52 protein-coding genes and 3 pseudogenes (2 of these 55 running past the window's edge) are annotated in these 57,671 nt (G+C 51.7%); 19 read left to right on the top strand and 36 right to left on the bottom strand.

Annotated features, from left to right (window positions below; translation table 11 throughout):
• Both AB4H76_RS08080 and AB4H76_RS08075 read left to right on the top strand, forming a co-directional pair.
• Positions 1-512: the 3' portion of an ISNCY family transposase gene (locus tag AB4H76_RS08080; protein ID WP_000140569.1), read on the top strand. Its footprint begins 388 nt before the window's first position; 512 of the gene's 900 nt are visible here — the last part of the coding sequence; the start codon falls outside the window, past its left edge; the stop codon is at positions 510-512.
• A pseudogene (locus AB4H76_RS08075) lies at positions 513-710 on the top strand (hypothetical protein); the annotation flags it as partial. It abuts the gene before it with no gap.
• Between the two features lie 40 nt (positions 711-750).
• Here AB4H76_RS08075 and yfaU read toward each other — a convergent pair.
• From yfaU to AB4H76_RS08045, 6 genes are all read right to left on the bottom strand, one after another.
• The gene (yfaU, locus tag AB4H76_RS08070; protein ID WP_000992954.1) at positions 751-1,554 is read right to left on the bottom strand and encodes a 2-keto-3-deoxy-L-rhamnonate aldolase; all 804 of its coding nucleotides are present in this window, start codon (positions 1,552-1,554) and stop codon (positions 751-753) included.
• A gap of 17 nt (positions 1,555-1,571) precedes the next feature.
• On the bottom strand, positions 1,572-2,861 hold the full coding sequence (locus AB4H76_RS08065; RefSeq protein WP_001295288.1) for an MFS transporter: 1,290 nt from the start codon (positions 2,859-2,861) through the stop codon (positions 1,572-1,574).
• 56 nt (positions 2,862-2,917) lie between these two features.
• Positions 2,918-4,123, bottom strand: a complete 1,206-nt coding sequence (rhmD, locus tag AB4H76_RS08060) for an L-rhamnonate dehydratase (RefSeq protein ID WP_001319848.1) — start codon at positions 4,121-4,123, stop codon at positions 2,918-2,920.
• 14 nt (positions 4,124-4,137) lie between these two features.
• Complete coding sequence (locus AB4H76_RS08055) at positions 4,138-4,920, bottom strand: IclR family transcriptional regulator (protein WP_000894185.1); 783 nt, start codon at positions 4,918-4,920, stop codon at positions 4,138-4,140.
• 219 nt (positions 4,921-5,139) lie between these two features.
• Positions 5,140-6,342 (bottom strand): nicotinamide mononucleotide deamidase-related protein YfaY, encoded by a 1,203-nt coding sequence (locus AB4H76_RS08050; protein WP_000921633.1) that lies wholly within the window; start codon positions 6,340-6,342, stop codon positions 5,140-5,142.
• A gap of 99 nt (positions 6,343-6,441) precedes the next feature.
• On the bottom strand, positions 6,442-6,984 hold the full coding sequence (locus AB4H76_RS08045; RefSeq protein WP_001300392.1) for a YfaZ family protein: 543 nt from the start codon (positions 6,982-6,984) through the stop codon (positions 6,442-6,444).
• A 279-nt stretch (positions 6,985-7,263) separates the two neighbouring features.
• Between AB4H76_RS08045 and nudI the strand changes: the two genes are divergently transcribed.
• On the top strand, positions 7,264-7,689 hold the full coding sequence (gene nudI, locus AB4H76_RS08040; RefSeq protein WP_001300564.1) for a nucleoside triphosphatase NudI: 426 nt from the start codon (positions 7,264-7,266) through the stop codon (positions 7,687-7,689).
• 38 nt (positions 7,690-7,727) lie between these two features.
• Here the strand turns inward: nudI and ais are convergent, their stop codons facing one another.
• Entirely contained in the window at positions 7,728-8,330 is a 603-nt protein-coding gene (gene ais / locus AB4H76_RS08035; protein WP_000879112.1) for a lipopolysaccharide core heptose(II)-phosphate phosphatase Ais, read from the bottom strand.
• A 307-nt stretch (positions 8,331-8,637) separates the two neighbouring features.
• Here ais and arnB point away from each other — a divergent pair, with 307 nt between their 5' ends.
• The 7 genes and pseudogenes from arnB (at position 8,638) to arnF (ending at position 15,989) form a co-directional block, all read left to right on the top strand.
• Positions 8,638-9,777, top strand: coding sequence for a UDP-4-amino-4-deoxy-L-arabinose aminotransferase (gene arnB, locus AB4H76_RS08030; RefSeq protein ID WP_001295286.1), 1,140 nt, complete (start codon positions 8,638-8,640; stop codon positions 9,775-9,777).
• A 3-nt stretch (positions 9,778-9,780) separates the two neighbouring features.
• Positions 9,781-10,749, top strand: a complete 969-nt coding sequence (gene arnC, locus AB4H76_RS08025) for an undecaprenyl-phosphate 4-deoxy-4-formamido-L-arabinose transferase (protein ID WP_000461657.1) — start codon at positions 9,781-9,783, stop codon at positions 10,747-10,749.
• A pseudogene (gene arnA, locus AB4H76_RS08020) lies at positions 10,749-12,732 on the top strand (bifunctional UDP-4-amino-4-deoxy-L-arabinose formyltransferase/UDP-glucuronic acid oxidase ArnA). The gene arnC and the pseudogene arnA overlap by 1 nt, the downstream one beginning before the upstream one ends.
• Positions 12,729-13,619 carry a 4-deoxy-4-formamido-L-arabinose-phosphoundecaprenol deformylase gene (gene arnD / locus AB4H76_RS08015; protein WP_000169728.1) on the top strand — a complete coding sequence of 297 codons (891 nt, stop codon included), beginning with the start codon at positions 12,729-12,731 and terminating at the stop codon, positions 13,617-13,619. Before arnA ends, arnD begins: the two are co-directional and overlap by 4 nt.
• A complete protein-coding gene (gene arnT / locus AB4H76_RS08010; protein ID WP_000844057.1) occupies positions 13,619-15,271 on the top strand; it encodes a lipid IV(A) 4-amino-4-deoxy-L-arabinosyltransferase in 1,653 nt (550 codons plus the stop codon). Before arnD ends, arnT begins: the two co-directional genes overlap by 1 nt.
• Positions 15,268-15,603, top strand: coding sequence for a 4-amino-4-deoxy-L-arabinose-phosphoundecaprenol flippase subunit ArnE (arnE, locus tag AB4H76_RS08005; protein WP_000638031.1), 336 nt, complete (start codon positions 15,268-15,270; stop codon positions 15,601-15,603). The genes arnT and arnE overlap by 4 nt, the downstream gene beginning before the upstream one ends.
• Positions 15,603-15,989, top strand: a complete 387-nt coding sequence (gene arnF / locus AB4H76_RS08000) for a 4-amino-4-deoxy-L-arabinose-phosphoundecaprenol flippase subunit ArnF (RefSeq protein WP_000523880.1) — start codon at positions 15,603-15,605, stop codon at positions 15,987-15,989. The genes arnE and arnF overlap by 1 nt, the downstream gene beginning before the upstream one ends.
• On the opposite strand, the gene pmrD is transcribed toward arnF, so the two are convergent.
• From pmrD to AB4H76_RS07955, 9 genes are all read right to left on the bottom strand, one after another.
• Positions 15,983-16,249, bottom strand: coding sequence for a signal transduction protein PmrD (gene pmrD, locus AB4H76_RS07995; RefSeq protein ID WP_001295285.1), 267 nt, complete (start codon positions 16,247-16,249; stop codon positions 15,983-15,985). The two genes, arnF and pmrD, sit on opposite strands and share 7 nt — an antisense overlap.
• Positions 16,250-16,358: 109 nt before the next feature.
• Complete coding sequence (menE, locus tag AB4H76_RS07990) at positions 16,359-17,714, bottom strand: o-succinylbenzoate--CoA ligase (protein WP_000577625.1); 1,356 nt, start codon at positions 17,712-17,714, stop codon at positions 16,359-16,361.
• Positions 17,711-18,673, bottom strand: coding sequence for an o-succinylbenzoate synthase (menC, locus tag AB4H76_RS07985; protein WP_001255628.1), 963 nt, complete (start codon positions 18,671-18,673; stop codon positions 17,711-17,713). The genes menE and menC overlap by 4 nt, the downstream gene beginning before the upstream one ends.
• Positions 18,673-19,530: a 1,4-dihydroxy-2-naphthoyl-CoA synthase gene (gene menB, locus AB4H76_RS07980; RefSeq protein ID WP_000640005.1), complete on the bottom strand. Its 858-nt coding sequence runs from the start codon at positions 19,528-19,530 to the stop codon at positions 18,673-18,675. The genes menC and menB overlap by 1 nt, the downstream gene beginning before the upstream one ends.
• 14 nt (positions 19,531-19,544) lie before the next feature.
• The gene (menH, locus tag AB4H76_RS07975) at positions 19,545-20,303 is read right to left on the bottom strand and encodes a 2-succinyl-6-hydroxy-2,4-cyclohexadiene-1-carboxylate synthase (RefSeq protein ID WP_085452692.1); all 759 of its coding nucleotides are present in this window, start codon (positions 20,301-20,303) and stop codon (positions 19,545-19,547) included.
• Positions 20,300-21,970 (bottom strand): 2-succinyl-5-enolpyruvyl-6-hydroxy-3-cyclohexene-1-carboxylic-acid synthase, encoded by a 1,671-nt coding sequence (menD, locus tag AB4H76_RS07970; protein WP_001405468.1) that lies wholly within the window; start codon positions 21,968-21,970, stop codon positions 20,300-20,302. Before menD ends, menH begins: the two co-directional genes overlap by 4 nt.
• 88 nt (positions 21,971-22,058) lie before the next feature.
• Positions 22,059-23,354: an isochorismate synthase MenF gene (menF, locus tag AB4H76_RS07965; RefSeq protein WP_001191419.1), complete on the bottom strand. Its 1,296-nt coding sequence runs from the start codon at positions 23,352-23,354 to the stop codon at positions 22,059-22,061.
• Between the two features lie 78 nt (positions 23,355-23,432).
• Positions 23,433-23,738: a stress response protein ElaB gene (gene elaB / locus AB4H76_RS07960; protein ID WP_000070621.1), complete on the bottom strand. Its 306-nt coding sequence runs from the start codon at positions 23,736-23,738 to the stop codon at positions 23,433-23,435.
• A gap of 54 nt (positions 23,739-23,792) precedes the next feature.
• Positions 23,793-24,254 carry a GNAT family N-acetyltransferase gene (locus tag AB4H76_RS07955; protein ID WP_000574091.1) on the bottom strand — a complete coding sequence of 154 codons (462 nt, stop codon included), beginning with the start codon at positions 24,252-24,254 and terminating at the stop codon, positions 23,793-23,795.
• A gap of 64 nt (positions 24,255-24,318) precedes the next feature.
• Between AB4H76_RS07955 and rbn the strand changes: the two genes are divergently transcribed.
• From rbn to AB4H76_RS07935, 4 genes and pseudogenes are all read left to right on the top strand, one after another.
• Complete coding sequence (gene rbn, locus AB4H76_RS07950) at positions 24,319-25,236, top strand: ribonuclease BN (RefSeq protein ID WP_001300687.1); 918 nt, start codon at positions 24,319-24,321, stop codon at positions 25,234-25,236.
• 187 nt (positions 25,237-25,423) lie between these two features.
• Positions 25,424-26,635, top strand: a complete 1,212-nt coding sequence (elaD, locus tag AB4H76_RS07945) for a deubiquitinase ElaD (RefSeq protein ID WP_001326980.1) — start codon at positions 25,424-25,426, stop codon at positions 26,633-26,635.
• 410 nt (positions 26,636-27,045) lie between these two features.
• A pseudogene (locus AB4H76_RS07940) lies at positions 27,046-27,654 on the top strand (hypothetical protein).
• A 144-nt stretch (positions 27,655-27,798) separates the two neighbouring features.
• Positions 27,799-28,260: a YfbM family protein gene (locus AB4H76_RS07935; RefSeq protein ID WP_174563067.1), complete on the top strand. Its 462-nt coding sequence runs from the start codon at positions 27,799-27,801 to the stop codon at positions 28,258-28,260.
• 66 nt (positions 28,261-28,326) lie between these two features.
• Here the strand turns inward: AB4H76_RS07935 and nuoN are convergent, their stop codons facing one another.
• From nuoN to lrhA, 14 genes are all read right to left on the bottom strand, one after another.
• A complete protein-coding gene (gene nuoN / locus AB4H76_RS07930; RefSeq protein WP_000156704.1) occupies positions 28,327-29,784 on the bottom strand; it encodes an NADH-quinone oxidoreductase subunit NuoN in 1,458 nt (485 codons plus the stop codon).
• Positions 29,785-29,790: 6 nt separating this feature from the next.
• Positions 29,791-31,320, bottom strand: coding sequence for an NADH-quinone oxidoreductase subunit M (gene nuoM / locus AB4H76_RS07925; protein WP_000926441.1), 1,530 nt, complete (start codon positions 31,318-31,320; stop codon positions 29,791-29,793).
• 163 nt (positions 31,321-31,483) lie between these two features.
• Complete coding sequence (gene nuoL, locus AB4H76_RS07920) at positions 31,484-33,325, bottom strand: NADH-quinone oxidoreductase subunit L (protein WP_001056635.1); 1,842 nt, start codon at positions 33,323-33,325, stop codon at positions 31,484-31,486.
• Positions 33,322-33,624 carry an NADH-quinone oxidoreductase subunit NuoK gene (nuoK, locus tag AB4H76_RS07915; protein ID WP_000612644.1) on the bottom strand — a complete coding sequence of 101 codons (303 nt, stop codon included), beginning with the start codon at positions 33,622-33,624 and terminating at the stop codon, positions 33,322-33,324. The genes nuoL and nuoK overlap by 4 nt, the downstream gene beginning before the upstream one ends.
• The gene (gene nuoJ, locus AB4H76_RS07910) at positions 33,621-34,175 is read right to left on the bottom strand and encodes an NADH-quinone oxidoreductase subunit J (protein WP_000393511.1); all 555 of its coding nucleotides are present in this window, start codon (positions 34,173-34,175) and stop codon (positions 33,621-33,623) included. Before nuoJ ends, nuoK begins: the two co-directional genes overlap by 4 nt.
• 11 nt (positions 34,176-34,186) lie before the next feature.
• Entirely contained in the window at positions 34,187-34,729 is a 543-nt protein-coding gene (gene nuoI, locus AB4H76_RS07905) for an NADH-quinone oxidoreductase subunit NuoI (RefSeq protein ID WP_000172749.1), read from the bottom strand.
• A 14-nt stretch (positions 34,730-34,743) separates the two neighbouring features.
• A complete protein-coding gene (nuoH, locus tag AB4H76_RS07900; protein ID WP_000118507.1) occupies positions 34,744-35,721 on the bottom strand; it encodes an NADH-quinone oxidoreductase subunit NuoH in 978 nt (325 codons plus the stop codon).
• Positions 35,718-38,444 (bottom strand): NADH-quinone oxidoreductase subunit NuoG, encoded by a 2,727-nt coding sequence (nuoG, locus tag AB4H76_RS07895; RefSeq protein ID WP_000190937.1) that lies wholly within the window; start codon positions 38,442-38,444, stop codon positions 35,718-35,720. The genes nuoH and nuoG overlap by 4 nt, the downstream gene beginning before the upstream one ends.
• 52 nt (positions 38,445-38,496) lie before the next feature.
• On the bottom strand, positions 38,497-39,834 hold the full coding sequence (nuoF, locus tag AB4H76_RS07890) for an NADH-quinone oxidoreductase subunit NuoF (RefSeq protein WP_000789500.1): 1,338 nt from the start codon (positions 39,832-39,834) through the stop codon (positions 38,497-38,499).
• Positions 39,831-40,331, bottom strand: a complete 501-nt coding sequence (gene nuoE / locus AB4H76_RS07885) for an NADH-quinone oxidoreductase subunit NuoE (RefSeq protein ID WP_000545042.1) — start codon at positions 40,329-40,331, stop codon at positions 39,831-39,833. The genes nuoF and nuoE overlap by 4 nt, the downstream gene beginning before the upstream one ends.
• Before the next feature lie 2 nt (positions 40,332-40,333).
• On the bottom strand, positions 40,334-42,136 hold the full coding sequence (gene nuoC / locus AB4H76_RS07880) for an NADH-quinone oxidoreductase subunit C/D (protein ID WP_000247879.1): 1,803 nt from the start codon (positions 42,134-42,136) through the stop codon (positions 40,334-40,336).
• 93 nt (positions 42,137-42,229) lie between these two features.
• A complete protein-coding gene (gene nuoB, locus AB4H76_RS07875; RefSeq protein WP_000386733.1) occupies positions 42,230-42,892 on the bottom strand; it encodes an NADH-quinone oxidoreductase subunit NuoB in 663 nt (220 codons plus the stop codon).
• 15 nt (positions 42,893-42,907) lie between these two features.
• Complete coding sequence (gene nuoA, locus AB4H76_RS07870) at positions 42,908-43,351, bottom strand: NADH-quinone oxidoreductase subunit NuoA (RefSeq protein WP_000062997.1); 444 nt, start codon at positions 43,349-43,351, stop codon at positions 42,908-42,910.
• A 630-nt stretch (positions 43,352-43,981) separates the two neighbouring features.
• Complete coding sequence (gene lrhA, locus AB4H76_RS07865; protein WP_000622280.1) at positions 43,982-44,920, bottom strand: transcriptional regulator LrhA; 939 nt, start codon at positions 44,918-44,920, stop codon at positions 43,982-43,984.
• Positions 44,921-45,839: 919 nt separating this feature from the next.
• On the opposite strand from lrhA, the gene alaA reads away from it, so the two are divergent.
• Both alaA and yfbR read left to right on the top strand, forming a co-directional pair.
• The gene (gene alaA / locus AB4H76_RS07860) at positions 45,840-47,057 is read left to right on the top strand and encodes an alanine transaminase AlaA (RefSeq protein ID WP_000074527.1); all 1,218 of its coding nucleotides are present in this window, start codon (positions 45,840-45,842) and stop codon (positions 47,055-47,057) included.
• 83 nt (positions 47,058-47,140) lie between these two features.
• Positions 47,141-47,740, top strand: coding sequence for a 5'-deoxynucleotidase (gene yfbR, locus AB4H76_RS07855; RefSeq protein ID WP_000813860.1), 600 nt, complete (start codon positions 47,141-47,143; stop codon positions 47,738-47,740).
• Positions 47,741-47,798: 58 nt separating this feature from the next.
• On the opposite strand, the gene AB4H76_RS07850 is transcribed toward yfbR, so the two are convergent.
• The 4 genes from AB4H76_RS07850 to yfbV all read right to left on the bottom strand — a co-directional run bounded on the left by AB4H76_RS07850 (position 47,799) and on the right by yfbV (position 51,411).
• Entirely contained in the window at positions 47,799-49,631 is a 1,833-nt protein-coding gene (locus tag AB4H76_RS07850) for an SLC13 family permease (RefSeq protein ID WP_001012899.1), read from the bottom strand.
• An 86-nt stretch (positions 49,632-49,717) separates the two neighbouring features.
• Complete coding sequence (gene hxpA / locus AB4H76_RS07845) at positions 49,718-50,368, bottom strand: hexitol phosphatase HxpA (protein ID WP_001203392.1); 651 nt, start codon at positions 50,366-50,368, stop codon at positions 49,718-49,720.
• A gap of 10 nt (positions 50,369-50,378) precedes the next feature.
• Positions 50,379-50,873 (bottom strand): YfbU family protein, encoded by a 495-nt coding sequence (locus AB4H76_RS07840; RefSeq protein ID WP_000426124.1) that lies wholly within the window; start codon positions 50,871-50,873, stop codon positions 50,379-50,381.
• Positions 50,874-50,955: 82 nt separating this feature from the next.
• Positions 50,956-51,411 carry a terminus macrodomain insulation protein YfbV gene (gene yfbV, locus AB4H76_RS07835; protein WP_077492867.1) on the bottom strand — a complete coding sequence of 152 codons (456 nt, stop codon included), beginning with the start codon at positions 51,409-51,411 and terminating at the stop codon, positions 50,956-50,958.
• A 338-nt stretch (positions 51,412-51,749) separates the two neighbouring features.
• On the opposite strand from yfbV, the gene ackA reads away from it, so the two are divergent.
• The 3 genes from ackA (at position 51,750) to yfcC (ending at position 56,881) form a co-directional block, all read left to right on the top strand.
• Positions 51,750-52,952 carry an acetate kinase gene (ackA, locus tag AB4H76_RS07830; protein WP_000095707.1) on the top strand — a complete coding sequence of 401 codons (1,203 nt, stop codon included), beginning with the start codon at positions 51,750-51,752 and terminating at the stop codon, positions 52,950-52,952.
• A 74-nt stretch (positions 52,953-53,026) separates the two neighbouring features.
• Positions 53,027-55,171 (top strand): phosphate acetyltransferase, encoded by a 2,145-nt coding sequence (gene pta / locus AB4H76_RS07825; protein ID WP_000086722.1) that lies wholly within the window; start codon positions 53,027-53,029, stop codon positions 55,169-55,171.
• Between the two features lie 189 nt (positions 55,172-55,360).
• A complete protein-coding gene (gene yfcC, locus AB4H76_RS07820; RefSeq protein ID WP_001274501.1) occupies positions 55,361-56,881 on the top strand; it encodes a putative basic amino acid antiporter YfcC in 1,521 nt (506 codons plus the stop codon).
• A 32-nt stretch (positions 56,882-56,913) separates the two neighbouring features.
• On the opposite strand, the gene yfcD is transcribed toward yfcC, so the two are convergent.
• Positions 56,914-57,456, bottom strand: coding sequence for an NUDIX hydrolase YfcD (gene yfcD, locus AB4H76_RS07815; RefSeq protein WP_000437935.1), 543 nt, complete (start codon positions 57,454-57,456; stop codon positions 56,914-56,916).
• 57 nt (positions 57,457-57,513) lie between these two features.
• Positions 57,514-57,671, bottom strand: the end of a protein-coding gene (gene yfcE, locus AB4H76_RS07810) for a phosphodiesterase (RefSeq protein ID WP_000772452.1). It continues 394 nt past the right edge of the window; the window shows 158 of its 552 coding nt (coding positions 395-552); its start codon lies beyond the right edge, outside the window; its stop codon occupies positions 57,514-57,516.

Here is a 57,671-nt window from a genome sequence, read left to right as displayed (position 1 = left end):
ACCCGTACTCACTTAACTGGCTGGATGAGTTTGACGATCCGCAACTTGCCCGGCAGTTGTACACCGAAGCTTTTCCGTTGGTGGATATCACCATCGTACCTGACGATGAGATCATGCAACATCGGCGTATAGCTCTGCTGGAACTGATTCAAAAGCATATTCGCGACCGCGATTTAATCGGCATGGTCGACAGGATCACCACGCTTTTGGTTAGAGGCTTCACTAATGACAGCCAGCTACAAACACTGTTTAATTATCTGCTGCAATGCGGCGATACCTCCCGTTTCACCCGTTTTATTGAGGAGATTGCCGAACGTTCACCACTACAAAAGGAGAGATTAATGACTATTGCTGAACGGCTACGGCAGGAAGGGCATCAAATTGGCTGGCAGGAAGGTATGCATGAACAAGCCATTAAAATTGCTTTGCGCATGCTGGAGCAGGGCTTTGAACGTGAGATTGTGCTGGCGACAACCCAACTCACTGATGCTGATATTCCGAACTGTCATTAAAAGGAGAGATTAATGACTATTGCTGAACGGCTGCGGCAGGAAGGACATCAAATTGGCTGGCAGGAAGGTAAATTAGAAGGTTTGCATGAACAAGCCATTAAAATTGCTTTGCGCATGCTGGAACAGGGCTTTGATCGTGACCAGGTGCTCGCGGCCACCCAGCTAAGCGAAGCCGATCTGGCAGCGAATAACCACTAATTAACACAGGCCCACAGCCGATCCCCATGGGCCTTTGATATCAATAACTACCTTTTATGCGTGGCCCATTTTTGCCTGATTTAAACATCGCCAGTCGTTGATCCAGGGCATCGCTGTAGAGCATCGTGTCAACGCCAACAGCGACAAAGTTCGCTCCCCACGCCAGGCATTGCTGCGCCATATCAGGAGCCACAGCCAGAAAACCAGCCGCTTTACCCGCAGCACGGATCCGCCGAATACTGGTTTCAATAATTCGCTGCACTTCCGGGTGCCCGGCGTTATCCGGGTAGCCCAACGACGCAGAAAGATCCGCAGGTCCAATAAACACGCCATCAATCCCTTCGACGTCGAGGATTTCGTCCAGGTTATCCAGTGCCGTTTTACTTTCCACCTGCACCAACAGACAAAGCGAATCGTTAACTTGCGCCATGTAATTCTCAATGCGTCCCCAGCGCGCAGCCCGTGCCACACTGGCCCCGACACCACGCTCACCGTAGGGAGGATAGCGCGTGGCAGACACCACCTGACGTGCCTGTTCGGCAGTATCGACCATCGGGATCAGTAGAGTTTGCGCGCCAATATCCAGGACTTGTTTAATCAGCGGTTTACTGCCTTCCACCGGACGGATCACGGGTTGGCTGGCATAGGGCGCTACCGCCTGTAGCTGATGATAAAGATCCTGAATGGTGTTTGGCGCGTGCTCCCCGTCAATCAGCAACCAGTCATAACCAGAAGTGGCGGCAATTTCTGCCATATAGGCAGTCGTTGAGCTTAACCACAGACCAATTTGCACTTCGCCCTTGCGTAAACGTTCTTTAAAGGGATTGCTTAATAATGCGTTCATCGTGTTCCTTAACCTATTTAATGATGTGCCACGTCGGTCTGCGCAACAGTGCGATTTACACGCAGAGTGAAAATAATCAGCGAACCGATGACCGCCACCGCTGCCAGCGTCAGTAATCCCGCCGCATCGCTGGCAAATAACGTTTCTGCTTTCACGCGCAGGATCGGGGCAATAAACCCGCCCACTGCACCAAACAGGTTTACAAAACCAATTCCCGCAGCCAGCGCCGTACCGGAAAGCAGTTGTGTCGGCATCGTCCAGAACACTGGCTGCACGGCAATAAACCCGATAGCTGCAACACACAGCGCTACGATCGCCATTACTGGAGAAAGCAGCCCGGACAGACCAATACCAATGCCCGCCGCCAGTAATGTCAGCGCTGCGACATTACGCCGTTCGCCGGTTTTATCGGAATAGCGCGGAATAAGCCAGGTCCCAAACAAGGCCGCAACCCACGGAATGGCGGTGACCACCGACGCTGTAAAGCCCACTTTTGTTCCCAGCAATGCCGCAACCTGGGTCGGCAGGAAGAAAATTAATCCGTAAACCGCCACCTGAATGGTCAGGTAGATAATCGCTAGTTGCCAGACTCGGCCATTACGCAGCGCATCGCTCAGCCGAGAAGTCACTTTCTGTTGTTCTTCACTTGCCAGTTGATTGATAAGCAACGTTTTTTCTTGTTTACTCAGAAAACGTGCCTGCTCCGGTGTGTCATCAAGCCAAAAGAATGTGAATACCCCAGCACCGACTGCCAACAATCCTTCAATCACAAACATCCAGAACCAGCCGGGATGCCCCATAAATCCATGCATCTCCAACAGCGCGCCGGAAAGCGGTGATCCCAGTGTTAACGCCAGCGGTGCGCCCATATAGAACAGCCCCATAATGCTGGCGCGATTACGCTGCGGAAACCATTGCGAGGTGAGATAAATCATACCAGGGAAAAATCCGGCCTCCGCAGCACCAAGCAGAGTGCGAACTATCAGAAATTTCGCTTCAGTATCGGCCCATGCCATGGCTGCCGAAAGAAATCCCCACAGCAGTGTTGTCGTACCAATCCAGGTTCTGGCCCCCAGTTTGCGCATCAAAAGATTCGCCGGAACACCCAGAAACGCATATACCACAAAGAAAATGCCTGCTCCCAGCGCATAAGCTTCATTACTCAACCCGGTATCAATCTGGTAGGTCTGTTTGGCAAAACCGATATTCGAACGGTCGAGAAACGCCAGCACATACAGCGCCAACATAAACGGAATTAAACGCACACGGTTTTTCTTCACCACGGCGTCAAGCAAAGCGGTGCTCATAAAAAGCTCCTTAGAATATGTGGGCGTTACCGTTGTCACAGCAACGCCCGGAGTGATTAGTGGCTGTAGGGGCGTTTCAAATTGCAGTCACGATTGAGTTCGACGCCAAAACCGGGTTTATCAAGCACTGATTTATGAATACGACCATTCACCGGAACCGGCTCATTGAGCAGAATCGGGTCAAACTGCGGACGCATCGTTGAACAATCCGGGCTGGTCATCAGGAATTCGCTGAATGGCGTATTGGTGAAGGTGATCACCGCATGGTGAGAGTAAACAGACGAACCGTGCGGCACCACCAGTTGCCCCCTGGATTTGGCGATTGCGGCAATTTCCACCAGCGTGGTTAAACCACCGCACCAGCCAACATCCGGCTGCATAATGTCGATACCGGTTTCTGAAAGCGTACGAAAAGATTGCAGTGTGCCGTGGTGCTCACCGCTGGTGACCATCATTCCGACTGGCGCGTTGCGTTTCAGTTCGCGATAACTTTCATACTGCTGTGGCGGCAGGCACTCTTCGATCCATTTCAGGTTATAGGGCGCGCAAGCGTGGGCCAGTTTGGTCGCATAGTTCACGTCCTGACTCATCCAGCAGTCGAGCATTAACCAGAAATCCTCACCGCATTTTTCACGCATATCCGCGACCATAGCGGCATCTTTGCGGATCCCCGCATCGCCATCATGTGGCCCCCAGTGCGTCGGCATTTTGCCACCGATAAAGCCCATCTCTTTTGCCAGATCCGGACGCGCACCTGTGGCGTAGAACTGAATCTCATCACGAACAGCGCCGCCTAAAAGTTTATAAACCGGAAGCCCGACCACTTTGCCGAACAGATCCCACAGAGCCAGATCGACACAGGAAATCGTATTCATCACCAGGCCACCAGAGCCGGAGTAATACAGGGTGGCACTGAGCATTTGATCGTGGATCAGTTTGATATCACTGACACATTTACCCTCAATGAAACGGTTAAGATGTTTTTCGACAATAAAACAGCCCATTTCACCGGCTGTCGAAACGGCGAATCCGGTCTGGCCGTTTTCTGCTTCGACTTCAACAACCAACGTGCCAAGAACGTTAATGCCAAATGACTGGCGTGACTGCTCGTAATCGCGGTATTTACTCATCGGGGTGGCAATATGATCGTCTATCCAGTGATTCGCCCCCTGGTCGTGATAATCACCGCCGCCAGCGCCTTTTTCTGCTGTCGCACCGCCAGTAAACCAGGCGCGAACCTGTTTAATTTTTGGTAGGGTCATGATGTTCTCCATTGTTATGAGGCTTGTAAGTCAAAGGGACTTTTCCATCCCAACAGACGTGAAATATCCCTGGCGCAGGCAATGGCCTTGCCCGCCAGATAATCACGGTATTCTTCATTGATTTGTAAGCGGGTACCGACCACCGAGATCGCAGCGGTAAGCTCGTTATTGGCGTTAAACACCGGCGCAGCGACACAACGGACATCGGCGTAATCTTCGCCGTTGTCATAGCTCCAGCCCTGACGGCGAATACGCGCCAGTTCTTCGTGAAGTTGCTGTGGATGAGTAATCGTTGTGGGTGTCGCCTGCTCCCAGACCAGCCCTTCGATAATACTTTGCTGTACCGCTGCAGGTTGCCAGGCAAGCAGGCATTTACCTATTCCGGAGCGATAAAGCGAAAGGCTTTTTCCTTCATGGGATCGCACGCTGATAGTGGCTGATGACTCCACTTTCAAAATGTAATAAGCGCTGCCGTTATCAATAATCCCCAGGTGACATAACAGCCCGGTGGTATCCATCAGTTGCGTCAAACGCGGTCGAGCCAGTTCCCGGAGATCCATCTTGCTTAACGCATGACCGGAAAGCTCCACCAGCCTGGTCCACAAACAAAAATTTTCCTGGTGATCAAGGCTAAGAAAACGCTGACGCCTGAGTTCATTAAGCAGCAAATAGGCCGTGCTTTTAGGGATTCCCAATGTGTCAATGATCGTCGCAGCACTACAGGGGCCAATGCGGGCAATCAAATTGAGAATATCAATAGCCCGTGTCAGGGCGGGAACTTTGCTTGATTCCAACATACTGGACTCCAGTCTTAGATACTGGAATCAGTCTCGTTGCTCAGGGGGAGTAAAATTGTGAAGCGCATCAAATCCCGCTCCTCGTCCAGCAGACTGGAGAAATTACGCACAAATTTGTGAATCAGCGCACGGATTTTTTCTTATTGAGTACAACAGGTTGGACAAATTTTGCCGGAGGGGGAATGTGCCGATGCAGTAAACCGGCACAGAGTGGCGGAATCAGACAGATAAGGTCATGGACTCAACAACCTCAATCCAGCCATGCTCACTGGCGATATCCTGGCCGTTTAACCAACGGCGCAGCATATTCAGTGCCATCATTGCGCACACTTCCTGACGGATAGCCAGGCTGTAGCGCGTAGTGCTGAAACGCACACGCAGAGCGAAAGTGCCGTCTGGCGTGGCTAGCGCAAAGTTGAGATGCTCGTTCTCGAAACCCGAAACAGCCAGTGCCAGCCCGGCAAAATGGTTGGCCCGCCGTTCTGTAATCCAGTGCGCAGTTTGCGCCAGGGTTTCCTCCTGTGAAGGAACCACTTCACACGCCAGCAATGGAGCACCTGCGCGAGAAAGTTGCAAAGCCAATAAACCACCGGTGAATTGCTCGCTCAACGTCAGGCTGAACTGGCGGTTTTGCAATTCGCGACTGATCTGCGCGGGCAGTCCTTCAGTGCCTTCGAAAATCACGCTCTGTCCGGCAACACGTTTAACATCCAGCCACAGTTTTTCCATCGCCTGTTGCTCGCTTGCCGGTCCGGTGAGTTTCAGTTCGATGATAGGCATTGAGGAGCGATAGCCCATTGTTACGCCCGGCGGCAGTTGTAGAGTGTCCAGGCTTTGTGCCAGATCGCTTTCCGAACGACCAAAAGTAGTCAAACGCAGACAAACCGGCGGCTGCGGTAAAGAAAAACGCTCGCGCAGGCGCGGCAGGATTTCGTACTCGACCATCACCTTAAATTCTGACGGTACGCCGGGAGTAAAGAACATCAGGCAACGATTAAGCTGCACGGCAAAACCACAGGCGGTGCCTACCGGGTTATTGATAAATTCAGCACTGGCAGGCAGCTCCGCTTGTTTACGGTTGCTCGGTGCCATTACTCGTCCACGTTCGTGGAAATAGCGTTCCATCTCTTTGAGCCAGGCTTCATGCAGCACCAGGCCTTCACCTTTTGCTGTCGCAGCGGCGAGTGCGCTTAAATCATCGCTGGTCGGTCCCAGCCCGCCGTTAACGATCAGCACATCGGCGTGCTGACTACGTTCGCGAAGAATGGTGACTAAGTCATCAAGGTTATCCCCCACCGTATTGCGGCGAGATAATGGCAACCCCTGATGAAAGAAAAAATCGGCCAGCCAGGCAGCGTTAGTGTCAACGATTTGCCCGTGTAACACTTCATCCCCGGTGGATAACATTTCCACTTTTAACATGGTTATCTCCTGCTTTTGTTATCGAATCACTATAACGCAAAGGGAGATAAGGCGTAGTAAGAAACTGAATGGCGCGACAGAATGCCGCGCCGGAAGGGATCAGAAACTGGCGTTAACCCCAACATACGGGCCGTCAGCCACGGCGTTGTCGCGGTTACCGTCTTTACCCGACAGATTCAGGTAGCGATAACCCGCCTCAATACTGACTGGACGCATAATGGTGTAACGCGCGCCAGCATTCGCTTCTTCATAACTTTGAATACCGCTGGAGAGCGAATCCGGAGAGTAGTAATACTCGCCAAACAAACGGAAGCTGTTGCCAATTTTCCACTGCAAACCACCTCCTACCGCTGCGGCATAACCTTCATCGCCGTAATTCGGGTTGGTGTAAACGCCTTTTCCGCCAACGGTCGCCATTAACGGCCCGAGAGGCAGATTCAACCCCAGCCCCACGCCAGCGACATCACCGTCGTCGTCGTTATGTGTCCAGTTACCGCTTAACGCCAGGCCCGTCGTTTCAGTCCCAAAACCGACACCAATATTGGTGTATTCTTTACCCGCCTGGCCGCTGATGCTCATTGCATTGACCGATGCAGAAACCAACAGCATTCCGGCCAGACCTGCTAGCGCAATTTTTTTCATTATCCCCTTTCCCACAAGCAATTAATCAAAATTCCCAAAGCTGCGGGATTGTACTGCCTGGCACAGAGGATTCAATGAGCGAAAAAAGGGATCTAGTCACTTATTGTAACTAAATACTTCTTAAATAATTAAACGCCGAAAAAATAAACACACTTTATCGATACACACAAAAATAATAATAAGTGCAGTTATCATCGCAAAAGAGATTACTGTCACTTTCACATATTTCTGAGTTACCGTATTCTCATGGTTTCTTTTTTATTTATAAGGAATACTCCTGTGCGACAACGGACTATTGTATGCCCTTTGATTCAAAATGATGGTGCTTATTTGCTGTGCAAAATGGCCGACGATCGCGGCGTTTTCCCCGGTCAATGGGCGATTTCGGGTGGCGGCGTGGAGCCTGGCGAACGAATTGAAGAGGCACTACGCCGCGAAATTCGCGAAGAACTGGGAGAACAGCTGCTTTTGACAGAAATCACGCCGTGGACCTTCAGCGATGATATTCGCACCAAGACGTATGCAGATGGTCGCAAGGAAGAGATTTATATGATTTACCTGATTTTTGACTGCGTTTCTGCCAACCGAGAAGTGAAAATAAACGAAGAGTTTCAGGACTACGCGTGGGTAAAACCTGAAGATCTGGTGCATTATGATTTGAATGTCGCCACCCGAAAAACGTTACGTTTGAAAGGTCTTCTGTAACAATGATGACAGCCATTACTGGCTGTCAGATTGAAAATTTAGTGGTTAACGAATTCCCCATCCAGATAAACTTTGCCTTTTTCTACATGCATGACTAAACCATCCAGATAATCAGGTTTAAATGTCGCGTCACGCTTATCTTTAGCAATATATGTCAGGCAATGATTATGGGTGAAAATAACGATATTTTTATCAGGCGCTTTGCTTTGTAAGTCCTTAATTGCACTATAAATCTCATTACCGCACTGAAGAAGTCGTTTATCTACCGTCAATTTTTTACCCGCTGAAAACCAGGTAGCCGACTGAATGGTCCGGACGGTATTACTGGAATAAAGATCGAAATCAGGGATATCAGCACTAAAAGCGTTGCCCAGTTCACGGGCATCCTGGGTACCTTTAACCGTAATACCTGTTTTATCTGACAAGCATTGATTGGTTGAACGGTCGCAACGTTCAGCATGACGAAACAAAACGACAACCGGGTGCTGCTGTGCCAGTCTGGCCAGTGTTTTATTGTCGATACGTGGCAAACCATTGCTACTCCAGGCGGCATGAGTACCCAGTCCGGCAATTGCAGCGAGCGCCAGTAAAATGATGATATATTTTTTTGACTTCAACGAAGAGCGGCAAAAAGCTAACACGTAAACTCCACCTATAGACAAGCGCAACCAGACAATTACCGTGAAATTGAGCTACATTTCTGGCGATAATTCGCAGTTGGTGTAATATTAAAAATCCTACGATGTCGGCAAAATGCCTCAAAATTTTGCCAAATGCAAAGCCTAAATAAGAAAAAATATAAAAATTTCAATATTTACGTCTAATATTAGTTTCTTAAGGTTAAGTTAATATTCTATCCTTAAAATTTCGCTCCAAATGGCAAAATATACACAACACTCTTTATAGCAAATATAAGTGGACAGGTATTCAATGGCGGAAGGAAAAGCAATGTCAGAATTTTTGCCTTTTTCGCGACCAGCAATGGGCGTGGAGGAACTCGCTGCAGTTAAAGAGGTTCTCGAATCCGGTTGGATCACAACCGGTCCGAAGAATCAGGCGCTTGAGCAAGCTTTTTGCCAGTTGACGGGAAATCAGCATGCCATCGCGGTCAGTTCAGCCACCGCCGGAATGCATATCACGCTAATGGCGTTGAAAATTGGCAAGGGCGATGAAGTGATTACGCCTTCCCTGACCTGGGTTTCAACCCTCAATATGATTTCCTTGTTGGGTGCAACGCCGGTAATGGTGGATGTCGACCGCGATACGCTGATGGTCACGCCTGAAGCTATCGAGTCAGCCATTACGCCACGCACTAAAGCCATCATTCCGGTGCATTATGCCGGTGCGCCAGCAGATATTGACGCCATTCGCGCCATTGGCGAACGTTACGGCATCGCAGTTATCGAAGATGCTGCCCATGCCGTCGGTACGTATTACAAAGGGCGACATATTGGCGCAAAAGGTACCGCTATTTTTTCATTTCATGCCATTAAAAATATTACCTGTGCTGAAGGTGGCCTGATTGTAACTGATAATGAAAACCTTGCCCGCCAGCTACGGATGCTGAAATTTCACGGTCTGGGTGTCGATGCCTATGACAGACAAACCTGGGGCCGTGCACCGCAGGCTGAAGTCTTAACACCGGGCTATAAGTACAATCTGACCGATATTAACGCCGCGATTGCCCTGACACAGTTAGTCAAATTAGAGCACCTCAACACCCGTCGGCGCGAAATTGCCCAGCAATATCAGCAAGCACTGGCAGCTCTCCCCTTTCAGCCATTAAGCCTTCCCGCCTGGCCGCACGTTCACGCCTGGCATCTGTTTATTATTCGTGTCGATGAACAACGTTGTGGTATCAGTCGCGATGCGTTGATGGAAGCGTTAAAAGAAAGAGGCATTGGTACCGGGTTACATTTCCGCGCCGCTCACACACAAAAATATTATCGCGAGCGTTTTCCCACGCTGTCGTTACCGAATACCGAATGGAATAGCGAACGCATCTGTTCTTTGCCGCTGTTCCCGGATATGACTACCGCCGATGCCGACCATGTCATCACAGCCCTTCAGCAACTCGCAGGACAATAAGCCATGTTTGAAATCCACCCTGTTAAGAAAGTCTCGGTGGTTATTCCCGTTTATAACGAGCAGGAAAGCTTACCGGAATTAATCAGGCGCACCACCACAGCCTGTGAATCGTTGGGGAAAGAGTATGAGATCCTGCTGATTGATGACGGCAGTAGCGATAATTCCGCGCATATGCTGGTCGAAGCCTCACAAGCGGAGAACAGCCATATTGTGTCTATTTTGCTTAACCGCAATTACGGGCAACATTCAGCGATTATGGCGGGATTCAGTCACGTTACTGGCGACTTAATTATTACCCTTGATGCCGATCTCCAGAATCCGCCAGAAGAAATCCCCCGCCTGGTGGCAAAAGCCGATGAAGGTTACGACGTGGTAGGGACTGTACGCCAGAACCGCCAGGACAGCTGGTTTCGTAAAACCGCTTCGAAGATGATTAACCGGCTTATTCAGCGCACCACTGGCAAAGCGATGGGTGATTACGGTTGTATGCTGCGCGCCTATCGCCGTCATATTGTCGATGCGATGTTGCACTGCCATGAACGCAGCACCTTTATCCCGATTCTGGCGAATATCTTCGCCCGCCGTGCCATTGAAATTCCAGTACATCATGCCGAGCGTGAGTTTGGTGAATCCAAATACAGTTTTATGCGCCTGATTAATTTGATGTACGACCTGGTGACCTGCCTTACCACAACGCCGCTACGTATGCTGAGTCTGCTCGGCAGCATTATTGCGATTGGAGGTTTTAGCATTGCGGTGCTGCTGGTGATTTTACGCCTGACCTTCGGACCACAATGGGCGGCAGAAGGCGTCTTTATGCTATTTGCCGTGCTGTTTACTTTTATTGGCGCTCAGTTTATCGGCATGGGATTACTCGGTGAATATATCGGCAGGATCTACACCGATGTCCGCGCCCGCCCCCGCTATTTTGTTCAGCAAGTTATCCGTCCATCCAGCAAGGAAAATGAATAATGAAAACCGTCGTTTTTGCCTACCACGATATGGGATGCCTCGGTATTGAAGCCCTGCTGGCTGCCGGTTACGAAATTAGCGCCATTTTTACCCATACTGATAATCCCGGTGAAAAAGCCTTTTATGGTTCGGTGGCTCGTCTGGCGGCGGAAAGAGGGCATTCCGGTTTATGCGCCGGATAACGTTAATCATCCGCTGTGGGTGGAACGCATTGCCCAACTGTCGCCAGATGTGATTTTCTCTTTTTATTATCGCCATCTTATTTACGACGAAATTTTGCAGCTCGCTCCCGCAGGTGCATTTAATCTGCATGGTTCGCTGTTACCAAAATATCGTGGTCGCGCGCCGCTGAACTGGGTGCTGGTCAACGGTGAAACGGAAACTGGCGTTACATTGCACCGAATGGTGAAACGTGCCGATGCCGGGGCCATTGTGGCGCAACTGCGCATTGCCATTGCGCCAGACGATATCGCTATTACGCTGCATCATAAATTGTGCCATGCCGCGCGCCAGCTACTGGAACAGACATTACCCGCCATTAAACACGGTAATATTCTGGAAATCGCCCAGCGCGAAAACGAAGCCACCTGTTTTGGTCGCAGAACGCCGGATGACAGTTTCCTTGAATGGCATAAACCGGCATCCGTACTGCACAACATGGTACGTGCCGTTGCCGATCCGTGGCCGGGTGCCTTCAGCTATGTTGGCAATCAGAAATTCACCGTCTGGTCGTCGCGTGTTCATCCTCATGCCAGCAAAGCACAGCCGGGGAGCGTGATTTCTGTTGCGCCACTGCTGATTGCCTGTGGCGATGGCGCGCTGGAAATCGTCACCGGACAGGCGGGCGACGGCATTACTATGCAGGGCTCGCAATTAGCGCAGACGCTGGGCCTGGTGCAAGGTTCACGCTTGAATAGCCAGCCTGCCTGCACCGCCCGACGCCGTACCCGGGTACTCATCCTCGGGGTGAATGGCTTTATTGGCAACCATCTGACAGAACGCCTGCTGCGCGAAGATCATTATGAAGTTTACGGTCTGGATATTGGCAGCGATGCGATAAGCCGTTTTCTGAATCATCCGCATTTTCACTTTGTTGAAGGCGATATCAGTATTCATTCCGAATGGATTGAGTATCATGTCAAAAAATGTGATGTCGTCTTGCCGCTGGTGGCGATAGCCACGCCGATTGAATATACCCGCAACCCGCTGCGCGTATTTGAACTCGATTTTGAAGAGAATCTGCGCATTATCCGCTACTGCGTGAAGTACCGTAAGCGAATCATCTTCCCGTCAACTTCAGAAGTTTATGGGATGTGTAGCGATAAATACTTCGATGAGGACCATTCTAATTTAATCGTCGGCCCGGTGAATAAACCACGCTGGATTTATTCGGTATCAAAACAATTACTTGATCGGGTGATCTGGGCCTATGGCGAAAAAGAGGGTTTACAGTTCACCCTCTTCCGCCCGTTTAACTGGATGGGACCACGACTGGATAACCTTAATGCAGCGCGAATTGGCAGCTCCCGCGCTATTACGCAACTCATTCTCAATCTGGTAGAAGGTTCACCGATTAAGCTGATTGATGGCGGAAAACAAAAACGCTGCTTTACTGATATTCGCGATGGTATCGAGGCGTTATACCGCATTATCGAAAATGCGGGAAATCGCTGCGACGGTGAAATTATCAACATTGGCAATCCTGAGAACGAAGCGAGCATTGAGGAACTGGGCGAGATGCTGCTGGCGAGCTTCGAAAAACATCCGCTGCGCCATCATTTCCCACCGTTTGCGGGCTTTCGCGTTGTCGAAAGTAGCAGCTACTACGGCAAAGGATATCAGGACGTAGAGCATCGTAAACCGAGCATCCGCAATGCCCACCGCTGCCTGGACTGGGAGCCGAAAATTGATATGCAGGAAACCATCGACGAAACGCTGGATTTCTTCCTGCGCACCGTTGATCTTACGGATAAACCATCATGACCAAAGTAGGCTTACGCATTGATGTCGATACCTTTCGTGGCACCCGTGAAGGCGTGCCGCGTCTGCTGGAAATCTTGAGTAAGCATAATATTCAGGCCAGCATTTTTTTCAGCGTCGGCCCGGACAATATGGGCCGCCATCTCTGGCGACTGGTGAAGCCACAGTTTTTGTGGAAGATGCTGCGCTCAAACGCGGCATCGCTTTATGGCTGGGATATTTTACTGGCAGGTACGGCCTGGCCAGGTAAAGAGATTGGTCATGCCAATGCCGATATCATTCGTGAAGCGGCTAAACATCACGAAGTCGGCCTGCACGCCTGGGATCACCATGCCTGGCAAGCCCGTAGCGGTAACTGGGATCGGCAAACAATGATCGACGATATTGCACGCGGTCTTCGCACTCTGGAAGAGATTATCGGTCAACCGGTAACCTGTTCTGCCGCTGCGGGCTGGCGTGCCGACCAGAAGGTGATCGAAGCAAAAGAAGCGTTCCATTTGCGCTACAACAGCGATTGTCGTGGGGCCATGCCGTTCCGTCCATTGCTCGAATCAGGAAACCCTGGCACTGCGCAAATTCCGGTGACCTTACCCACCTGGGATGAAGTGATTGGTCGGGATGTGAAAGCAGAAGATTTTAACGGTTGGTTACTCAACCGCATCCTGCGAGATAAAGGCACGCCGGTTTATACCATTCATGCAGAAGTTGAAGGCTGCGCTTATCAGCATAATTTTGTGGATCTCCTCAAACGCGCAGCTCAGGAAGGCGTGACATTTTGCCCTTTAAGCGAACTGTTATCAGAGACGTTGCCGCTCGGACAAGTTGTTCGCGGAAATATTGCCGGACGTGAAGGCTGGCTGGGTTGCCAACAAATTGCGGGTAGTCGCTGATGAAATCGGTACGTTACCTTATCGGCCTCTTCGCGTTTATTGCCTGCTATTACCTGTTACCGATCAGCACGCGTCTGCTCTGGCAACCCGATGAAACGCGTTATGCGGAAATCAGTCGAGAAATGCTGGCATCCGGCGACTGGATTGTGCCCCATCTGTTAGGGCTACGTTATTTCGAAAAACCCATTGCCGGATACTGGATTAACAGCATTGGGCAATGGCTATTTGGCGCGAATAACTTTGGTGTGCGGGCAGGCGTTATCTTTGCGACCCTGTTAACTGCCGCGCTGGTGACCTGGTTTACTCTGCGCTTATGGCGCGATAAACGTCTGGCTCTACTCGCCACAGTAATTTATCTCTCATTGTTTATTGTCTATGCCATCGGCACTTATGCCGTGCTCGATCCGTTTATTGCATTCTGGCTGGTGGCGGGAATGTGCAGCTTCTGGCTGGCAATGCAGGCACAGACGTGGAAAGGCAAAAGCGCAGGATTTTTACTGCTGGGAATCACCTGCGGCATGGGGGTGATGACCAAAGGTTTTCTCGCCCTTGCCGTGCCGGTATTAAGCGTGCTGCCATGGGTAGCGACGCAAAAACGCTGGAAAGATCTCTTTATTTACGGCTGGCTGGCGGTTATCAGTTGCGTACTGACGGTTCTCCCTTGGGGACTGGCGATAGCGCAGCGGGAGCCTAACTTCTGGCACTATTTTTTCTGGGTTGAGCATATTCAACGCTTTGCACTGGATGATGCCCAACATAGAGCTCCGTTCTGGTACTACGTGCCGGTCATCATTGCCGGTAGCCTGCCGTGGCTGGGATTACTCCCCGGTGCACTGTACACAGGCTGGAAAAACCGCAAGCATTCCGCAACCGTCTATTTGTTGAGCTGGACGATAATGCCGCTGCTGTTTTTCTCCGTCGCTAAAGGTAAATTGCCCACCTATATTCTTTCCTGCTTTGCATCTCTGGCAATGCTGATGGCGCATTACGCTTTGCTGGCAGCAAAAAATAATCCTCTGGCGCTGCGGATTAATGGCTGGATTAACATCGCTTTTGGCGTCACTGGCATTATTGCCACATTTGTGGTCTCCCCGTGGGGACCAATGAACACGCCGGTGTGGCAAACCTTCGAGAGCTATAAAGTCTTTTGTGCCTGGTCGATTTTTTCGCTATGGGCATTTTTCGGCTGGTACACCTTAACAAACGTCGAAAAGACCTGGCCTTTTGCCGCGCTTTGCCCGCTGGGGCTGGCGTTGCTGGTAGGATTTTCAATTCCTGACAGAGTTATGGAAGGAAAACATCCGCAATTTTTTGTCGAGATGACACAAGAATCACTTCAGCCAAGCCGCTATATTCTTACTGATAGCGTCGGTGTTGCCGCAGGTCTGGCATGGAGCCTGCAACGCGATGACATCATCATGTATCGCCAGACAGGTGAGTTGAAATACGGCCTTAATTATCCGGATGCGAAAGGGAGATTTGTCAGCGGTGATGAGTTCGCAAACTGGCTTAATCAACATCGTCAGGAGGGGATTATTACTCTCGTGCTTTCGGTTGACCGCGATGAAGATATCAACAGTCTCGCCATTCCGCCCGCAGATGCCATCGATCGTCAGGAGCGTCTGGTGCTGATTCAGTATCGTCCCAAATGATCTGGCTAACATTAGTCTTTGCCAGCTTGCTTAGCGTTGCCGGGCAGTTGTGTCAGAAACAGGCAACCTGCTTTGTGGCGATAAACAAACGGCGCAAACATATCGTGCTGTGGCTGGGACTGGCGCTGGCTTGTCTTGGTCTTGCCATGGTGCTCTGGCTGCTGGTCTTGCAGAACGTACCGGTAGGCATTGCTTACCCGATGTTAAGTCTGAATTTTGTCTGGGTGACGCTGGCTGCAGTAAAACTGTGGCACGAACCGGTATCGCCGCGTCACTGGTGTGGGGTGGCGTTCATTATTGGCGGCATTGTGATCCTCGGGAGTACGGTGTAATGGGCCTGATGTGGGGATTATTCAGCGTCATTATTGCCTCAGTTGCGCAATTAAGCCTGGGTTTTGCGGCGAGTCATCTGCCGCCGATGACGCACTTATGGGATTTTATCGCGGCTCTGTTAGCTTTTGGCCTGGATGCCCGGATACTGTTACTCGGGCTGCTGGGTTATCTGCTTTCCGTTTTTTGTTGGTATAAAACGCTTCATAAACTTGCGCTAAGCAAAGCCTATGCCTTGCTCAGTATGAGTTATGTGCTGGTATGGATTGCTTCAATGGTACTTCCCGGCTGGGAAGGGACTTTTTCGCTGAAAGCACTACTGGGAGTAGCCTGTATTATGAGCGGGTTGATGCTGATTTTCCTGCCCACGACAAAACAACGTTACTGAGTTTTCCCTGCCACTTTACACTGCCGTTCCCACTCATCGGGGCTATAACTGCTTGCCGAGAGGACTTTCACCGTATGCAGCTTTTCACGATTAATACAATAAAGCGCATTCTGCAAAGGCGAGAGTAAATCCCCCACTTTCACGGCGAAGTCACTCTTCACTTCGGCGATCATTTTTATCGCGCCGCCAGCATCGCAGAGCATAAGTACATGTCTGTTATCTTGTTTATTGCAGCACGATTTTTTGACCAGCCATTCCATTGCATTATCCTGTTTGCTAAGAGTTTTCACATCAATTTACAGATTAACAGATAAACTCTTTATCAACGGCAATGGAATGGCAGAAATGAGAAGTGAAACGGAGGGTTAATTATTGCTGACGTTGCACCCACTCTTTTAGCGCCTGACGTGAAATTTTAATACCGCCGTTTTTCAGCTCCGGCGGCAGAGTTAGCCAGCGCACCGGTTGTTGAAAACGGGCCAGCTTATCTTTCACCCATTCACTAAGATCAACGCTCTCGTGGTCATACTCCATCACCGCCACCGGTCGATGACCAAACTCCTTGTCGGCAACGGGGACGATAAACACCTGCAAAACCGCAGGATGTGCAGCAATTACGCGCTCGACTTCTTCCGGCTGAATACCCTCTCCGCCACTGAAGAATAGATTGTCTAAACGTCCGACAATGGTCAGCTTGCCATTATGCATCTCACCGCGATCGCGCGTAGCGTACCAGCCTTCGTCATTAACCAGTGAAACCAGTTGCCCGTTACGCCAGTAACCTTCTGCCATACTGGCAGCCCGCAGCCACACTTCATTATTAACGATTTTCACTTCCCGACCCGGCAGCGGCGAACCAACGTCTGCCAGGCCGTCGGCTTCTTTCGCACACACCGTGGAGGCAAACTCGGTCAGACCATAGCCGCAAAAGCAACGAATCCCCTGCTCGCGCGCCTGTTCCGTCAACTCGACCGGGATAGCCGCGCCGCCAAGTAACACCGCTTTCAGGGAAACGGAACTACGGTTAACCAGCAAACGCCAGAGTTGTGTTGGCACCAGTGAAGCGTGAGTACAGCCTGCCAGCATTTGCTCCAATGGCTGTTTATCACGTACCGTCATCCGCGCACCAGCGTATAACCAGCGCCACATAATTCCCTGACCGGAGACGTGAAACAGCGGTAAAGAGAGCAACCAATCATCGTGATCGCCAAACGGAATCAGCGATAACACACCTTGCGCACTGGCAAGATGGGCCTGATAAGTATGGACAGCGGCTTTCGGCAAACCGGTAGAACCCGAGGTCAACGTCATTGAGCACAGACGCGTCGGCTGCCACGTAGCGGCATGTGCGCCTTCAACCAGCTGAATGTGCAGCGACGTTAATGCCGGAAACGTGTTTTCCCCATCCGGCACCAGAGCAAATTGCAGCGTCAGATTGGGCAGCAATTCTTCAAGCAACGGTTGCGGCAGCTGAGGGTTCACGGGCAACACCCGCGCCCCGCATTGCAGTAACGCCAGCCAGGCGAGCAGCGTTTGCGGCGTATTCCACGCCCGCAACATCACGCCGCTGCCCTCAACCACCCCCTGCACCGCAAATCCGGAGGCTAATTCATCGACGCGAGCACAAAGCTCGCGCCAGTTGAGTTGCTCGTCATTAAGACGTAAGGCGATGGTTTCTCCCCGCACTTGCCGCCAGTGACGCCACGGCCAGTCAGAGAAGATCATAACAACCGCTCCAGTGCATCAACTTCCACGACAGGCAGCGTGCTACCCGGCCAGCGACGTACCTGCTGCGCCTGCATCAGATCCAGCGTGTCCAGCCCTGGAATGGTGTCCGGCGTTAACCAGGCGGCAATCCGCGCCAGTTGCGTTAAGCCTAAGCTCGATTCAATGGAAGAACTGATCACCGCCGTCAGCCCCAGCGCGTGCGCCGCCTGTACCTGCTCGCGTACTTTTTCCAGACTGCCCGTGAGCGTGGGTTTGATAACTACCGCGCGCACGCCCTCTTCAGCCACAAAGGCAAAATCCGGCTCGCGCAGGCTTTCATCCCAGGCAATGGCAATGCCGGTTTCACGGGCAAACGCTCGCGAATCATCGCGGGTTTTGCACGGCTCTTCGAGAAACGCGATGCGGTCGCGATAATCCGGGTTAACGTATTTGGCAAACTGCTGACCTTTCAGCGGTGTCCAGGCGCGATTTGCGTCAAGACGCAAATGCAGATCCGGAATTGCCTCCAGCAACAGATTCACCACCATGCCGTCGCGCACCGCTTCGTACAATCCCACTTTGACCTTCGCCACTTTCTCGCCTGGCATATCTGCAAGTTTGAGGATCAGATCGTCCGGATCGCCATTACACAGCGGTGCCGCACGGTAGTTGGCTGCTTGCGGCAACGTATCTGTCAGTTCTGCCAATGCACAGCTTACGCCAAAGGCCACGGAAGGCATCTGCGGTAGCTCGCAATCGCCTGCCAGCCAGTTATTTACCCAGGCAAGCAGCACACTTTGCGCCTCTTCCCAGGTTTCCTGACTGAAGCCCGGCAGTGGGGAGATCTCCCCCCACCCTTCGCGCTCGCCTTCACGCAGGCAAACATACAGCCCGTCGCGGGTTTTTAACCGCCTGTCGCGCAGAACCACCCCCGCGTCCATGGGGATCTGCCAGCGGTATACCTGCGCGCTACGCATTACGGATTCCGTTTAAATTTGCTGAAATCAGGCTGACGTTTCTGGTTGAAAGCGTTGCGACCTTCCTGACCTTCTTCCGTCATGTAGAACAGCATGGTGGCGTTGCCCGCCAGCTCCTGCAGCCCCGCCTGCCCGTCACAGTCGGCGTTCAGCGCAGCTTTCAGGCAGCGCAGCGCCATCGGGCTGTTTTGCAGCATTTCGCGGCACCAACGGACGGTTTCTTTTTCCAGATCCGCCAGCGGTACCACGGTGTTGACAAGGCCCATATCCAGCGCCTGTTTTGCGTCGTACTGACGGCACAGGAACCAGATTTCACGCGCTTTTTTCTGTCCGACGATGCGAGCCATGTAGGAAGCGCCCCAGCCGCCGTCGAAGGAGCCGACTTTCGGGCCAGTCTGACCGAAGATGGCATTATCTGCCGCGATAGTCAGGTCGCACATCATGTGCAGAACGTGCCCACCGCCGATGGAGTAGCCAGCCACCATCGCGACAACCGGTTTCGGACAGGTACGGATCTGACGCTGGAAGTCCAGCACGTTCAGGTGATGTACGCCGGAATCATCTTTATAGCCGCCGTAATCACCACGCACTTTCTGGTCACCACCGGAGCAGAACGCTTTATCGCCTGCGCCAGTCAGAATGATCACGCCGATATTGTCGTCATAACGCGCATCTGCCAGTGCCTGGATCATCTCTTTTACCGTCAGAGGACGGAAGGCATTGCGCACCTGCGGACGATTAATGGTGATTTTTGCGATACCGTCGGTGGATTTTTCATAACGAATGTCCTCGAAACCTTCGGAGCAGTTGTGCCATTCAACCGGTGCGTAAAGCATTGCTTCATCAGGATAAATCATATTGTGTCCTTTAGTCAGAAACGCAAGATCTGCGCCAGACTTGCGATTACGCCAGCGGGATTTTCCCGATGCGCGTTATGTCCGGCGCGAGGAATGACATGGCAGTCGGCAGCCAGTTCCGCCGCCAGGGCGCGGAATTTGCTGTCACGTTCACCACATAAATAATAAAACGCAAATGTGCGGGCGCTAAGGTTAGCACGTAAATCGGGCTGGACGGCGAGAGAAGTCGCCTCCAGCATGGCGGCAAGCGTTGCGCCATTATTGTTGCTGCGCAGCGCAACCAGCTCCCGGCGTTGTTCGTCATTGAGTGAGGCAAAAACAGGCTGTTGATACCAGTCAGCAAATACCGCCGTTAACGGTTCTGTGCGAAAACGCTGCGCCCATTGGCGATCGGAACGCTGACGTTCCGTGCGTTGTTCAGCATTTTGCAGCCCCGGATGACCGCCTTCGACAACAACCCCACAAAGCCCCGCCAGCCCCTGGCAAGCCGCCATCATCGCCACCCGTCCGCCAAGCGAGTACCCCACCAACCAGAAGTTAAGGATGTTGTAACTAACCAGGGTTTTACGCAGTAAGTCGGTGACATCATCAAATCCATCGACGCTAATCGCCGCCGAACCACCGTGCCCGGGAAGATCAACATACAATCGGGAGTAGTCGGCAAACGCCTCGCCCACTTCTTGCCATTCGTGGCAATCGCCGGAAAAACCGTGCAAAAACACCAGCCAGGGTAAACCTGGTTTGCCATGTTTTGCCTGCGCGTGCAGGATCATAAATGGCTTACCTGCGCCAGAAGTTGCTGGAGCGTTTGCGCACCATCGGTGTCGTTAACCACCATTTCAATTACCGTGGTGGTTGGCGTGCGCCAGGCGTCAGCAAGCGCCGTTTCAAGTTCCTGCCAGTTTTGCGGACGATGATATTTCAGCTCGAACATCGCGGCGGCGTGCTCAAAATGGACGTTTTGCGGCATCAGATAGAAACGCTCGCGCTCGCTTTTCGGCGTTGGCAGCAGCGAGAAAATTTGCCCGCCGTTGTTGTTCACCACAATTAATACCAGCGGCGCAGAAACCTGACGCAATAACGCCAGCGCGTTGAGATCGTAAAGTGCGGAGAGATCACCCACAATCGCCAGCGTCGGTTTGCCGCTTGCCCGCTGAACGCCGGCGGCGGTCGAAAGCAGCCCGTCGATACCGCTGGCCCCACGGTTGCTGTACACCGGGTAACCTGCCGGAAGTTGCGAAAGCGCATCAATCAGACGTACCACCAGGCTGTTACCGACAAACAGTTGCCCCTGTTCAGGCAGATAGTCGCAGATGCGATGCGCCAGTTGCGCTTCGCCAAACGCATCGCGACGGTCAATAACCGCCTGCATTGCCTGTTCCGCCAGGCGCGGGATTTCAACGCACCAGGGCTGGCGTTTTTCTGCCGGATGCAGCTCCAGCCAGTCGGCAATATTGGCAATTAAGCGACGTCCGCGATGGTGTGCCGGATCAAGTCGCCCTTCAATATCATCAACAATCCAGTACTCTTCTGGTTCACAGCTTGCCTGCCATTGCAGGAGCCGTTTCCCCGTCAGGCTGCTTCCCAGTTGCACCACAATTTGCGCCTGCTGCAGCTCGCTGGTCGCTTTGGCATTGCCTAACCAAAGATCGGCACACGGCAGCGGCTGCCCGGTTTGTGACAGCACATCGCCAATCAGCGGCCAGCCAAGAGTTTGCGCCCACAGGGCAACTTTTTTGCCCTCTTCCGCACTCATGCGCCCGGCAACCACCACGCCGCGCTTTTGTCGCCAGAAGAACCAGTCGCGCTGTTTTTCACTTTCCAGACGAGGCGCTTCACGCAGCCACGGTTTGTCGTCCTGCCACCAGTCACCCAGACGCTGTTGCCAGCTAAGCCCGGTATCGTCCATTTCGCCATACAGCGGTTCAGCAAACGGGCAGTTGATATGGACTCCCCCCGCATGAAGCGTACCGAGAGCGTGGTCGATGGTAGAAACCAGCCAACGTGCGGGGATATCCTGGGTCGGGCGCGGCAATGAAATACTGTGCGTGGGGTGAGAGGCGAACATTCCCGGCTGGCGAATTGCCTGATTCGCGCCGCAGTCAATTAGCTCCGGCGGGCGATCGGCGGTTAAGAGAATCAGTTTTTCTCCGGTTAACCCGGCTTCAATCAGTGCCGGATAGAGATTTGCCACCGCCGTGCCGGAGGTCACAATCACCGCCACCGGCTGCTTGCTGACTTTCGCCAGCCCCAGCGCCAGATGCCCCAACCCACGCTCATCGAAATGGGTGTGGTGAATGAATGCGGAATTCTCCGCCGCCGCTAACGTTAACGGTGTAGAACGCGAGCCTGGGGCGATACAGATGTGTCTGACGCCGTGACGCGTTAATGCTTCCAGAATGACCGCCGCCCAGCGTCGGTTAAATGCGCTTACTGACATGAGTTTGTCCGGTATCAATATTGCGGCTAAGTATAAGGAGCTACAAAAATAGATTATTGATATGAATCGGTAATGATGCGACTCATTACTATTCCATTTGTAATAAAGTACGCAGCCCTGCCGCTTTGTTGTCGATTTCCTGCCACTCTTGCTCGGGGTCGGAACCACGGACAATGCCCGCGCCAGCATATAATCGCACGACATTGCCGCTAATTTTTGCTGAGCGCAGGGAAACGCAGAATTCGCTTTGTTGTAATGAGAGATAGCCCGCAGAACCGGCGTACCATTCTCGGGTGAACGGTTCGTGACGGGCGATAAACTGTCGCGCCAGATCGCGCGGTAAGCCAGCAACTGCTGCCGTTGGCTGCAACTGATGTAAACAGATCACATCATCCGCTTTGTTGAGTGAAGTCCAGATACAGCGGCGAAGATGCTGCACTTTACGCAGACGCAGTACCTGCGGCGGTAAAACATCCAGCGTCTGGGTATCGGCCTGTAATCGTTGACAGATATCTTCCACCACCAGCATGTTCTCGCGCTGGTTTTTATCATCCGCCATCAGCCACTCTCCTAACTGCTGCGCCTGCTTATCATCAGGATTATTTGCTACTGTTCCCGCCAGCGCTTCAGTACGCAGCGCTTTGTCACGCCGCCGCCATAACCGTTCCGGTGAAGAGCCAAGAAAAGCATTTTCGCCATCAAAGGCCATGTAAAAATGGTAGCAATTCAGATTCAGTCGACGACTGGCAGCCATCATCGCCGCCGCGTTGACCGGACTTGCGAAATGCAGGTCAGTTGCCCGAGCGAGCACCACTTTGTCGAGCTCACCTTCGGCGATGGTTTTCGTTGCCAGTTCGATTAATTGCGTCCAGCCCGTTTTGTCCGGCCAGTGTTGTTCTCGCGTGGTGGTTAAATGTAACCCAGGCAAGGGCTTGATACTCACCAGTGTGGCGATAAATTCTTTTGCCTGAATCGCATCGTGCTGAAGGGAGCTTTCGCTGAATAGCGTCAGCCGCAGCGTGGCTTTACCGCCACAGCGTCGCCATTCCAGGCGGGGTAAAAGTAAATTGCCCTGCGACGGGTCAAAAGCATTCAGCCCCCAAATGCGTAAGTCGGCGTGTTCCGGGTGCTGGCGAAGAAAACGTTGTGCCTGGTCCAACGACGTAAAACGGGTAATCGCGCCCAGGACGACAGCTTCTTCATCACCATTACGTTGTTGCCAGTAGAATTGCGGGTATGTTTGCTGACTGGCCAGCCAGCTCAAGGCATCAAAAGCGTCTTTGAGAGGGAAAGGAATATCGATAACCCGAATGCCGGGTGTCGCCGGAATCTCTTGCGACAAATGGCGCAGTAGATTTTCCAGCGCCGTAGTAAGTGATTGCACGCGGACCTCTCCCTGTTAAAAGCCTCACATTATACGGGGTACTACAAAAAAAATGCAGTACCCCGGTGTAGGGAGGTTTTAACGGCGTGCCAGCAACAGTCCTAGTACCAGCCCAACGGCCGCGCCCACACCAATTCCTTGCCAGGGTTTTTCGTGGACGTAGTCATCAGCACGATAAACTGCCTGCTTCGCCCGATAGTAATAACTGTCTGAAGCCTGGCTAACCCGTTTTTTCACATCATCCAGCGCTTTTTCTGCACGCGCTTTCAGCTCAACATATTTCTGATCGGCGGGATCGCCAGAGGAGCGGAGCACCTCTTCCAGTGTTTCACTAAGCAGCGTCAGGTCGTCATCGATACGTGTATCACCAAACTGATTAGACATTCTCGTTCTCCATTTGCGTAAAACCTGTCACTAACTATAGACAAGGGTTGTTGATTACGCCTGAATTACCTCGCGTGCCATCCCAATGTGTGGGATACCATCTTCTTCATAGACCTCCGTCACAGGGATAAAACCGAAACTCTGGTAGAAGTTTTGCAGATGCGCCTGCGCCCCGAGGTAAACAGGCTTATCAGGCCAGTGATGCGTACATGTTTCGAGTGTTTTACTCATCAGCTGCTGCCCCACTTTTTCGCCACGCAACGCTTCACTGACAATCACCCGACCTATAACGACCGGCTCAAGATCATCATCACTTTTCAGAATCCTCGCATACGCCACCAGTTCATCATTTTTCCAACCGAGAATATGGCGATTATCCCCCGTCAAATCATCACCATCGATATCCTGATAAGGGCAATTCTGCTCGACAACAAACACCGCGCAACGCAGTTGTAATAAGGCATAAAGCTGGGAAACCGATAATTCAGAGTGATGCAGATCTTGCCATTCAATCATAATGCTCTCCTTTTAGATGTATGCCTTATACTAGCCGGAATATTTTTTGAAACGTGATGAACTCATGGAATTAATTTTTTTAGGTACTTCAGCCGGTGTGCCAACCCGCACGCGCAATGTCACGGCAATATTGCTTAACCTGCAACATCCGACCCAGAGCGGACTTTGGTTGTTTGACTGCGGTGAAGGCACCCAGCATCAGCTACTGCATACCGCCTTTAACCCTGGAAAACTGGACAAGATTTTTATCAGTCACCTTCATGGCGATCATCTTTTTGGTTTACCCGGCTTGCTGTGCAGTCGTTCTATGTCAGGCATTATCCAACCCTTAACGATTTATGGTCCGCAAGGTATCCGTGAATTTGTGGAAACCGCGCTGCGGATTAGCGGCTCATGGACCGATTATCCGCTGGAAATTGTCGAAATTGGCGCTGGCGAAATTCTCGATGATGGCCTGCGCAAAGTAACCGCTTATCCGCTGGAACACCCACTGGAATGTTATGGCTATCGTATTGAAGAACATGATAAACCGGGTGCATTAAATGCCCAGGCATTAAAAGCTGCTGGCGTGCCGCCTGGCCCACTGTTTCAGGAATTAAAAGCGGGCAAAACAATCACGCTGGAAGATGGAAGGCAGATTAACGGCGCAGATTACTTAGCTGCTCCAGTGCCAGGTAAAGCGCTCGCTATTTTCGGCGATACCGGCCCCTGCGATGCCGCACTTGACCTGGCTAAAGGTGTCGATGTCATGGTGCACGAAGCGACGCTGGATATAACCATGGAAGCCAAAGCCAATAGTCGCGGCCATAGCTCTACACGCCAGGCTGCGACACTAGCCCGTGAGGCTGGAGTCGGCAAGCTAATCATTACCCACGTCAGCTCGCGCTATGATGACAAAGGTTGTCAGCACCTGTTACGTGAATGCAGGTCAATTTTCCCGGCGACTGAACTGGCGAATGATTTCACCGTGTTTAACGTTTAACTCTGCTTATTATTAAAAACAGGGCGAAACTTGCCCTGTTATCGCAACCCGCGCTACATATATCCACCCACACAGGCATATTGAGCGATTTTTGATATTTATTCATCTCCTTACGCACTATATTCAGAGCAATAAGTTGCCTCTTTTCATCTTGATTCAGCACAACCTTTGCAACTAAAAGGAGCCCATGATGGTTACAGTTGTCAGCAATTATTGTCAATTATCTCAAACGCAACTCAGTCAGACATTTGCAGAAAAATTTACTGTGACCGAGGAATTACTGCAGTCTTTAAAAAAAACAGCGTTATCCGGAGATGAAGAAAGCATTGAGTTACTGCATAATATTGCGTTAGGTTATGATAAATTTGGGAAAGAAGCTGAAGATATTCTTTACCATATTGTTAGAACCCCAACAAATGAGACCCTATCGATTATCCGACTTATCAAAAATGCTTGTTTAAAATTATATAATCTGGCACATATCGCAACCAACTCCCCCCTCAAATCACATGATTCAGATGATCTCCTGTTCAAAAAACTATTCTCCCCTTCGAAATTAATGACAATTATCGGTGATGAAATTCCTCTTATATCTGAAAAACAGTCGCTTTCAAAGGTGCTTTTAAATGATGAGAATAATGAACTGAGTGATGGTACAAACTTCTGGGATAAAAATCGTCAATTAACCACAGATGAAATAGCTTGCTATCTTCAGAAGATCGCCGCTAATGCAAAAAATACTCAAGTCAATTATCCTACTGGTCTCTACGTCCCCTACTCCACCAGAACTCACCTGGAAGACGCTCTCAATGAAAATATTAAGAGCGATCCATCATGGCCGAATGAAGTCCAGTTATTCCCCATAAATACTGGCGGACACTGGATATTAGTTTCGCTACAGAAAATAGTAAATAAAAAAAATAATAAACTACAAATAAAATGCGTCATATTCAACTCATTGCGTGCACTAGGCTATGATAAAGAAAATTCACTTAAGCGTGTCATTAATAGTTTTAATTCTGAACTCATGGGAGAAATGTCGAATAATAATATAAAAGTTCATTTAAATGAACCAGAGATAATATTTTTACATGCCGATCTTCAGCAATACTTAAGCCAAAGTTGCGGTGCATTTGTGTGCATGGCAGCCCAGGAAGTGATTGAACAAAGGGAAAGCAATTCTGACAGCGCCCCCTATACGTTATTAAAAAACTATGCTGACAGATTTAAAAAATATTCAGCAGAAGAGCAGTACGAAATTGATTTTCAACATCGACTGGCAAACAGAAATTGTTATTTAGATAAATATGGCGATGCAAATATCAATCATTATTATAGAAACTTAGAAATAAAACACTCACAACCCAAAAATAGAGCATCCGGCAAAAGAGTGAGTTAACATCATTGTTAATTAATTCGACCAGTCAGCAAATATGCTGACTGGTCGAACATAGTTTGCTAAACAGTCATCACTGACTGATGTCAGTCACACCATCCGCCAGTTCAATCTTCGGGTATTTCCAGCGTATCTCGGCACGCGATTGCTGGTCTGTTGATGTAGTGGATTGTTGTTGCTGACTTTTCTTACCCTCAGAGTTCTGCCCCCTGTCAACTCAATCTGCCAATAAATAACATAATTATATTTTTCCTTATATGAATTCCTTTTTAAAATAGCGAAGCCACTGTAAAAGATACTTTTTGTATAGATCTAACAACCGTAATAAAACAAACACTCATAACTCATTATAAATAATGATAAAATAACGTCTTTTATTGATAATTTATATATGAAAAAAAAATCCTTTTGTTATATTATTTCTGATTTCACTCCCTCTGATTATTTTTACCAACCCTGGGTCACTGCATTATCGCCAACGCCCCGACACGTCAGTCCTGAGCAATTAGAAAAAACAGTTCGTTATCTTACACAAACTGTGCATCCACGTAATGCCGACAATATTGATAATCTGAATAGGTCCGTAGAGTATATAAAAGAGTTCTTTGTCAGTAGCGGTGCCAGAGTTACCGCGCAGGGCGTCCCCGATTGGCTATTACGACTCTGCGCCTGGTAGCCAGGATTACCCTTACCCGCAATGTCCTGGCTTTATCCCGATCGGGGGGACTTTATTGCCTGGTCGGCAGAATACAGGATATCAACGCCGTTCGTCAGGTAAAAACGGCATTGTTATCATCCCGGGATTTATCTGTTTATTCTATGAATGCCCCATGGTTTATTCCCGGTATTGATTTCTCTGACCACCTGAATTATTGGCAACACGATATTCCCGCCGTAATGATTACTGACACCGCTTTTTATCGTAATAAACAATACCACTTGCCCGGTGATACAGCAGACAGATTGAATTATCAGAAAATGGCTCAGATGGTGTTATAACCTTGTTACACAACAGTAAATAATAAAAATTTCTCGAGGCGGGTCCAGAAACAGCGACATGTACATTTTATTTTCCCTCGTCTGTTTTAAGATGCGAAACATAAAATTCAATGGAGGAAAAATAAATGGGAATGATTGGTTATTTTGCAGAAATTGACTAAGAAAAGATTAACCAACTGCTTGAGTCTACTGAAAAACCTTTGATGGATAATATACATGACACGCTTTCAGGATTACGCCGACTGGATATTGATAAACGCTGGGATTTTTTACACTTTGGGCTGACAGGCACCTCTGCTTTTGATCCCGCGAAGAATGATCCGCTGAGTCGTGCCGTGCTTGGTGAACACAGCCTCGAAGATGGCATAGATGGCTTCCTGGGATTGACCTGGAATCAGGAATTAGCCGCGACAATCGACCGACTGGAATCACTGGATCGAAGTGAGCTGCGTAAACAGTTTTCCATTAAGCGACTCAATGAAATGGAGATTTATCCGGGAGTGACCTTTTCAGAAGAGTTAGAGGGGCAACTCTTTGCCTCGATCATGCTTGATATGGAAAAGCTGATTAGCGCGTATCGACGTATGCTGCGACAAGGGAATCATGCGCTGACGGTTATTGTTGGGTGATGGTGTCAGAGCGCCAAAAAAAACCGCCGAACATGTCGGCGGCTTTCTGACTTACAAACTAACAGATTACATCAGCGGCATTGCTAACCGCACAATACTAATCAGCGGTTGTGGCCATACACCCAGCACCAGTACCAACAGTGCAGAAATCAGCACCACGATACCGCCCGCGCTGTACTGCCAGTTTGACGGTGCATCGCGACCCGGTTGTTCCGGCGCGTGCAGGTACAGGCTCACCGCCACGCGCAGGTAGTAGTAGAGGCCGATTGCCGAACCGACAACCACGGCACCCACCAGCCACCACAAGTGTGTCTGGACACCGACCGCCAGCACGTAGAACTTACCGATAAAGCCCAGCGTCATCGGGATACCGGCCAGAGACAGCATCATCACCGTCATCACTGCCGCGAGGATCGGACGATGCCAGAACAGACCGCGGTAAGAGAACAGGGAATCAGCATCCGGGCCACGATACGGGCTGGACATCAGGCTGACCACGCCGAACGCGCCGAGGCTGCTGAACAGATAACCGGCCAGGTAAACCCCTACCGCTTCCATCGACATCTCGCCGGTTTGCAGCGCAATCAGCGCTACCAGCAGATAGCCGAGGTGAGAGATAGATGAGTAACCGAGCAGACGTTTGATATTGGTCTGGCTCAGCGCCATCAGGTTACCGAAGATGATGGAGGCAAAGGCGATAATCGCCAGCACCACGCGAATCGCTTCGCTGTCACCCACCGGTGCGTAGAGGAACAGACGCATCACCACACCGAAGATAGCGATTTTGCTCGCCGTCGCCAGGAAAGTGGAAACCGGCGCAGGCGCGCCCTGGTATACGTCTGGCGTCCACAGGTGGAACGGCACCAGAGAGAGTTTGAAGCCGAGGCCAACAATCATCAGGCCGAAACCTGCCAGCAACAGCGGCTCGTTGAGCATACCGTCGCCAAGGTTTTTACCCAACGCGACAAACGACAGGTCGCCAGACTGCGCATACACCAGCGCCATACCAAACAGCAGGAAAGAAGACGCTGCGGCAGAAAGGATGGTGTATTTGATACTGGCTTCCAGTGAACGTTTCTGGCGGAAAGCGTAACCGACCAGGCCAAACAGCGGCAAAGAGATCAGTTCGATACCGAGGAACAGAGACGCCAGATGGTTGGCATTCGCCAGCAGGATCCCGCCCAGCGCGGCAATTAACACCAACAGGTAGAACTCATCCTTGTTGTCGTTATAGCCTTCAAGCCACGGGTAGGCGAAAGTACAGGTGGCGAGGCTCGCCAACAATACCAGCCCGGTGTAAAGCATGGCGAAACCATCAACGCGCATCAGCGGCGTTACGTCCATAGCGCCCGCCTGGCCAACAAACCAGAGCGAAACCAGCGCCGCGTTAAGCCCAATAACCGAGAGCGTAGCGTTGAGGAAATGATTGCGTCGCCACGCAATGGAGAGCATCACAACCACCACCGTCAAGCCGACGATCAGCAACGGTAGCAGTGCGATCAGGTTTTGTGGAGTTATTGTCATGGCGATTTACGGCCTTGTAGTAGTAACGGAATTAACAAACCACTGCTGGATATTGCCAATCGCGGAGTGCGAGGTATCCAGAATCGGCTGCGGATAGAAGCCCAGCAGTACCAGCAGCACCACCAGCAACAGGATCATAAACAGCTCACGCAGCGACATCCCTGGCAGTTCCTGGCTGGCAATCTGGCTTTTCGCTTTACCGAAGTAAGCGCGATGTAACATCGCCAGCGAATAAACAGATGCAAAGACCAGCCCAAAGGTAGAGATAACGGTAATCACCGGTACAACCTGGAAGCTGCCGAACAGAATCATAAATTCGCCGACGAAGTTACCGGTGCCAGGCATCCCAAGCGTTGCCACCGCAAAGAACAGCGACAGTGCTGGCAGCCATTTCATCTTGCTCCACAGACCGCCCATCATGCGCATGTCGCGGGTATGGATACGTTCATAAAGCTGACCACAAAGAATAAACAGACCCGCCGCCGACAAACCGTGCGCAATCATCTGGATTACCGCGCCCTGGTAGGCCAACTGGCTGCCGGTGTAGATAGCAATCAGCACGAAGCCCATGTGGGAAACCGAGGTGTAGGCGATCAGACGTTTGATATCGGTCTGGGCGAAGGCCATCCACGCACCGTAGAAGATGCCGATAACACCCAGCCACATAGCAATTGGCGCGAACTCTGCCGACGCGTTCGGGAACAGCGGCAGGGAGAAACGCAGCAAACCGTAAGCGGCAGTTTTCAGCAAGATCCCCGCGAGGTCAACGGAACCGGCGGTCGGAGCCTGGGAGTGCGCATCCGGCAGCCAGCCATGCAGCGGAACCACCGGCATTTTGACTGCGAAGGCGATGAAGAAGCCCAGCATTAACAGGTATTCCACACCACTGGACATTGGCGTATTCAGCAGCTCTTCATAGTTGAAGGTCCAGACGCCGGTCGCATTGTAGTGAACAAAAACCAGCGCCAGGATGGCAATCAACATCACCAGGCCACTCGCCTGGGTGTAAATGAAGAACTTGGTTGCCGCCGTGATACGCGTTTTACCGTCAGAGGCTTTATGCCCCCACAGTGCGATCAGGAAGTACATCGGCACCAGCATCATTTCCCAGAAGAAGAAGAACAGGAACATGTCGATGGCAAGGAACACGCCGATAACGCCGCCCAGGATCCACATCAGGTTGAGGTGGAAGAAGCCCTGATATTTTTCGATCTCTTTCCACGAACATAGTACCGCCAGCACACCGAGCAGACCGGTCAGCACGACCATCAGCAGCGACAGCCCGTCAATGGCGAGATGAATAGAGATACCAAAACGCGGGATCCACGGCATGTCGAATTCAGACTGCCACTGCGGAATTCCGGCGGATTGCGTCAGTGAATAACCGCCCTGCAACCACAGTTGCAGCGACAGCGCCAGCGTCAATCCCATGGTGATCAGCGCGATCCAGCGTGGCACCTTGACGCCAAAGCGTTCGGTCTGCCAGCACAGGAAGCCGCCAATAAAGGGAATTAATATTAGCCAGGGTAGTAACATGGCGATCTTTATTCCTTGTAAAAGTCCCGTCAGGACCGGATTTTCAACGAATTCTCACGACAGAAAATTCTCTTCGGACTGGGGGTAGTGTCGGATGCACCGCGAAGGCGGCTTATCCGACCTACGTTCTTATATGCCCAGGGGCAATCCCACAATCCTTAACTCAACGCAGTACCATCAACAGTGCCAGCACCACGACCGCACCGATGCTCATGGATGCCACATACCAGCGCAGATAGCCGTTCTCACTTAACAGCAGACCTTTACCTGCAAAGCGGGAAAGGACAGCCGGGATGTTCATCATTGAGTTCAGCGGATCGCGTTTCAGCAACCAGGCAATACCCAGGAACGGCTTGACGAACACTTTGTCATACAGCCAGTCAAATCCCCAGGCGTTGTACCACCAGGTGCCCAGCAGACGGCCCGGCGCACTGTTGGCGATGGAGGTCACCAGAGTACGTTTACCCAGCCACAGCCAGGCTGCCAGCAGAATGCCGACCACCGCGACCACGCCAGAGGTAATTTCCAGGGTCAACATGCTGCCGTGCGCCAGTTCCGTCGTTTGCGGAAGCACGCCCTGCAGCGGCGGTACAATCAGTGCGCCAACGAAGGTGGAAAGGATCAGCAGCACAATCAGCGGCAGGCTGTGAGTTACCCCTTTCACGGCGTGAGCGTGAATTTGTTCTTTTCCGTGGAAGACGATGAAAATCATACGGAAGGTGTAGAGCGAGGTCATAAACGCACCGACCAGACCTGCCACCATCAGATTGATATGACCATTCGCCATCGCACCCGCGAGGATCTCATCCTTACTGAAGAAGCCCGCAGTGACCAGCGGTAGTGCCGACAGTGCTGCGCCGCCCACCAGGAAGCAGAGATAAACCAGCGGAATAGATTTACGCAGACCGCCCATCTTGAAGATGTTCTGTTCGTGATGGCAGGCCAGAATGACGGAACCGGATGCCAGGAACAGCAGCGCTTTAAAGAACGCGTGAGTCATCAAGTGGAAAATCGCCGCATCCCATGCCTGCACGCCAAGCGCGAGGAACATGTAGCCAATCTGGCTCATGGTAGAGTAAGCGAGAACACGTTTGATGTCGGTCTGTACCAGCGCGGCAAAACCGGCCAGCAGCAGCGTAACCGCCCCGACAATACCCACCAGATGCAGAACTTCCGGCGTCATCAGGAACAGGCCGTGGGTACGGGCGATCAGGTAGACACCCGCGGTTACCATCGTTGCGGCGTGGATCAGCGCGGAGACAGGCGTCGGGCCCGCCATCGCGTCAGCAAGCCATGTCTGCAACGGCAACTGCGCAGATTTACCGACCGCACCGCCCAGCAGCATCAGCGTCGCCCACATCAGCATGTTATTGCCGTCAGCAAAGTGCGCTGGTGCCAGTTCCACCATTTCGCGGAAGTTCAGGGTGCCCAGTTCGTTGTAAAGAATGAACAGTGCGAAAGCGAGGAAAACGTCACCCACACGGGTCACGACGAACGCTTTCATTGCCGCTGCGCCATTCTTCGGATCGGTGTAATAGAAACCGATCAGCAGATAGGAGCACAGGCCCACGCCTTCCCAGCCGAGGTACATCAGCAGCAGGTTATCGGCGAGAACCAGAACTACCATGCTGGCGATGAACAGGTTGGTGTAGGCGAAGAAGCGAGAGTAGCCCTCTTCACCGCGCATGTACCAGGAGGCGTACATGTGAATAAGGAAACCCACACCAGTGACCACCGAGAGCATGGTCAGCGACAGGCCGTCCAGCACCAGGTTAAAACCGATGTTAAAGTCGCCTACCGACATCCACGTCCACAGCGGCTGGCTGTATGACTGCTCGCCGTTAGCGAAGAAATCAACGCCGATAAAGGCGGTTACCAGCGCCGCCAGGCCCACAGAGCCAACGCCGACGATCGCCGAAACGTTTTCAGACCAGCGCCCACGGGAGAACGCCAGCAGGACGAAGCCAATCAATGGCAAAATAATGGTTAAGGCAAGCATGTTCATCCGCGCATCTCACTTACTGAATCGATGTTCAGGTTCTGGCGACGACGGTGAAGTTGCAGCAGCAGCGCAAGGCCGATACTCGCTTCTGCCGCCGCGAGGCTGATGGCGAGAATGTACATCACCTGACCGTCGGTCTGACCCCAGTAGCTTCCGGCGACCACAAAGGCCAGCGCGGAGGCGTTAATCATGATTTCCAGACCAATCAGCATAAACAGCAGATTGCGACGGATAACCAGACCGGTTAAGCCAAGAACGAATAAGATTGCCGCGAGGATCAGTCCATGTTGTAAGGGGATCATGCGTGCTCCTCCGTTTTTCTTTTCGCGCTGTCGTCTTTACGATTGCTCAGCACTTCACCCGCACGCTCTTCACGACCGACGTGGAAGGCCACAACCAGACCCGCGAGCAGCAGCATAGAAGCCAGTTCCACCGCCAGTACGTAAGGCCCGAACAGCGTAATACCCACTGCTTTAGCACTGATTGGCGTACCGTCGATACCCTGATCATTAACACCAAGGATGGCGTAAACAATCACCACCAGCATGATGGCCGACAAAATTGCCGGACCAATCCACACCTGCGGTTTCAGCCACTGGCGTTCCTGTTCGATTTCTGAACCGCCCAGGTTGAGCATCATCACTACGAACACGAACAGCACCATAATGGCACCCGCGTAGACGATAATTTCCAGCGCACCGGCGAAGTAAGCGCCCAGTGAGAAGAACACCCCAGAAATCGCCAGCAGCGAAATAATCAGGTACAGCAGTGCGTGTACCGGATTGGTATGGGTGATCACTCGCAAGGTCGCAAGTATGGCTATCAGGCCACAGATATAAAAAGCGAACTCCATTGCCCCTCTCCTTACGGTAACAGGCTCTTGACGTCGATAGGCTTGGCTTCGTTCTCTGCTTCGCCCTTATCTTTGCCGTCGATTGCCATACCTGCCATCCGGTAGAAGTTATATTCCGGGTATTTGCCCGGACCGGAGATCAGCAGATCCTCTTTCTCGTAAACCAGATCCTGGCGCTTGTATTCCCCCATTTCGAAATCCGGGGTTAACTGAATCGCCGTGGTCGGACAGGCTTCTTCGCACAGACCACAGAAAATGCAGCGCGAGAAGTTGATACGGAAAAATTCCGGATACCAGCGACCGTCTTTGGTTTCTGCTTTTTGCAGCGAGATACAGCCGACCGGGCAGGCTACCGCACAGAGGTTACAGGCTACGCAACGCTCTTCGCCGTCCGGGTCGCGGGTCAGAACGATACGACCACGATAACGGGGCGGCAGATAGACCGGCTCTTCCGGGTACATTCGCGTTTCGCGTTTGGCGAACGCGTGCAGGCCGATCATCCAGATACTACGAACCTGGGTGCCGAAACCTACTAACAATTCTTTTAAGGTCATGGTCTTATTGCCCCTTATTGCGCCTGCCAGAGAATGACAGCCGCCGTTACCAGCAAGTTGATCAGCGTCAGCGGCAGGCAGATTTTCCAGCCGAAGGACATTACCTGGTCATAACGCGGACGCGGTAACGACGCACGAATCAAAATGAACATCATCATAAAGAACGCGGTTTTCAGCGCGAACCAGATGAATGGCGGTAACAACGGGCCTTGCCAGCCACCGAAGAACAGCGTCACCATCAATGCAGAGATGGTCACAATCCCGATGTACTCACCCACGAAGAACAGACCGAACTTCATACCGGAATATTCAATGTGGTAACCATCCGCCAGTTCCTGCTCGGCTTCCGGCTGGTCAAACGGGTGACGGTGACATACCGCCACGCCCGCGATGGCAAAGGTAATAAAACCAAAGAATTGCGGGATAACGTTCCACACATGCGCCTGGCTGTTGACGATGTCGGTCATGTTGAATGAACCGGCCTGCGCCACCACGCCCATCAGGGAAAGCCCGAGGAACACTTCGTAGCTCAGGGTCTGCGCAGAAGCACGCATCGCACCCAGCAACGAGTATTTGTTGTTACTTGACCAGCCCGCAAACAGCACCGCGTAAACCGCCAGACCTGCCATCATCAGGAAGAACAAAATCCCGATGTTCAGGTCGGCAACCACCCAACCCGGACTGACTGGCACAATCGCAAAGGCCAGCAGCAGCGAGGTAAAGGCAATCATCGGTGCCAGGGTAAAGATGACGCGATCCGAGAATTTCGGGATCCAGTCTTCTTTAAAGAACATTTTGATCATGTCCGCAACCAGCTGGAGCGAACCGCCCCAGCCAACACGGTTAGGTCCGTAACGGTTCTGGAACAGACCCAGCAGGCGACGTTCGCCAAAGCTCATGAATGCCCCACAGGTGACAACCACCAGCAGGATCACCACCGCTTTGAGGATGGTCAGCAGGATCTCAATCAGTTCCGGTGATATCCAACTCATTGTTGTGCCTCCTTGAGATCCTCAAGATGCGCGCCAGCCAGCACCGGAGCAATGCCGGACATACCCATCGGCAAGCCCACCTGCCCTGCCGTCAGCCCTTCAGCGATTTCAACCGGCAGCGTGACCGTGTTGCCATCGTAACTAAAGGAGACGTGTGTACCTGCGTTCACACCTAACTTCGCGGCATCCGCTGGGTTGAGTTTGATGTACGGCTGCGGCATACGGCTCTGGAAGACCGGAGCACGCTGTGACAATTCATCGCTGCCAAACAGGTGGTAATACGGCGCGATACGCCATTTCCCGTCCTGCGGCTGGAAGCGTGCCGGTACGCTGGTGAAGTAATCCAGACCATTTTCGCTGGTTTCAAACAGACGCACGCCCGGATCGCCAAAGCGCAGTTTGCCGCCCACTTCGTCCTGGAATTTGTTCCACGCCTGCGGGGAGTTCCAGCCCGGCGCCCAGGCAAACGGCACTTGCGAACGGTGCGCAGTCGGCTGGTTGTTACCTTCCATCGAGAAGGTGAACATGGTGTCAATATCCTGCGGCTGACGCGGCTCATGAACGCTGATATTGGCGCGCATGGCGGTACGACCGCTGTAACGGTGCGGTTCACGGGCCAGTTTCTGCCCACGAATACGGAATGTCGCATCCGGCGCAGCATCTTTGATACCTGCCAGTTCCGGGATTTTCGCCACAACAGCGTCAATCACATGGTCGAGCTGCGTCCAGTCCACTTCACGGCTCAGCAGGGTGCTGTGCAGCGAGTGTAACCAGCGCCAGCTTTCCAGCATGACAGTTTTGCTGTCGTAATAAGCAGGATCGTAAACCTGGAAGAAACGTTGGGCGCGGCCTTCGTTGTTGATCACCGTACCGTCGCTTTCAGCAAAGCTGGCAGCAGAAAGTACCAGATGGGCGTTTTCCATAATCGCTGTGCGTTGATGATCAACCACCATCACCAGCGGTGCTTTAGCCAGCGCAGCATTCACGCGGATAGCAGAAGCGTGACGATGCAGATCGTTTTCCAACACCACCACCGCGTCGGCGCGTCCGGTTTCCAGTTCGGTTAACGCTTCTTCAAGCGAACCGCCACCCATAATGCCCAGCCCCATGCTGTTGACGGAACGGGCAATCATGGTGATACCGACGTCAGCGCCGCGACCTTTCAGGGCTTTCGCGACGTTAGCCGCCGCCTGAATCACCTCTAAGCTACCGGCGTTCGTCCCGGAGATAATCAACGGTTTCTTCGCACCTGCCAGTGCCTGCACGATGACGTCGATTTTGCTTTGCAGCTCAGGTTCGATACCGTCAACCGCTGGTGCAGAGTTATCCAGCGCATGGGCGATGGCAAAACCTAAACGCGCCTGATCTTCAACCGGTGCGCGGTAAGTCCACGCCGCGATATCATCCAGACGGGTGTCATCAACGTTGGTAACAAACAGCGGATGCTTCGCACGTTGACCGATGTTGAGGATTGCCGCAATCTGCCAGTCAGCCACTTTCTGTGCTGCCGCCATTTCGCGCGCTTTACCTTTCACAGCCTGACGCACTGCCAGCGCGACGCGCGCGCCGGTCTGGGTAACGTCTTCGCCCAGCACCAGTACCGCATCGTAAGATTCGATTTCGCGCAGAGCCGGAGTATAAATGCCGCCTTCACGCAGCACTTTCAGCGCCAGTTGCAGACGTTCCTGCTCACCGTGAGCGATACCGGTGTAGAAGTTTTCTTCGCCCACCAGTTCACGCAGCGCAAAGTTGCTTTCCACGCTGGCACGCGGAGAACCAATACCGATCACTTTCTTCGACTGACGCAGAATATCTGCCGCGCCCTGCATTGCCTGTTCGGCGTTGAGGGTAATGAAATCATCGCCACGACGCTGTACTGGCTGACGCGGACGATCCTTCAGGTTGACGTAACCGTAACCGAAACGACCACGGTCGCAGAGGAAGTAGTGGTTTACCGTACCGTTGTAACGGTTTTCGATACGACGCAGTTCGCCGTAACGTTCACCGGGGCTGATGTTACAGCCGATGGAACATTGCTGGCAGATGCTCGGCGCAAACTGCATATCCCATTTACGGTTGTAACGCTCGGAGTGCGTTTTGTCGGTAAATACGCCGGTCGGGCAAATTTCGACCAGGTTACCGGAAAATTCGCTTTCCAGCGTGCCGTCTTCCGGGCGACCGAAGTAGACGTTGTCGTGCGCACCGTAAACGCCCAGATCTGTACCGTCAGCGTAATCTTTGTAGTAACGCACACAGCGGTAGCAGGCGATGCAGCGGTTCATTTCGTGAGAGATGAATGGCCCCAAATCCTGATTACGGTGGGTACGTTTGGTGAAACGGTAGCGACGGAAGCTGTGTCCGGTCATCACAGTCATATCCTGAAGATGGCAGTTACCGCCCTCTTCACATACCGGACAGTCGTGCGGGTGGTTGGTCATCAACCACTCGACCACGCTTTCACGGAACTGTTTCGCTTCTTCGTCGTCAATGGAAATAAAGGTGCCATCGGAAGCCGGTGTCATACAGGACATCACCAGGCGACCACGCGTGTCTTCCGCGTTTTGGTATTGCTTCACCGCACACTGGCGGCAAGCACCGACACTTCCCAGCGCCGGATGCCAGCAAAAGTAAGGAATATCAAGGCCCAGAGACAGACAAGCTTCCAGCAGGTTGTCCGCTCCGTTGACCTCGTATTCTTTGCCGTCTACATGAATTGTAGCCATTAGCATGCTTCCAGTTTTCTCAGTCAGAGACTGAGCGTTAATCGAAATTCGGTTACCAGCGCTCTTTCAGCAGGTTCGGCTGAATCCCATTAATCAAATGGGTATTGCTGAACGGCTGTTTGATTCCCGCCTCAAATTCTTCGCGGAAATATTTGATGGCGCTCTGTAACGGCTCCACTGCACCAGGTGCGTGGGCACAGAAAGTTTTACCCGGGCCTAAGAATCGACACAGTTGCTCAAGTGTTTCGATATCGCCCGGCTGACCTTCACCACGCTCCAGCGCACGCAGAATTTTCACGCTCCACGGCAGACCGTCGCGGCACGGCGTACACCAGCCGCAGGACTCACGGGCGAAAAACTCTTCCAGGTTACGCACCAGCGACACCATGTTGATCTCATGGTCAACCGCCATCGCCAGCGCCGTACCCAGACGGCTGCCCGCTTTACCGATACTTTCGAATTCCATCGGCAGATCAAGGTGCGCTTCGGTCAGGAAGTCAGTCCCCGCGCCGCCTGGCTGCCAGGCTTTAAATTTCAGACCATCACGCATACCACCGGCGTAATCTTCGAGGATCTCGCGTGCGGTGGTGCCGAACGGCAGTTCCCACAGTCCCGGATTTTTCACCCGACCGGAGAAGCCCATCAGCTTGGTGCCAGCATCTTTACTTTTCGAGATGTTCTGATACCACTCCACGCCGTTAGCGAGGATCGCCGGAACGTTACACAGGGTTTCGACGTTGTTGACACAGGTCGGTTTACCCCATGCGCCGGAGGTTGCCGGGAAGGGTGGCTTCGAGCGTGGGTTAGCACGACGTCCTTCCAGGGAGTTGATTAACGCTGTTTCTTCCCCGCAGATGTAGCGCCCTGCCCCGGTATGGACGAACAGTTCGAAATCGAAACCTGTTCCCATAATGTTTTTGCCAAGCAGACCCGCTTCGGTGGCTTCGGCAATGGCACGGCGCAGATTAACTGCCGCTTCGATATATTCGCCACGCAGGAAGATGTAGCCACGGTAAGCTTTCAGCGCAAACGCGGAGATGAGCATACCTTCCACCAGCAGGTGCGGCAGTTGCTCCATCAACAGGCGGTCTTTATAGGTGCCCGGCTCCATTTCATCGGCATTACACAGCAGGTAACGGATGTTCATGGATTCGTCTTTCGGCATCAGGCTCCATTTCAGGCCAGTCGAGAAGCCCGCGCCGCCGCGCCCTTTCAGACCAGCGTCTTTTACCTGATTAACGATTTCGTCCGGAGACAGCCCGGTCAGCGCCTTACGCGCGCCTTCGTAACCGTTTTTGCTGCGGTATTCGTCCAGCCACACTGGCTGTTTGTCATCGCGCAGACGCCAGGTCAGCGGATGCGTTTCGGGAGTACGGATAATGTTTTTCATTTATACCGCTCCAGCAGTTCAGGGATCGCTTCCGGGGTCAGATGCGCGTGAGTGTCCTCATCGATCATCATGTTTGGCCCTTTATCACAGTTCCCCAGGCAGCAAGTTGGCAGCAGCGTAAAGCGGCCATCAAATGTCGTTTGCCCTGGTTTGATGTTCAGCTTTTTCTCGAGCGCCGCCTGAATACCCTGATAACCGTTGATATGACAGACCACGCTGTCACAATAACGGATCACATGGCGACCAACCGGCTGGCGGAAGATCTGACTGTAGAACGTTGCCACACCTTCGACGTCGCTTGCCGGAATACCCAGCACATCGGCGATCGCGTGGATCGCACCATCCGGCACCCAGCCACGCTGCTTCTGAACGATTTTCAGCGCTTCAATGGACGCCGCACGCGGGTCTTCGTAGTGGTGCATCTCGTGCTCGATCGCTTCACGCTCTGCCGCACTCAGCTCAAAAGCCTCGGTTTGTGGTTGTTGATTCTCGTGCATAATTAGCGGTCCACATCTGACATAACAAAATCGATACTGCCCAGATAAACAATCAGGTCAGACACCAGGCTGCCGCGGATCGCCGCCGGAATTTGCTGCAAATGCGCAAAGCTCGGGGTACGAACACGGGTGCGGTAACTCATGGTGCTGCCGTCGCTGGTCAGGTAGTAACTGTTGATCCCTTTGGTCGCCTCAATCATCTGGAAAGATTCATTGGCAGGCATCACCGGACCCCACGACACTTGCAGGAAGTGGGTGATCAGGGTTTCGATATGTTGCAGCGTGCGCTCTTTCGGCGGCGGCGTGGTCAGCGGGTGATCCGCTTTGAACGGGCCTTCCGGCATGTTGTTGAGGCACTGCTCAAGAATGCGCAGACTCTGGCGCAGCTCTTCCACTTTAAGCATTACGCGGGTGTAGCAGTCAGAAACGCCACCACCCACCGGGATTTCAAAGTCGAAGTTTTCATAGCCAGAATAAGGACGCGCCTTACGCACGTCGAAGTCGATCCCGGTAGCACGCAGGCCCGCGCCAGTGGTGCCCCACTCCAGCGCCTCTTTCGCGCCATAGGCGGCAACGCCCTGGGAACGACCTTTCAGAATGGTGTTTTGCAGCGCCGCTTTCTCGTAAGACGCCAGACGTTTCGGCATCCAGTCGAGGAACTCACGCAGCAGGCGATCCCAGCCGCGCGGCAGGTCGTGCGCTACGCCGCCAATACGGAACCACGCCGGGTGCATACGAAAACCAGTGATTGCTTCCACCAGATCGTAAATTTTCTGACGATCGGTAAAGGCGAAGAACACTGGCGTCATTGCGCCGACGTCCTGAATAAAGGTCGAGATATACAGCAGGTGACTGTTGATGCGGAACAGTTCGGAGAGCATAACGCGAATGACGTTAACGCGATCCGGCACGGTGATCCCGGCCAGTTTCTCTACCGCCAGCACGTAAGGCATTTCGTTAACGCAGCCGCCGAGGTATTCGATACGGTCAGTATACGGAATGTAGCTGTGCCAGGACTGGCGTTCGCCCATTTTCTCCGCACCACGGTGGTGGTAACCGATGTCTGGTACGCAGTCGACAATCTCTTCGCCATCGAGTTGCAAAACGATACGGAAAGCCCCGTGCGCCGACGGGTGGTTCGGACCGAGGTTGAGGAACATGAAGTCCTCGTTTTCGGTGCCGCGCTTCATCCCCCACTCTTCCGGTTTGAAGGTCAGGGCTTCCATCTCCAGATCCTGTTTGGCTTTGGTCAGCTCAAACGGCGAGAATTCGGTAGCGCGCGCCGGATAATCTTTACGCAGCGGGTGACCTTTCCAGGTTTGCGGCATCATGATGCGTCGCAGGTTCGGGTGACCGTCGAAAGTAATGCCAAACAGATCCCAGGTTTCACGCTCATACCAGTTAGCGTTCGGGAACAGTTTGGTGAAGGTCGGTACGTGCAGGTCGTTTTCTGCCAGCGCCACCTTCAGCATGATGTCGCGGTTACGATCGATAGAAATCAGATGGTAGAAAACGGAAAAATCCGCGGCAGGTAACCCTTCGCGGTGTGTGCGCAGACGTTCGTCCATGCCGTGTAAGTCAAACAGCATGACGTAAGGTTTCGGCAGTTTCTTTAAGAAATCGCCAACTTCCAGTAATTGTTCACGCTTGATCCACACAACGGGAACCCCGGTGCGAGTCGCCTGAACAGTAAAGGCATCCGGCCCAAAACGGTTGCGCAGTTCGCCAATCACCGGATCATCAAGATGATCGCGGGTCTGCCAGGCGGGTTCTTGCGCGGTTAAGTCGGTCATATTGTTCACCATTGCAAATGGTCCGTGGTGACTGTCGGCGCAGTAAGCTTCGCGAAATAGATTTAGGAATAAGCGAAGAAAAATCCCTTTGCCGACAGGCGCAAATTAAATCTCGTCAGGTGTACGCAGGTTAGTTACGGCAATGCGTTCACCGCGCTTGCGTTCGCGCTCTGATTGCATATTGGCGCGATAAACGCCCTGATCGCCAACCACCCAGGAGAGCGGACGACGTTCTTTGCCGATAGATTCCTGCAACAGCATCAGTGCCTGCATGTACGCTTCAGGACGCGGCGGGCAGCCCGGGATATATACATCAACCGGGATGAATTTATCGACGCCCTGCACAACGGAATAAATATCGTACATACCACCAGAGTTGGCACAGGCACCCATTGAGATAACCCATTTTGGTTCCAGCATCTGGTCATACAGACGCTGAATAACCGGTGCCATTTTGGTAAAGCAGGTTCCTGCAACCACCATCAGGTCAGCCTGACGCGGCGAAGCACGCAATACTTCTGCGCCAAAACGCGCCACGTCATGCACCGCGGTAAACGAAGTCACCATCTCAACGTAACAGCAGGAAAGACCGAAGTTATACGGCCAAATTGAGTTTTTACGACCCCAGTTAACCATGTCATTGAGCTTGCCCATAAACACGTTTTTGTTAACTTCTTGCTCCAGAGGGTCGGTTACGATCTCCTGCTTTTGCAGGGGGTAACGGTCGTTCTCACCGTTGGGATCTATGCGGGTGAGCGTATAATCCATCTTAATGCCTCGCGGTTAGCGTTGACGATTAGCGATACTGTTCGTTTCCGGGTTCATACGCTCGCGGCGTGAACGCGCGGGCGTCCAGTCCAGCGCGCCAATACGCACCAGATAAACCAGACCTGCCAGTAACACAAAAATAAAAATTGCAGCTTCCACAAAGCCTACCCAGCCGCTTTCGCGGATAGAGGTTGACCATGCGAACAGATACAGCGCTTCAACGTCGAAGATAACGAAGAACATGGCCACCAGATAAAACTTGGCGGACAGGCGTAAGCGGGCGGAGCCGACCGAGTCGATACCGGATTCAAACGGCACGTTTTTCGACCTCGCGCGTGCGCGACCGCCTAAAAACCAACCGCCTACCAGCATCAGGCAACACAGGCCAATGGCAACGATAAGAAAGATAGCGAATGCCCAGTGATGAGCGATGACTTCAGTGGATGTTGACATACTCATTGCTTACTCATCAAAAGTAGCGCCAGATTCACTGCTCTTCACGGCAGATGGACGCCACATCGATTCATGGGGAGGAATAAAAAAAACCTTACAATCACTGTAGAAATTCTTTTATACAGCTAATTGATGTGGTTTTTTACTCCTTTCTATAACCTTTTGTCAACTTTAACAAAAGTTTCTTCACATTAGTTTACATAATATCAACACCATTAGCATTTAATGCCCTTTCACCCCAGATCCTTGACGACTCCAGGATAATTAGATGTTGTTGAATCGTGTCCGTTGTGAAGCAATGGAAAAAATACGGGTCTATTTTGACAGGAATTTGTGTCGATTCCTCCCCCCAAAAGAGAGTATTTTCTTGATCTGTGACACGCTTTTGTCATTCCATAACAAAAACGCAGCAACAAATTTACGTATTTTTTAACATCATTGTAGCAGGTGATTTTTTTCAGGCGATTATTTGTGCGTTCGGGACGTGAATCTCTGGTGGTTGAAAAATGAACAGTTTTGTACGTTCTGCACTATGCGATGAAGGATTTTTACTAAAAAAAAGCCGCTGGGGTTTAAAACACCCCCAGCGGCTCGTTTTTTACACTATTGTCTCAGGAATTATCTATCGTCCGTCGATTACTCGATATCCCTTTCAATCAACAATGAATCATCCCCTTCCGGAGCAGACATTGGGCTGTATTGCCACGGATTATGGTAGCTCTCCATCGCCTGATAGATCACCTGGGCCAGCTCATTATTACTGGACGGATCATAGCACAGCAAATATTCGGTATCAGGTAGCGGCGGTAAGCCATCTACTCCACTCAGCACACGCAGGTCCGGGCTCATCATCTCAACCGGCCTTGCCGTCACGCCAAGACCGGCTTTCACTGCCGCACGAACGGCCGGAAGCGTCGAGGCGACATAAGCCAGTCGCCATGGAATATCTGCTTTATTAAGCGTCGCCAGCACCATATCGCGAAACGGGCTAGGATCATCCAGCAATACAAGAGGGATCGGCTCGCCTTTTTGCAATATGTATTCCGCTGCGCAGTACCAGTGTGTTGGCGAGGTACGCAGGTTCAATGCCTTAAACGCTGAAGGACGATGGGTGGTTACCATCAAATCCACTTCCTGGGATTCCAGCATTTCTGCCATATAGGCATTACGTTTAACGCGGACATCCAGCGCTAATTTCGGATAAACCGAACTCACGCGATTTAACAGGAAAGGTAAGATCGTATCGGCAGATTCATCTGAAGCACCGATAGTTAATACGCCCTGAAGATTACTGAACATTAATGATGAGCAGGCCTCATCATTAAAACGCAGGATTTTCCTGGCGTAACCAAGAAGTTGAATGCCATGTTCAGTTAACAGTTTGTTGCGACCGTGACGAGCGAACAGTTCTTTCCCAACGAGTTGTTCCAGACGCTGCATTTGCTGACTTACGGCGGACTGAGTACGACACACAGCGGCAGCTGCGGCAGCAAAAGTGTTCAGATCGGCAACAGCAACAAATGTTCTCAGCAGATCGAGGTCGAGGTTAATTATCGGACGATTTGCACTTATCATATATTATCACTTACTGGCGGCTCATACTGAGCTGGTTAATGCTGTGCACACACAAACAAGCAATTCCATTTGTAATGTGCCTCCCTGGCAGTTTCATCCGGAACCCGGACGAAAGTAAAAATGCATATGAGTTGCACTAAAAAAGCGACTCACATTGTTCCGTTATAATGCCTGAAGTAGATCACAGAATATATCTTCAGGGATCGCATATCTATTAAGTTACTCACTCTTTTCTATTTATGACATGCGCGTGTTTGTATAAATGTAAATGTGAGTCCTTGTTCCACTCTCGTGCAGCATCGCTGGTCATACGCGAACACGTACAAACAGCAATGGTGAGGCGGCATCAAGAGCAGGGATCCGTCATTTATGCGAGCATTTTACCCCAAAAACCTTTTATTTATAAGGGTCATTGCGAATTATCTGATGCAAAGTTATGTTATGTTAGGCAAAGTAATCTTCTATTATTAATAAGCACATCAAAACCTTTTTGAATATTAAATAATAATTAATTAGCATCATCCTCATTCATTAATTCCGCTTAACAATAGTTTCACACCTTGCCCCCATTACGACACCTCGGAAATCATCACGCTGTTAAACTCTCCGTAATGCGGAAATATCATCATCGCGTTTCATTAGTGAATTCTTAAATGAGGCATTTTCACACAATTATCTTACAGATAAAAAAACCAGACTTACAATTAAGAATCAGAACAATTCACTATATAACATTGCATGTAAAGCATATACACCTCATTATTTTGTCATTATTAAGTTATTAACAGCACAATCGAGCCTTCCCCTCTGGCAAAATCTTATTCTGCAGACCTTCAAAACACCGTCCTGGGGGAGTACATTGTTCTAAGCTGACTTCCACGGCAGGGAGTGGCGATAACAGCAAAAAAGGTCAAGATTCATGTCCCCCATTGAAAAATCCAGCAAATTAGAGAATGTCTGTTATGACATCCGTGGTCCGGTGCTGAAAGAAGCAAAACGCCTGGAAGAAGAAGGTAACAAGGTACTGAAACTGAACATCGGCAACCCAGCCCCGTTCGGTTTTGACGCGCCAGATGAAATCCTCGTTGACGTGATACGCAACCTGCCTACCGCTCAAGGGTATTGCGATTCCAAAGGTCTTTACTCCGCGCGTAAAGCCATCATGCAGCACTACCAGGCTCGTGGCATGCGTGATGTTACCGTGGAAGATATTTACATCGGCAATGGTGTATCGGAGCTTATCGTTCAGGCAATGCAGGCATTGCTGAACAGCGGGGACGAAATGTTGGTTCCTGCACCAGATTACCCACTATGGACCGCGGCGGTTTCGCTTTCCAGCGGTAAAGCGGTGCATTATCTTTGCGATGAATCCTCTGACTGGTTCCCGGACCTCGATGATATTCGCGCTAAAATTACGCCTCGTACGCGTGGGATCGTTATTATCAACCCAAATAACCCAACCGGCGCGGTATATTCCAAAGAGCTTTTAATGGAGATTGTGGAGATTGCACGTCAGCATAATCTCATTATCTTCGCCGATGAAATTTATGACAAAATTCTCTACGACGACGCTGAGCATCACTCAATTGCACCGCTGGCACCTGACCTGCTGACCATTACCTTTAACGGACTGTCGAAAACGTACCGCGTTGCAGGCTTCCGTCAGGGGTGGATGGTGTTGAACGGGCCGAAAAAACACGCCAAAGGCTACATCGAAGGTCTGGAAATGCTGGCTTCAATGCGCCTGTGTGCTAACGTTCCTGCGCAACACGCCATTCAGACCGCGCTAGGTGGTTATCAGAGCATCAGTGAATTTATTACCCCTGGCGGTCGTCTTTATGAGCAGCGTAACCGCGCGTGGGAACTGATCAACGATATTCCGGGCGTTTCCTGCGTGAAACCTCGTGGTGCGCTGTATATGTTCCCGAAAATCGACGCCAAACGCTTTAACATTCACGACGATCAGAAAATGGTGCTGGATTTCCTGTTGCAGGAAAAAGTTCTGTTGGTGCAAGGGACGGCATTCAACTGGCCGTGGCCGGATCACTTCCGCATTGTCACGCTACCGCGTGTCGATGATATCGAGCTGTCTTTGAGCAAGTTCGCGCGTTTCCTTTCTGGTTATCATCAGCTGTAATCTTAATTTCACTGCCGGAGATTGCATCCGGCAGCGTTATCCCGCCACAATGACCTGATGATGTCATCATACGTAAGGTCACTATGAAACAGAGCCATTTTTTTGCCCATCTCTCCCGCCTGAAACTCATTAACCGCTGGCCGCTCATGCGCAACGTGCGGACGGAAAATGTGTCCGAACACAGTTTGCAGGTAGCGATGGTCGCCCATGCGCTGGCAGCTATCAAAAATCGAAAATTTGGCGGTAATGTCAACGCCGAACGTATCGCTTTACTGGCGATGTACCACGATGCCTCAGAAGTGCTCACCGGCGATCTCCCTACTCCGGTGAAATACTTCAATTCGCAAATCGCTCAGGAGTACAAGGCTATTGAAAAAATCGCTCAGCAAAAACTGGTCGATATGGTTCCGGAAGAGCTGCGGGATATCTTTGCGCCGTTAATTGACGAGCATGCATATAGCGATGAAGAAAAATCGCTGGTGAAACAGGCAGATGCACTGTGTGCATATCTGAAATGTCTGGAAGAACTCGCGGCCGGAAATAATGAATTCTTGCTGGCAAAAACGCGACTGGAAGCGACGCTTGAAGCGCGTCGCAGCCAGGAGATGGACTACTTCATGGAAGTATTTGTTCCCAGCTTCCATCTTTCGCTCGATGAGATTAGCCAGGATTCACCGCTGTAAGCAGCCGGAGTCTGCGTCGCATCAGGCAATAAGCGCCGGATGCGACATCAGGCTCTTGTCAAAACGGAAACAGCATCGGGATCATCACCACACAAACCGCCATCACGATAATGGTGAACGGTACCCCCAACTTCACAAAGTCACTGAAGCTGTAATTTCCCGGACCTAAAACCAGTGTGTTAACAGGTGAAGAAACCGGTGTCATAAAGGCGGCGGATGCTGCCATCGCCACGACCATCGCGAATGGATAAGGCGACACCCCCATCGTTTTGGCAGCAGCCAGCGCAATCGGAGCCATCAACACCGCCGTCGCGGTATTAGAGATAAATAGCCCAATAACCGCCGACAAGACAAACAAACACCCCAGCATCATATGTGGCCCGTAACCACCGCCAATGTCCATCAGCCCTTTCACCGCCAGCGCGACACCTCCCGTTTTCTGTAATGCCACAGCAAACGGCATCATCCCAACGATCAAAATAATGCTCGGCCAGTGAATGGATTTATAGGCGCTTTCAGCATCTATACAGCGGAATTTCCCCATCAGCAGGCAGGCGATGATAGCGGCAACAGGATTAGGAATTTCATCGGTCAGCATTAACGCCACCATTAGCACCAGACAGAAAATGGCATGGGGTGCCTGGCTGTGCGCGGGCGATGCTTCACTCACCTCTTCCGGTAAGTTCAGCGCTACGAAGTCGCGGCCCTGTTTGGCCAGCATACCGATCAGTTTCCAGTTACCCACAACCAGGATGATATCGCCCAGCAGCAGAGGCTCATCCGCCAGCGAACCTTCCAGCGCCACGCCATTGCGCTTTAGCCCCACCACATTCAGTCCGTAGCGGGTACGAAAACCAATTTCGCGCACCGATTTACCAATCAGTTCTGACTCAGGAATTAATGAAATCTCTGCCATGCCCACATCAAGGGCCTGGTCAGAAAAATACTCGCCGCGCAGTACCATCGGCTCCAGCAATTGCTCACTACAAAATTGCCGGAGATCGACATCAGCCGCAGACATATCAATAAGCAAAACGTCACGCGCGCGAAATTCAGAAACCCCATTAACGTTCACGATAACGCGACGAAAACGCCGCCAGCGTTCAACACCGATGACGTTAGCGCCATAACGCTCACGTAATTTGAGATCATCCAGCCGTTGACCAATCATTGGCGATCCGGGGCGAATAGCCAGACGTCGCGCACGCCCGGTCAGTCGATATTCACGGATAAGATCGCGAAAGGTTCGACGCGTCCAGCCTTCGCGCTGCGGGGTCTGGGTATCCCCTTTCAGCATGAAACGCATCACTAACATATACAAAATACCCAGCACCAGCACGACCAGGCCAATAGGTGTTACGCTAAAGAAACTGAAGCCGTGATAGCCTTCACGCAGCAATTCACTGTTGACTACCAGGTTCGGCGGCGTCGCCACCAGCGTCATCATGCCGCTAATCAGCCCGGCAAAACTTAACGGCATCATCAGACGTGACGGCGAAGTTTGCATACGCATGGCAACGCTTAACACCACGGGAATAAAGATAGCGACAACGCCGGTTGAACTCATAAACGCGCCAAGCCCCGCGACGGTCAGCATCAACAAAACCAACATTTTGATTTCACTGTTGCCCGCCACTTTGACCAGCCATGTTCCCATTACGGTGGCAACACCGGTACGGACCAAACCATCGCCAATAATAAACAAGGCGGCAATCAGGACAACGTTAGGATCAGAAAAGCCGGAAAATACTTCGGGGACCGTCAGCGTTCCGCTTAATGCAAACGCGACAATAACAAACAAAGCGACCGCATCCATACGCACTCTGCCCGTCGCAAACAAGACAATGGCAACGGCCAGTAATGAAAGAACCCAAATCAATTCACCGTTCACAACTTATCCTTGTTAATTGAGGGAGATGACTTGATTCTGCCATAAAAAAGCCCCGACGAGACGGGGCTAAATCATGATCAGGTGTTTCACTGAATAATAACATCGCCATTTGGCTGTTTGGTCACAGTAATTTGCTCCAGACTGTGGAGGACCAAATCGACCTCATTCAGGCGCGGGGTATCTGCCGGAGCGTTAACCGCAATGACATGGCAACCCGCCGCCAGGCCAGAAAGCACGCCAGCGGGAGCATCTTCCACCACCACACACTCCTGCGGCGCAAGCCCCAGCAGCTGCGCGCCTAACAGATACGCATCAGGTTCTGGTTTTCCGCGCTTCACTCGCTCAGCGGTTACAAACACCTCTGGTGCGGGAAGCCCAGCTATTTTATGGCGCGCTCGCGCTACCGGCATGGAGCCAGAAGTCACAATGGCCCACGGAATACCTGCTTTATTCAAATGACTGAGTAAGGCGATTGCCCCCGGAAGCGCGGTAATACCTTCGGTTTCCGTGGCCTCGATGTGCTCCAGACGCGTAAACTCGGCGGCAATATCAGCCTCGGATTTGCCCGCCATAAAATGGCGCAGAGAGGTGATCGCCTGTTTACCGTGAATGAAAGCCAGCACCTCTTCCGGCGCTAACCCATGACGTCTGGCCCAGTTGCTCCACGCCCGTTCTACCGCAGGCAGGGAATCCACCAGCGTTCCATCAAGATCAAACAGAAAACCTTTGCACCGCACGCGGGCCTCCTCAGGCATTGATAATTTGATTAATTTCGTTGGCGCTCAAATGGTACTGACGCGGGCAGGCATGCCACACATTAAGCATGCGCTGATATTTTTCCCACATTGGCGTCTGGGCGTTAAAACCGTGAGTTCCGGCGTCAAAATGGGTATAGCGCCCTTCCACATTAACCATAAAGCGGACATAACCGAGGTAACGTGCTTCAGTGGCGGCGTCAAAGCCGAGGAAGGTGACACGACGTTCATCGATGGATTGCTGGTCCTGCAAATTAGACCAGGAAACATGCAACGCATGATACATCTCCATAATGTCGATGATAGTGCGGCAGGTTTCTTCTTTCAGCTCGCCAAACTCGCGATCCAATTCACGCATCTGTAATCCGTAACCACGCTCAATAATTGTTTGCAGGCGACGGTAACGTTCAGCATTTGCCGGATCGAGCATAGTCATCATCTTGTACTGATTAGACAAAATAAGACGTTGCGCGTTGGTCATTTCCATTGTTGACTCCTGTATCACTCTACTACGGTGAAAAAAAAGAAGGCTGAGTATGCCTTCTTTTATATGCGTAATCAGGGGTCAATTACAAATCATCAAGGAAAGTTTTATCCAGTTGTTTGAAGGCGCGCTTAAGCGTGTCAGCTAATGCCTGGTAATCAGGCTTGCCTCCAACGGGTGCCAACACCTGTCCAGACTCCTGCAATTTACCGCGAACTTCATAAAACCAGTTGAGGATAGCAGGGGGTAATGGCGTTACAGAACGCTTGCCCAGCCACCACAATCCCTGCATGGGTAAACTTAAGGCGAACAGCGCAGTGGCAACTGCCGGCCCAAGCTGACCGCCCAGGGCAATCTGCCAGCAGAGAGTAAATACGGCGATCGGCGGCATAAAACGGATCGCATAACGCGTCATCTTGATAACGCGATTTTCGACAAAGACCGGGGCAAGGCGTTTTTCCAGCGGCCACGTCTTTGAGTAATGCTGTCCCCGGCGAAACAAGCTAAAAAAATTAACAGAACGATTATCCGGCGTTGACATGCTTCACCTCAACTTCACATATAAAGATTCAAAAATTTGTGCAAATTCACAACTCAGCGGGACAACGTTCAAAACATTTTGTCTTCCATACCCACTATCAGGTATCCTTTAGCAGCCTGAAGGCCTAAGTAGTACATATTCATTGAGTCGTCAAATTCATATACATTATGCCATTGGCTGAAAATTACGCAAAATGGCATAGACTCAAGATATTTCTTCCATCATGCAAAAAAAAATTTGCAGTGCATGATGTTAATCATAAATGTCGGTGTCATCATGCGCTACGCTCTATGGCTCCCTGACGTTTTTTTAGCCACGTATCAATTATAGGTACTTCCATGTCGAGTAAGTTAGTACTGGTTCTGAACTGCGGTAGTTCTTCACTGAAATTTGCCATCATCGATGCAGTAAATGGTGAAGAGTACCTTTCTGGTTTAGCCGAATGTTTCCACCTGCCTGAAGCACGTATCAAATGGAAAATGGACGGCAATAAACAGGAAGCGGCTTTAGGTGCAGGCGCCGCTCACAGCGAAGCGCTCAACTTTATCGTTAATACTATTCTGGCACAAAAACCAGAACTGTCTGCGCAGCTGACTGCTATCGGTCACCGTATCGTACACGGCGGCGAAAAGTATACCAGCTCCGTAGTGATCGATGAGTCTGTTATTCAGGGTATCAAAGATGCAGCTTCTTTTGCACCGCTGCACAACCCGGCTCACCTGATCGGTATCGAAGAAGCTCTGAAATCTTTCCCACAGCTGAAAGACAAAAACGTTGCTGTATTTGACACCGCGTTCCACCAGACTATGCCGGAAGAGTCTTACCTCTACGCCCTGCCTTACAACCTGTACAAAGAGCACGGCATCCGTCGTTACGGCGCGCACGGCACCAGCCACTTCTATGTAACCCAGGAAGCGGCAAAAATGCTGAACAAACCGGTAGAAGAACTGAACATCATCACCTGCCACCTGGGCAACGGTGGTTCCGTTTCTGCTATCCGCAACGGTAAATGCGTTGACACCTCTATGGGCCTGACCCCGCTGGAAGGTCTGGTCATGGGTACCCGTTCTGGTGATATCGATCCGGCGATCATCTTCCACCTGCACGACACCCTGGGCATGAGCGTTGACGCAATCAACAAACTGCTGACCAAAGAGTCTGGCCTGCTGGGTCTGACCGAAGTGACCAGCGACTGCCGCTATGTTGAAGACAACTACGCGACGAAAGAAGACGCGAAGCGCGCAATGGACGTTTACTGCCACCGCCTGGCGAAATACATCGGTGCCTACACTGCGCTGATGGATGGTCGTCTGGACGCTGTTGTATTCACTGGTGGTATCGGTGAAAATGCCGCGATGGTTCGTGAACTGTCTCTGGGCAAACTGGGCGTGCTGGGCTTTGAAGTTGATCATGAACGCAACCTGGCTGCACGTTTCGGCAAATCTGGTTTCATCAACAAAGAAGGTACCCGTCCTGCGGTGGTTATCCCAACCAACGAAGAACTGGTTATCGCGCAAGACGCGAGCCGCCTGACTGCCTGATTTCACACCGCCAGCTCAGCTGGCGGTGCTGTTTTGTAACCCGCCAAATCGGCGGTAACGAAAGAGGATAAACCGTGTCCCGTATTATTATGCTGATCCCTACCGGAACCAGCGTCGGTCTGACCAGCGTCAGCCTTGGCGTGATCCGTGCAATGGAACGCAAAGGCGTTCGTCTGAGCGTTTTCAAACCTATCGCTCAGCCGCGTACCGGTGGCGATGCGCCCGATCAGACTACGACTATCGTGCGTGCGAACTCTTCCACCACGACGGCCGCTGAACCGCTGAAAATGAGCTACGTTGAAGGTCTGCTTTCCAGCAATCAGAAAGATGTGCTGATGGAAGAGATCGTCGCAAACTACCACGCTAACACCAAAGACGCTGAAGTCGTTCTGGTTGAAGGTCTGGTCCCGACACGTAAGCACCAGTTTGCCCAGTCTCTGAACTACGAAATCGCTAAAACGCTGAATGCGGAAATCGTCTTCGTTATGTCTCAGGGCACTGACACCCCGGAACAGCTGAAAGAGCGTATCGAACTGACCCGCAACAGCTTCGGCGGTGCCAAAAACACCAACATCACCGGCGTTATCGTTAACAAACTGAACGCACCGGTTGATGAACAGGGTCGTACTCGCCCGGATCTGTCCGAGATTTTCGACGACTCTTCCAAAGCTAAAGTAAACAATGTTGATCCGGCGAAGCTGCAAGAATCCAGCCCGCTGCCGGTTCTCGGCGCTGTGCCGTGGAGCTTTGACCTGATCGCGACTCGTGCGATCGATATGGCTCGCCACCTGAATGCGACCATCATCAACGAAGGCGACATCAATACTCGCCGCGTTAAATCCGTCACTTTCTGCGCACGCAGCATTCCGCACATGCTGGAGCACTTCCGTGCCGGTTCTCTGCTGGTGACTTCCGCAGACCGTCCTGACGTGCTGGTGGCCGCTTGCCTGGCAGCCATGAACGGCGTAGAAATCGGTGCCCTGCTGCTGACTGGCGGCTACGAAATGGACGCGCGCATTTCTAAACTGTGCGAACGTGCTTTCGCTACCGGCCTGCCGGTATTTATGGTGAACACCAACACCTGGCAGACCTCTCTGAGCCTGCAGAGCTTCAACCTGGAAGTTCCGGTTGACGATCACGAACGTATCGAGAAAGTTCAGGAATACGTTGCTAACTACATCAACGCTGACTGGATCGAATCTCTGACTGCCACTTCTGAGCGCAGCCGTCGTCTGTCTCCGCCTGCGTTCCGTTATCAGCTGACTGAACTTGCGCGCAAAGCGGGCAAACGTATCGTACTGCCGGAAGGTGACGAACCGCGTACCGTTAAAGCAGCCGCTATCTGTGCTGAACGTGGTATCGCAACTTGCGTACTGCTGGGTAATCCGGCAGAGATCAACCGTGTTGCAGCGTCTCAGGGTGTAGAACTGGGTGCAGGGATTGAAATCGTTGATCCAGAAGTGGTTCGCGAAAGCTATGTTGGTCGTCTGGTCGAACTGCGTAAGAACAAAGGCATGACCGAAACCGTTGCCCGCGAACAGCTGGAAGACAACGTGGTGCTCGGTACGCTGATGCTGGAACAGGATGAAGTTGATGGTCTGGTTTCCGGTGCTGTTCACACTACCGCAAACACCATCCGTCCGCCGCTGCAGCTGATCAAAACTGCACCGGGCAGCTCCCTGGTATCTTCCGTGTTCTTCATGCTGCTGCCGGAACAGGTTTACGTTTACGGTGACTGTGCGATCAACCCGGATCCGACCGCTGAACAGCTGGCAGAAATCGCGATTCAGTCCGCTGATTCCGCTGCGGCCTTCGGTATCGAACCGCGCGTTGCTATGCTCTCCTACTCCACCGGTACTTCTGGTGCAGGTAGCGACGTAGAAAAAGTTCGCGAAGCAACTCGTCTGGCGCAGGAAAAACGTCCTGACCTGATGATCGACGGTCCGCTGCAGTACGACGCTGCGGTAATGGCTGACGTTGCGAAATCCAAAGCGCCGAACTCTCCGGTTGCAGGTCGCGCTACCGTGTTCATCTTCCCGGATCTGAACACCGGTAACACCACCTACAAAGCGGTACAGCGTTCTGCCGACCTGATCTCCATCGGGCCGATGCTGCAGGGTATGCGCAAGCCGGTTAACGACCTGTCCCGTGGCGCACTGGTTGACGATATCGTCTACACCATCGCGCTGACTGCGATTCAGTCTGCACAGCAGCAGTAATCTCGTCATCATCCGCAGCTTTGCGCTGCGGATATCTGAACCGGAAATAATCACTATTTCCGGTTTTTTATTCTCTTAATCTGCATTAATCCTTTCTGATTATCTTGCTTAACTGCGCTGCATCAATGAATTGCGCCATTTCACTTTGCATACTTACCACTTTGTTTTGTGCAAGGGAATATTTGCGCTATGTCCGCAATCACTGAATCCAAACCAACAAGAAGATGGGCAATGCCCGATACGTTGGTGATTATCTTTTTTGTTGCCATTTTAACCAGTCTTGCCACCTGGGTAGTTCCGGTGGGCATGTTTGACAGTCAGGAAGTGCAGTATCAGGTTGATGGTCAAACAAAAACACGCAAAGTCGTAGATCCACACTCATTTCGCATTCTGACTAACGAAGCAGGCGAACCTGAGTATCACCGCGTACAGCTGTTCACGACGGGCGATGAACGCCCGGGCCTGATGAACTTCCCGTTTGAAGGGTTAACCTCAGGATCGAAATACGGGACAGCCGTTGGCATCATCATGTTTATGCTGGTGATTGGCGGCGCGTTTGGCATTGTGATGCGTACAGGAACCATTGATAACGGTATCCTGGCGCTTATTCGCCATACCCGTGGGAATGAAATTCTCTTTATTCCTGCGCTCTTTATCCTGTTTTCACTTGGCGGCGCGGTATTTGGTATGGGAGAAGAGGCCGTCGCCTTTGCCATTATCATCGCACCGCTAATGGTCCGGCTGGGCTATGACAGTATTACCACCGTCCTGGTGACCTATATCGCCACGCAAATCGGTTTTGCCAGTTCGTGGATGAACCCGTTTTGTGTGGTCGTTGCTCAGGGGATTGCCGGCGTTCCGGTGCTTTCTGGCTCCGGGTTGCGCATCGTGGTGTGGGTTATCGCCACTATGATTGGCCTGATCTTTACCATGGTGTACGCCTCACGAGTGAAAAAGAATCCTCTTCTGTCACGCGTGCATGAGTCCGACCGCTTCTTTCGTGAAAAGCAGGCGGATGTTGAACAACGTCCGTTTACCTTTGGTGACTGGCTGGTATTGATTGTCCTGACCGCCGTAATGGTCTGGGTGATTTGGGGCGTGATCGTTAATGCCTGGTTTATTCCAGAAATTGCCAGCCAGTTCTTCACCATGGGTCTGGTGATTGGCATCATCGGCGTTGTTTTCCGCCTTAACGGCATGACGGTTAATACCATGGCTTCATCCTTTACCGAAGGGGCGCGAATGATGATCGCCCCTGCCCTGCTGGTGGGTTTCGCCAAAGGGATTTTGCTGCTGGTCGGTAATGGTGAAGCGGGTGATGCCAGCGTGTTAAATACCATCCTCAACAGCATTGCCAATGCCATTAGCGGTCTGGACAACGCGGTCGCGGCCTGGTTTATGTTGCTCTTCCAGGCGGTATTTAATTTCTTCGTGACGTCCGGTTCTGGTCAGGCGGCGTTAACCATGCCGTTACTGGCACCGCTTGGCGATCTGGTCGGTGTTAACCGTCAGGTTACCGTGCTGGCATTCCAGTTTGGTGATGGCTTCAGTCACATCATTTACCCAACCTCAGCTTCGTTAATGGCAACTCTCGGTGTGTGCAGGGTGGACTTCCGTAACTGGCTGAAGGTGGGCGCGACCCTACTTGGACTGCTGTTTATTATGTCCAGCGTCGTAGTGATCGGCGCTCAGTTGATGGGCTACCACTAAAAATGTTAAGAGCCGCAATTGCGGCTCTTTTTTCATTCTGCCGTTTCAGTCTCTACGGCTTCATTTTTGGCATTGCGCTTCATCCACAACGCCAGCGCTTTCAGCGAGTCTGGAGTGAACTCATCGCAGCGTGCGGTGATTTCTTCCGGCGTCAGCCAGCAAACTTCACTGACTTCATCTTCCTGTAGGGCGAAGGGACCGTGAGAGACGCAGCTGAACAACGCGCCCCAGACACGGCAATTTTTATCTTCGAAATAGAACTGCCCGTGCTCGGCAAAGGGGACACCGGCAATGCCCAACTCTTCTTCCGCTTCGCGACGCGCGGATTCCAGCAGTTGCTCATCGGCCTGGACTACACCGCCTGCGGTCGCATCCAACATGCCGGGTAAAAAGTCTTTTGTCTCGGTACGACGCTGGACCAGAATTTTGCCCATGCCATCATGCACGACGATGTAAGTTGCACGATGACGCAGACACTGTGCCCGCATTTGTTCCCGGCTGGCTTGTGCAATGACTTCGTTCTCTTCATTGACAATATCCACCCATTCAGTACTTGCCAAACGACGCTGTTCCATTATCAGGAAACCTTCTTTTTCTGGCGCTCTTACGGCGCATTTTGAGTTGTGGGTAAATTACGGATTAATCGCGACCTGCGCAATGATACTTTGATCATTGAGTGCGATTACACTAAGTACGTCATTATCCAGCATGCCATAACTCGCCGGATTACCGCCTTTCGGAATACTCACCGAGCCGGGGTTGAAGTGGAAAATCTCCCCCCGCTGTTCTG

The sequence above is a fragment of the Escherichia sp. UTM R2 genome (assembly GCF_048593455.1).
GTDB lineage: Bacteria > Pseudomonadota > Gammaproteobacteria > Enterobacterales > Enterobacteriaceae > Escherichia > Escherichia coli.
Note: the sequence above shows the minus strand (reverse complement) of the source record. Positions and strands in the feature narration are given on the sequence as shown.

Bases quoted from the DNA above. Each gene is read 5' to 3' on its own strand.
- arnC (WP_000461657.1), top strand. From the start codon at position 9,781: ATGTTTGAAATCCACCCTGTTAAGAAAGTCTCGGTGGTTATTCCCGTT.
- alaA (WP_000074527.1), top strand. From the start codon at position 45,840: ATGTCCCCCATTGAAAAATCCAGCAAATTAGAGAATGTCTGTTATGAC.
- arnF (WP_000523880.1), top strand. From the start codon at position 15,603: ATGGGCCTGATGTGGGGATTATTCAGCGTCATTATTGCCTCAGTTGCG.
- nuoE (WP_000545042.1), bottom strand. From the start codon at position 40,331: ATGCACGAGAATCAACAACCACAAACCGAGGCTTTTGAGCTGAGTGCG.
- nuoI (WP_000172749.1), bottom strand. From the start codon at position 34,729: ATGACCTTAAAAGAATTGTTAGTAGGTTTCGGCACCCAGGTTCGTAGT.
- ackA (WP_000095707.1), top strand. From the start codon at position 51,750: ATGTCGAGTAAGTTAGTACTGGTTCTGAACTGCGGTAGTTCTTCACTG.
- nuoL (WP_001056635.1), bottom strand. From the start codon at position 33,325: ATGAACATGCTTGCCTTAACCATTATTTTGCCATTGATTGGCTTCGTC.
- arnD (WP_000169728.1), top strand. From the start codon at position 12,729: ATGACCAAAGTAGGCTTACGCATTGATGTCGATACCTTTCGTGGCACC.
- AB4H76_RS07955 (WP_000574091.1), bottom strand. From the start codon at position 24,254: ATGATTGAATGGCAAGATCTGCATCACTCTGAATTATCGGTTTCCCAG.
- rbn (WP_001300687.1), top strand. From the start codon at position 24,319: ATGGAATTAATTTTTTTAGGTACTTCAGCCGGTGTGCCAACCCGCACG.
- nuoH (WP_000118507.1), bottom strand. From the start codon at position 35,721: ATGAGTTGGATATCACCGGAACTGATTGAGATCCTGCTGACCATCCTC.
- menH (WP_085452692.1), bottom strand. From the start codon at position 20,303: ATGATCCTGCACGCGCAGGCAAAACATGGCAAACCAGGTTTACCCTGG.
- menB (WP_000640005.1), bottom strand. From the start codon at position 19,530: ATGATTTATCCTGATGAAGCAATGCTTTACGCACCGGTTGAATGGCAC.
- elaB (WP_000070621.1), bottom strand. From the start codon at position 23,738: ATGTCTAATCAGTTTGGTGATACACGTATCGATGACGACCTGACGCTG.
- elaD (WP_001326980.1), top strand. From the start codon at position 25,424: ATGATGGTTACAGTTGTCAGCAATTATTGTCAATTATCTCAAACGCAA.
- AB4H76_RS08050 (WP_000921633.1), bottom strand. From the start codon at position 6,342: ATGTTAAAAGTGGAAATGTTATCCACCGGGGATGAAGTGTTACACGGG.
- yfcC (WP_001274501.1), top strand. From the start codon at position 55,361: ATGTCCGCAATCACTGAATCCAAACCAACAAGAAGATGGGCAATGCCC.
- nuoN (WP_000156704.1), bottom strand. From the start codon at position 29,784: ATGACAATAACTCCACAAAACCTGATCGCACTGCTACCGTTGCTGATC.
- yfaU (WP_000992954.1), bottom strand. From the start codon at position 1,554: ATGAACGCATTATTAAGCAATCCCTTTAAAGAACGTTTACGCAAGGGC.
- nuoG (WP_000190937.1), bottom strand. From the start codon at position 38,444: ATGGCTACAATTCATGTAGACGGCAAAGAATACGAGGTCAACGGAGCG.
- menC (WP_001255628.1), bottom strand. From the start codon at position 18,673: ATGCGTAGCGCGCAGGTATACCGCTGGCAGATCCCCATGGACGCGGGG.
- pmrD (WP_001295285.1), bottom strand. From the start codon at position 16,249: ATGGAATGGCTGGTCAAAAAATCGTGCTGCAATAAACAAGATAACAGA.
- yfbR (WP_000813860.1), top strand. From the start codon at position 47,141: ATGAAACAGAGCCATTTTTTTGCCCATCTCTCCCGCCTGAAACTCATT.
- menE (WP_000577625.1), bottom strand. From the start codon at position 17,714: ATGATCTTCTCTGACTGGCCGTGGCGTCACTGGCGGCAAGTGCGGGGA.
- nuoM (WP_000926441.1), bottom strand. From the start codon at position 31,320: ATGTTACTACCCTGGCTAATATTAATTCCCTTTATTGGCGGCTTCCTG.
- arnE (WP_000638031.1), top strand. From the start codon at position 15,268: ATGATCTGGCTAACATTAGTCTTTGCCAGCTTGCTTAGCGTTGCCGGG.
- yfbV (WP_077492867.1), bottom strand. From the start codon at position 51,411: ATGTCAACGCCGGATAATCGTTCTGTTAATTTTTTTAGCTTGTTTCGC.
- arnB (WP_001295286.1), top strand. From the start codon at position 8,638: ATGTCAGAATTTTTGCCTTTTTCGCGACCAGCAATGGGCGTGGAGGAA.
- rhmD (WP_001319848.1), bottom strand. From the start codon at position 4,123: ATGACCCTACCAAAAATTAAACAGGTTCGCGCCTGGTTTACTGGCGGT.
- nuoJ (WP_000393511.1), bottom strand. From the start codon at position 34,175: ATGGAGTTCGCTTTTTATATCTGTGGCCTGATAGCCATACTTGCGACC.
- AB4H76_RS07840 (WP_000426124.1), bottom strand. From the start codon at position 50,873: ATGGAAATGACCAACGCGCAACGTCTTATTTTGTCTAATCAGTACAAG.
- AB4H76_RS08065 (WP_001295288.1), bottom strand. From the start codon at position 2,861: ATGAGCACCGCTTTGCTTGACGCCGTGGTGAAGAAAAACCGTGTGCGT.
- nuoK (WP_000612644.1), bottom strand. From the start codon at position 33,624: ATGATCCCCTTACAACATGGACTGATCCTCGCGGCAATCTTATTCGTT.
- lrhA (WP_000622280.1), bottom strand. From the start codon at position 44,920: ATGATAAGTGCAAATCGTCCGATAATTAACCTCGACCTCGATCTGCTG.
- nuoC (WP_000247879.1), bottom strand. From the start codon at position 42,136: ATGGTGAACAATATGACCGACTTAACCGCGCAAGAACCCGCCTGGCAG.
- AB4H76_RS08055 (WP_000894185.1), bottom strand. From the start codon at position 4,920: ATGTTGGAATCAAGCAAAGTTCCCGCCCTGACACGGGCTATTGATATT.
- nuoF (WP_000789500.1), bottom strand. From the start codon at position 39,834: ATGAAAAACATTATCCGTACTCCCGAAACGCATCCGCTGACCTGGCGT.
- yfcD (WP_000437935.1), bottom strand. From the start codon at position 57,456: ATGGAACAGCGTCGTTTGGCAAGTACTGAATGGGTGGATATTGTCAAT.
- menD (WP_001405468.1), bottom strand. From the start codon at position 21,970: ATGTCAGTAAGCGCATTTAACCGACGCTGGGCGGCGGTCATTCTGGAA.
- AB4H76_RS08045 (WP_001300392.1), bottom strand. From the start codon at position 6,984: ATGAAAAAAATTGCGCTAGCAGGTCTGGCCGGAATGCTGTTGGTTTCT.
- arnT (WP_000844057.1), top strand. From the start codon at position 13,619: ATGAAATCGGTACGTTACCTTATCGGCCTCTTCGCGTTTATTGCCTGC.
- nuoB (WP_000386733.1), bottom strand. From the start codon at position 42,892: ATGGATTATACGCTCACCCGCATAGATCCCAACGGTGAGAACGACCGT.
- nuoA (WP_000062997.1), bottom strand. From the start codon at position 43,351: ATGAGTATGTCAACATCCACTGAAGTCATCGCTCATCACTGGGCATTC.